The following is a 56,560-nucleotide window of genomic DNA, read 5'->3' as shown; positions in this document are numbered from 1 at the left end:
ATAGAAGAGACAGCATGCTTTTCTTCCAGGCCAACACGTTGATTTTTCTTTGTGTTGGCCTTTTTCATATCTTCATTTACCTAAAGGAGGGTTTATCATGGTCGTACCTCTTTCCTCCTGCGCTTACCTGGTTCGGAAGAAAGATCATGAAATCATTGTCGGCACGTGGATCGATCTTCAGTCATGGGAACAACAAGGCTACGAACTGATAGCCTGCAGCACCGAAGAAGAACTTTATTTGGGCATCTGCTCTTATCGCGAACAAGAGTGGATTATTACCATCGTGTCCCCCTTACCCACGTTTCAGGCGTTGTTGCATGCGTCCTGCGAACGATCGGTTACAGCCAAAATGACTATTCTGCCTACCAAAAAGGTTTCCAGGTAACGCTTGACACGCCTTTCTGGAGAAGGGAAGCGTTTAAGATCTCCTCTCGAATGTAGCCTTTTTCTCCTCCTTCTTTAAGTAATAGAATACTTGGTACCAGACGATAGCTGATTTCCTTTTCTTTGTATATAAGACACATACCTTAGAGTAATATCCCTTTTTAGGAAAAGTAGTCCAAAAAATACGCACAAAGGAGGCACGCAGTGCCCTATTTTCAAGCCAAAGATGCGAAATTGTACTATGAGAAAAAAGGAGACGGACCGATTCTATTGTTTATGCCGCCGCCTGGGTTAGGGGTCGCGGTATTTGAGCAACAGGCCGACCTGGAGAAAGCGTATTGTGTCGTGACATTCGATCCAAGAGGAAATGGAAAAAGCGAAAGCGGGGGCTGGAAGACGTTCACCATGAAGCATTGGGCGGAGGATGTGGCGGACCTGATCGATCATCTGGGGGAAAGAGTCATTCTCTGTGGCTATTCGCTCGGCGGCACGCCCGCCCAAATTACCGCGCTGCAGTACCCGGACAAAGTGAGAGCGCTTCTTCTTGTTAATGCGTTTCCGGTAGTGAATACGTTCCTGCTGGGCTTGAAATTTAAGCTGGGAATCTGGAGTGCCAGCAGGGACCGGCGCAGCCTGCTGGGGAAAAGTTTGTCATTGACCCACACGAAGAAAAAAGGCCAACAGAAAAGAATCGCAGCCAGCATGAAAAGCAGTAATTCCACCCTGTTAAAACAAATGTACAAGCATGGGAAAAACTACGACGGACGAAAACGTTTAACAAACCTGACCTGTCCGGTGTTTGTGATGTATGGAAGTGCTGATGTACTGACACGAAAGTATGTAAAGGATTTCCGAAAAAAGATTCCCGCTCTTTCTGTAACCTGCATCAAAGGAGGAGCCCATCAGCTGCCTACCAAGCAAGCAAAAGAAATCAATGGAGCTATAGTTCAAATAAAAAATCGTTTAAATGAAAACTAATGGTGTGAAAGCCTGGACTGCAGCTTCGATTGGTTATCAGGGAAAGAGGTATAGTTTCCTGCTAGACAGGCGGAAATCTGCAGCCAAAGAGAGATGATGAATAAACGGAAGAAAGAAACGCTATCTTTTTCGTTTGATTTCTGTTTTTACAGGATGAAGGGGGTGGGGCAATGGATAATCTACGATTCATGCAGAAAAAATAAAAAAAGAAAGGAAGGATCATTTGCATCATGTGATCGCGTTATTGATTAAATTGGGATTTACCGCCCTTCTGATAGGGATGGTGCTCTCTATCTTATTTAACCAATTTAATATGGCAGAAACAGCCGCTGTTTCTCTTTTAGTCGCTTTATGTCTGTACATTCTGGATTTAACGATTATGCCTCAGATTAAAAATATATATGCAGCGCTTGGAGATGTCGTGACCGTTTTTCTCATTCTGTGGTTTTTAGGCGCATGGATGGGGACCGAACCGGTGGAATTGTATACGGGCTTTACGATGATAGCTGTGACTCTTGGGATATTTGAATTTTTCTATCACCGCTTTTTATTAAGCCGGATTTTCCCGGAAGACGAAGAAGGCGCTCAGTCCATGTATGGAGAAAAATGAGTACCACAACATAAATGAATAACAGATGAGGAGGAGAAATACGTTAAGGCGCTGCCCCACCAAAGAAGGGGGGAGAGAAACTTTCGTTTAAAAAACACACAAAAAGCAACGTAAATCATGGGACCCTTCGGCTTTTAGTAAACATGGAAGCAAACGACAAAAAAATAGAAGGAAAGCTATTTATCAGGAACAAAAAAGTCTCTTGATAGAGAAAGGGGGGACGAAAGATGACAACAGATAAAAAAACAGGCAATGACGATTCGAAAGAACAGAAGATTAAACAAGCTGATCCCAAGCGTGACGAAGATGCGCAACGGCAGGTAGACGATAAAGGAGAAAATAAGGAATCTGAAAAAAATCCGGACGATATGGAATAAAAAACAAGAAAGGTGATTGGAGCCGGCGTATTTTATCCTCTCTGTTACCTTGAACCACCACTATACTATGCCTTCTAATTTCTCTTACTTTAAAAAAGGTTTACAAAGCTTTTTAGTGGGAACTATATCTATAAGCTAACGTTTAACACAGGTAAAGACTTAATGATAGGTAAATAATAGAATGTGGTGGGAATTCCCTAGATAGCAAGCTAGGAATAAGCCAGAAAAGGACCTTGGTCTCTTTCTGGCTTTTTGTGTCGAAAAAAACACAAATCAGGGCCCGGCGCGTTCTCATTATTAGAAAGGAGGGAAGAGCATTGGCGAAAAACACGTATGCCCCGCACGAAATATTGGAAGTACATGAAATGTTAACGCTGAAGACCGCGACAGTTGCAAAGTCTGCTCTGTTTCTGGAATATGCAAGCAATGATACGTTGAAGCAGCTGCTTGAAGAAGAAATGGAAGTATCTACAAAAGCCGTCCAGCAGCTGAAAGACATTCTAAAAAAAACATAAAGGGGGAGAACAAAGTGACCCAAAGTAGTGGCAACCCAAAAATAATGACCGATGAAGTGATCGCCACCGAAATGCTGGTAACGGCTAAAGCGGCTGTAAAAAGCTATAGTGTGGCTGTTACAGAAACGGCCTCCCACGATATTCATGAGGTCTTAACAGACCAGTTGAATCAAGCGATTGATATTCATCAAAAAGTAGCTGACTTTATGATTGAAAAAGGCTTTTATCACGCCTACGACATGGAAAAACAAATAGAGCATGACCAGAAAAAAACAGAGGCAGTATTGAAAAAAACAGGCAATGACTCCTAGACACGAGCGATTCTATCTGATTATTTTATAAATCAATCGGAAGGGGTGTTTGAAAAATGGCCGATCCAAAAAAACAGGCAGAGGAAGAGCTTCAAAATACAAGTGAGCAGGAAAAACAGAAAATCTTGGATAGTTTTCAGGGATTTGAAAATTATTTAAAAGATAAAATTCATAAAGGCGAAAAGGTGGGATTAAATGAACAACAGCTGGCCAAAGGAGCAGAAAGGGTAGCTGAACACCTGAAAAACCATAGCGAACCACAGAACTCGGAGGAAAAATTGCTCCAGGAAATGTGGAAAGTAGCAGAAAAAGAGGAAAAAAGCGCAATGGCTCACATCCTTGTGCGATTGGCAAAGCAGGAAGGTCAAACAGAATAACGGGTAAAATCACAAGGTAGTAGAGCCGAACGATGCGCTAGGTCAAAGACCTGCTCTCTTTCCGGCTTTTTTTCATAAATATTATTTTAATAAAAAAACGTAAGAAGGTGGTCATATTATGTTTTTTCATCAAAAAGAACTGCAGTTTCATTCCAAACCCGATCGTCCGGATCCTCTGTACGCCAAAAAGCTTCAGGAAATTCTAGGGGGCCAGTTTGGTGAAATTTCCGTAGCGATGCAGTATATGTTCCAGGGCTGGAATACCCGCGGGAATGAAAAATATAAAGATTTGGTGATGGATACCGGCACAGAAGAATTCGGTCATATTGAAATGATTGCAACCATGATTGCCCGTCTTCTCGATGACGCCCCGGTTAATCAGCAGGAAGACGCAGCCAGCGACCCGGTGATTGGCGCCATTATGGGCGGCATGAATCCGCATCATGCTATTGTATCCGGGCTCGGCGCTACACCGGAAAACAGCGCAGGCGTCCCGTGGAACGCTGGATATATTGTTGCCAGTGGGAACCTGCTCGCCGATTTCAGAGCGAACTTAAATGCCGAATCCCAGGGACGACTGCAGGTAGCACGGTTGTATGAAATGACCGAAGACAAAGGTGTGCGAAAGATGCTGTCTTTCTTATTGGCACGTGATACGATGCATCAAAACCAATGGATGGCGGCGATTAAAGAATTGGAAGAAAAAGACGGCATCATTGCGCCATCCACTGTGCCCAAAGAATGGGAAGCAACCGAATTCTCTCATACCTTATTTAACTTTTCCGCCGGAGAAGAAAGCAAAGCAGGAAGCTGGGCCGGGGGCAAAGCACCGGACGGCGCCGGTACCTTCGAATACGTCAGCATTCCGGAAGCGCATGCCGAAAAGCCGGTGCTGAAACCAGCGCCAAAATATATGCATAATACGCTGCCTCTGGAGGGAGAAAGCGTAGAGAAAGCTTCGCCTTTAGATAAGCTGCTGGGAAAAGACGAATAGCAGAGATAAAGCACACTGGTACGAGCATCAAAAATATATAGCGATTATGTTCGTTCCTATGGATGGTAATGGATCTCCTATTCAAGACCTTAGCGCTTGACCGTATAGTATGGATGGCTACGACTATTTCTTAGGTAAGATATAGTATTCCTTATGTTTCCAACATGGGGGCTGCACAGCAAGCCATAGACTTAGCCCTATGTAAAACAGCAAGACGCAAGAATCTCAGCGTGACAAACGGAGGGGAAGTCAGAAAAGGATTTTCATCTTTTCCTGGTTTTTTGTATATATAACAAAAACCACTAAGGAGATCGTGTTTTCATCTTACGAAAAAGGAAGCTTTCCATTACCCCCTTGGTAATGTCTCTTTTTTGCATGTACTATGAGCAAATGATTTCGGTATGTACATCAACTCAAGCTATCGCTCTTTACCCTCCCCGAGGATGGATGATTGCAGCCGTTTTCATTTGTTTTCAACCCCCCGCTAACCGGAGTGTTCCGTTAGTGGGTGTGATACGTATAGAGTCAAGACCGAATAATAATAAAAAGAAATAGGGGAATGGCATGAATAGCTTAACGACATATATGATTATAGCTTTTATTGTCCTTATTGTGATAGCACTTGGTACCTTCATTTTAATGAATTAAATCCTCGAGATAAAAAGGGGACGGATCGACAATCGTTTTGGAAGGGTACGTGATTTTCTGTGAACCTGCGGGAAATAACGGAAAAAAGGATAGTGGAAAAAACATCAATTGATCTATGGAACTAAAAGAGGGGGGCTTTATAAATACTCTCTCCAATTTCCTATTGTAAAGGATGGGAAAAAATAATCAAAAGAAAATGGTCATAAAAGAGAAAGGAAGGTTTCACCTCTCTGCCCAGAGAGGGATTATTTACTACTATTCTTTTCATTTAGGTGGATGCCCATCGACAGTGATAGCCATACAGTAGTGCCAGTGTAAACGCTGGCAAATGATCACTTCGTATCTTGCCGTTTCTTTATATTTCTTCTTACGTCACTATGTCTTATCCAAGGCAAGAGAGGGGGCAATGTATGGCTACAGATTATAAGCCAGCATTATGTTTAGAAAATGAGAAAATGAAGTGTTGGGTGCTTGTGATGCGCTGCAAACGTTCCATCGTTTCCAAAAAAGAAAAAAACAAAGAGAAAGGAGGCTTTTCTAGCAAGCGCTTCGCTCGAAAAAAAAAGATTGGGAAAATTATGTTTGCGACTCATGACGCTCTTAAAACGAATCATCCCTATGGGCTAATCCTGGAAGAAATAAGGTATACCGTGGTTCTACACAAGGTAAGCAAAAAAGAAACGGCTAATCGGACTTTTTTTATCGTAAAAGGCCATTTGAGTGAGGCAAAAAGAGACAGGGGGTAAAGAGATTAGACATCTTTCTAATAAATTTATCTATTTTTTTATATAACGATAGCCGGATATAGGATACCTAGAACCCTAAAACAAGTGGGGACTCCCGAGAAGAAGCGGGAATGGTAAACTACGAGTCGTTCCTTTTTGTAAGAAGAAAACTCGCACGTTCAAGATGGGGAGATCAAAACAATGAGGTAGATGTTCCTTACGGATCTCTTTCCCGTGTACGTTGTCTAGAATAGGAGGAAAGGCATGACCGATTAGATAGGCAAACAGACCAATATCGCTGCCTACATTGGAAAAACGCTGCGGGATCATCTTGGAAAAAAAGACCCACATCCGTGCATGTTACGTTGGAACCGCCCTTTTTGTTAATACATGTGTAGGGTTTTTAGCCCCGATGGAAAAAAATTTGGTCCAGTAAAAAGAAACCCAGCGAGTGGAAGAAACCCGGCACATTCTGATGGAGCAATTACGGCCAAAAACACCGGGGGTGACGGAAACGTTTTGGCTGAGCGATCGCCTGATTCTGATTAAGCGGACGGGCATCTGTTCAAATTGAAAAAGAGCTGATTGAAGGCGGCTATACGGAAATCCTCCAGCGTGTGAAACGTCCGATGGAACGTCGCATAGTACGCCAGGCACGACTGGAGACATTTCTGGACCGGTCGATAATTGATACGCTTCTGGACTGAGATTTTTAGGACGATGAAGGCTTTATGGTACTAGTATTGCAACCTCTCCATCAAAATCGAAAGCAGGCGTAAATACTTATGTCTCCAAAAACAAGAGGAAGAAAAGGTCATCAAAAGGGCACGTTGGAAACCCATCGGTTTCTGACGTGCCCTTTTGTTGATAAATGGAATAGGGACAAGATACCGCTCTTTCGGATACAAAAAACTGTTTTATTTTTATTCCAGCGCCTGTTCTTCGTCGGTTTCTCTTTCTTGTTCTATTTCTGGACAAAGATGTTGTTCCAGTTCTCTTATAATTCGAGCTTGTTGCTGCCTGATTTTTATCACTTCTTTTCCCATTTCCCCGCTTTCCGCTTTTGTCATTCGAACAGACTGGGCATCTAAGTTTACGATGAGGGGACTCCCTTGGTGGTTGGAATAAAGAGTGATCCCCATTTCTTGAAGGATGGCCTGTTGCTCATCCTCCACTCGACCTAATACTTCCAGTCGGCTTTGGTTCGCTGCGCTCTTTTTTCCAGATTTATTTTGTGGACGAATATCTAGTATTTTATCTAAAGCAGCTAGGCGTTCTTCGAACGTCATAAAGCGTCCCTTCTTTTTTTATTTTATGTATTTCTTGTTGAGCAATGTTTGGTCTTTTTTGACAACCAAAGAGAAAAAAATGTTCCTTGTTTTTCTCTAAAACCCATCCTCTTTCTATATCTACATTTATAAAAATGAAGCAACCTATTATACAAATTCCATTTGTATAATTAGTTTATGATATTTATCAAAAAGATGGAAGATAATCAAGTCAAAAAAAAAGATCGCTTTCCTTGTGGGAAAGCGATGCTCAAAAATATGTTTGCCTTGTTAAAGGGAGGATGGAGATAATAGTATAATACCCTGAATTTCTCATAATAAACATTAAATTCAAAATGTTTAGAAAATTAAGTGAGTACTGATGAAGCCAGAGAAGATAAAAAGGAGATTTTATTTCTATTCGTCTACTACTCCATGCGTTGGCACCAAAAATAGGAAGATAGAGACATGCATATGTTGAGTTGTACTTGAAATACTATTTCCTAAAACCGAATCCGTCCAATTCCATTACGTAAGATCTATCGCTTTTTTGAGAAGTGTCTTGTATTTTCTCATGGTGAATAACTCGTCTTTGGCAAGCATCAACACTTTATGCTCCAGGTACACGTATTTTTGAAAAAGCATCGTGGTTTTAAAGGCTACGGGGAGACTGTGCTCGCAGACATGTTGTTTGGCATGGGAGGCGATAAGAGAAAAATATAAGGTCATTTTCGGATCTGCTTCCAGGGTCGGGGCATCCAGCGCAATGGCCATCGCTATATTCAGCTCAGCCAGTAAAGTGCTTTCGCTTTCCAATGAGTGCTGAAGCCATTCATGCGGATAAAGGTAAAACCCATAAAAGGGAGCAATAGCAGCGACTTTGGCGTTATACGAGGCATGTAAGAGCATATCCTCTACTCCTCTGGGAGGACGCTTCAGGGCGGCAATCATTTCTTCGTACACAGCATAACGCATCGAGTATTTCATGATGACTTCCTTTCTCCGTGATATTCTGTGGAGGCAACATAAAGGCGGTTATGAAAAAAAGATTTATACTAAACTTTGGTTATTTTGTTGAATCATATTAGCAATAACCTGGTAGTATGCGCTTTCATTTACAGGGCGATTGGAGGTTAAAAAAGCCGCTCGTTTCTGCAGGAATTGATACTTATACCAAAGGGCGGCAGTTCGCAGAGACACCGATAAATTGCTGGGATCCACCACTGCGTTATCAACAGCCGCTTCCAAAAAGAAGTCTTTCATTTCCTGATCGGCTTCCATCAAAAACAGCTCGAGCGCAGAAACCATTGCGGTATTCAGGTGATGCACGTAATAATAATCGGAACGTTTGGAATACATCTGCCATGCTTTTGGATGAAAACAATACATATAAAAAGGAAGCAGGATCGTGATTTCTTCGTTCCATTGGGCTGCTTTGAATAGATTATCTAGTGTGTGAAAGGTAGGATCCAGTTCCATGGATAAGGATTCATATACAGCGAAGTGAAATTCATTTGCCACAAAAGTTCCTCTTTTCTCTACATAGGCGCAATGAATTAGGAGGTTGAAAGGGAGAATAGTAGTTGAATGTAGGGGTTAGTTTATGGAAGACAGGCCGGTTGGTAGATAGTAAAGGACATGAGAAGCTGCAGAGGGAAAAGGAGTGAGTGATTGCCTTTACTATAGGGGTTAAGTTGAAAGGCATGCAGAGGTTCTCTATAGACCTCGGGATAAACCAAACATTTACGCTCCAAAAAATGTCATGACCGCTCGTTCTTCAATGTGACTGGAACTATGGATCGGGTTACTACCCATGATAGTCGTTACTTTGTTTGAATCACCCTATTCCATTTTTGTTCTTCATAATACATAAAACTAGCTTATATAACGAAGTATAGGGGATATTAAAACATTGTCAATCGAATATTCCAAAAAGTGCAAAAAAGAGTGTCATTTTTTATTTGGGGGCAAAAAAGTACGTTTAAGAACCTACCACCCGGGAATAATGAAGACAACACCGTGTAGAATAATGACTTGGCTTCGGATAATTAGATCTAATGACCATTAACTTTATACAGGAACGGCTGTAATTAGAGGAATTAATGCCTGCTAATAGGTCGAGAAAGGCGAATAGGCCTTTTTCGGCTTATTTTTTATGGTTTATTCTAGCCGTCTGTATAAAGCAGTAGCATCATAGCTGCCGAAACCAAGGAGTTATCAATAAAAAGAGAAGGGAGGGAATAGACAGTGAAACATGTCAAAGCACTTAGTATGAAATTTCTAATGGTTGCTGTGGTCCTGTTAATTGTTTTGACCGGATTTTACAACGTAGAAGTCGGCAATACGCTGCTCATCAGTTTGATTTTGACCTTGCTGGCATATTTGCTTGGAGACCTGATGGTTTTTCGCAAAAAAGAAGACGGTTCGACTCCACCCGCTGAGGCTCACGTAACCCGAGCTGGACCGGATGATGCGGATGCAGACCAGACAAAGCGTAATGCGATGGCAACGGTGGGAGACATCGTCCTGGCCTTTCTGGTGATCTGGTTAATGGGAGAATTTCTCCTTGCCTCCAGTGAAGACATCATCCAGGCCGCCCTTATTTCCGCTCTAATCATCGGCGCAGGAGAATGGTTTTTCCACAAATACCTGGACCGGAATGTTTTCCCTGAAAAAGACCACCACACAGTGACTTCGAACCGATAAATGACACGTCGTCGTGGAAAGGTCTAGATATTTGTTTAACTATTTTGTTAAAAAAAGCAGCAAACCTGTTTTCTGTAGGAAAAGAGTTCGTTGGTATATACTAAAAGTGTAAGGGACAAGCAAAGGTGCCTTATCATTGAAGTGATCACATGCCTGTTTCCCGGGAAGCAGACATGTGACCTTTTTTGTTTAGAGGGTTTTAGAAAAAGGTAATTATAATAAAGGCTCATTTTTGAAAGGAGAACGTCTTGCATGCCTATACACGAAGAAAATGAACTGCAAGTAGCAAAACGGTTAGGAAAAATGTTTCAAACGCAGTTTGGGAAAGGGCCTGAGAGCACATACGTGATGATCACCCCCCCTTTTGTAACGATACATTTAAAAGGATTTCTAGCTTCTATGGAAGAGGTGTTATTGCACCAGGACAAGGAGCTGCAACTAGAACAATTACGCGAACAAATGATGATCAAAATTCTTCCTGTGATTCAGCAGATTGTGGAAGAAGCAACCAACGAAACGGTTCTGGACATGTATTATGATTGGAATTTTCGGAAGAACAAAAAATGCACGGGAATGGTGTGGGTTGTACTGGACGTTTCTCTATCACAAGTAGATGAGTTTCCATGGCCCAAAGAATTAAATCAAAATATGTTTCGCCGTGAGATTATTGCGCTTAGCAAAAAAGTGCAAAAGGAACCGGAGGAAACGAATCTGTATTGGTTAAGCCCGCGACTGATTTTAGTCGAACGAATTGGCATCTTTGTTGAAATTGAAAATGCATTAATTGAACAAAACTATGGCGAGACCTTAAAAACTGTAAAGCGACCGCTGGAAAAAAATTTATTTGCTAAGCATGTGCTGGAGAGCCTGTTGCAGCGAACGATCCAAGAAACATTTGTCGATTGGCACTTTAAGAAAGACAAAGGATATTTACTGATTGGTTTAGAAAAGCCGAAAGAAACCCGACAAAAGGGGAGAAGCAACACTAAAACGGATTGATGTAAAAAGGAAAGTGTGATATAATTATCAGAATATTAAAAACGTACTAACCATCCTATACATCTAAGGTATAGGCAGCAAACAAGAACGTTTGTTGTCCAAGCCACATCTCCTTTCCAGGGCAGATGGGGCTTTTTTCATGGAATAATAAAAAGGAGGAATACCCATGACCCCCTTCGTTTTTGTCCATGTTGTTCAAAACAATGAAGTACTAGTGGGCACCGTAGAAGAAATGGAGGCTGTCACAGGACAGGTAATGGATCGTTCATTTACAGACATGCAAAAATTGATGCAAGCCCTCCATTTTTATCGTTCGCAGGAAGTAATTATTACGTTTATCTCTTATCCTTCCGCTTTGCAACAGGAATGAGAAAAAGATGCTTGTACCTTAGAAAAAACCTCGATCTATATAAGTAATACGACTATGGACGCGCAGGCTAACATAAGAAATTATTCATGATTCGATTTTCTTTAATAAGGGAATCATTCTTTGTATAAACATAAAATGTACGGCGCGGCCGTTCTATAAACCCAAGGTACAGGCAGCAGACAAAAACGTTTGTTGCCCAAGCCACACCGCCTTTTGAAGGCAGGTGTGGCTTTTTTTATGGACTATTCTGAAAAGGAGGAAGCCATCATACAACAAAAAGAGTTACACATGGTAAAAGAAATAGATGAATGTATGGGGTGCGACATCTCTCCTGTTCTTTTTCGCCGTTCTGTACATGTATGGACTCTTATATCCAGTGACAATGAAATCCTGCTTCATCACCTTAACTATCCATTACAACCATTGGTTTAATTTCTGTTGTTATGATTCAACAACCGATCGGGCATTTCGATTATATGCAGCTGACCTCGACCCCAAAACTACAGCAGTTAGCTCAAGAATATCATCTGGGAGATAAACAATATGGCAGGAAATAGCACTCGGATTAAACTAATTTACGTCTACAATGGCCACGACGAATTATCCTTTGTATTCTTTTCTAATACCGTGTCCAAACTAATGGTTGAATTAGGACAGGAAGCGTTTACAGGGTTTATGATCGCGAATCTTTCCACCTGGAAAATCATCAATTAGAAGTGTATGACAAGGATATCGCTGTCATGAAAAAGGAAGCAAAAGAATTCCCGTTAGAGAGGGAATGGATCACGTATTATGTTACATCAAGCAAAATAAAAAGACGGAGGCAAGCCACTTTATAAATTGAGTTTCAGCTGATCTATGTTTCTGTTTAATAGGTGATAAAGAAAAAAAGAAAAGAAAGGTGCGATACCATGGCAACTAAATTACAGGGTGTTTACGAAACCGCCCATGAAGCAAGAGAACGCGTGGAATATTTGAAAAAACAGGGTATTCGTTCCAGCGATCTGTCCATCGTTCTCAATGATGAAGAACGGGGAACCATCTTGGCCGAAGAGACAAATACCAATATTCAGGTAGAGGGTCCTAGACAGCGAAGCAAAGAAACACACCGCTTTATAGACAACAGGAAGGAATCTTTCTCTGGGACGTCGGACGTTATCAAACCCGAAAGCCACACCAAAGCTACTTTAATCCGGTTAGGCCTTTCAGAAGAAGAAGCGCTTCTTTATATCGAGGATATCGAAAGCGGAAATATAGTGGTGCTGGTTCATACGGACAGCTCCTCTGCGGCCAAAAAACGAGGCTGAAACCAATCCCAATCGCTTTAAAAAAGAAGAAACAATGAGCGCAAGAGAATGACCGGTTTATTGTAACGAAATACGATTCAAAAAAGGCGAGTAACGCCGATAACTTCGAATAGACACGCCGTCTGTATGATAAAAAAGGAGGATTCATATGAACACTACCCCTTTGGTAGCGTATCTTTGTCGCAAGCAGAACCAGGAAATTATCGTCGGGACGTTAACCGATCTCAAACCATGGCGGGAACAAGGGTACCAGCTTGTTTGTTTTATTACGGAGGAGGAACTCTATCAGGCTATCGCTCCTTACCATCCTCGGGAATGGATTATTACGACGGTCTCATTTCTACCGGTCGTGCAGGCCCGGCTTCATGCGCTGATGAAAACAAAAGAAGTGAATTTGGATATTGTTCCTCCTCATTCGCTTCTTTCCAATCCTCTTCGTCATGTACAAACGAAGAAAGGATTTTTTACCCAGGATGATCTGGTTAAACGAGTAACCGGATTATAAGTTGGTTCCTGGAGGCAAGAAATGCTTATCTATTTTGGAGTGTTTAAATCTCCCTCAAATAGAATGTATTGGTTCCAGTAATTTATATATGATCTGAAATAAGCAGGAATGGCCTGAGGTAAGGGAGATAGGGGCCTAACTTATCAAAAGAAAGGGGAGGAAACATGGCTGCGACGGACCAGTCAGCCTTATTTGTAGAAAATGGAATCATAACATGTGGAGTTATTGTGATGCATTTCAAATGTCCTCTTGTGTCCAAGCGAAGAAAGCACAAAGGGAAAAGACGTTTTTTAGGCCGACAAAAAACGGAAAACAGCCATCTTGGTAAGGTCGTGTTTGCGATTCAAGGCGCTCTTGAGACACATCACCCCTATGAACTAATCATAGAAGAAACAAGGTACACTGTGGTTCTGCACAAAATTAGCAAAAAAGAAACAGATAATCAGGCTTTTTTTATCGCAAAAGGTCGTTTGAGTGAGTCAAAAACCTTCTCCTCCGTTTAAAGCGTTATAAAGAAAGCCTATCATGACAAGCAGAAATAGCCCTTCCATCTTTCTTTATTTTATGAACGATTGCAAACACTCTTTTTTGTTTGTTCTTAGGTATTTATGGAAAATAATAATTTACTGGAAATTCCAATTATGACACTTAAGTGCTTAGGACCAAAAAGAATAAAGAAACAGGAGAGAGAGGAAGTAATGAAACAGACTTTATTAGGTGCTCTGTACTTATCCACTGCTGCAGGTATATGGGGAGGAATGTTTGTAGCAAGTAAATATGTTCTTGATTATATCCTACCCTTCTCATTAATGGTCTTTCGATATTTAATCGGTTGTGCTGTGCTGTTTTCGATTTTAAAGTGGAGCAGAGTCGCTCGTCCAAGTAAAACAAAAAAAGATTGGATGCTTTTAATCTGGATCGGTTTTATCGGTTACCTGGTGACGATTTCTTTTCAATTTATAGGAGTTAATTTGGCCGATGCGCATACAGCCTCGCTGCTCACAGCTACTACACCAATTTTTCTTGTTCTGTTTGCCAGGATGGTTCTAAAAGAAGCCATTACTGTTAGAAAAGTCATTGCTCTCTCCTTAGCGGTTATAGGAGTTATTATCGTGATTGAATGGGATACAGGGATGGGGGATTATTTAGTAGGAAGCATTATTTTAGTTATGGCGGCCATTTCCTGGGCTTTGCTTTCCGTGTATGTGAAAGTTGCTTCTAGTAAATTTTCTTCTTTAGAAATTACTGGTTACGGCATCTTATTCGGTATGCTTATGGCTGTTCCTTTTATGGTATGGGAGTTGCAGACAACGAATATAGAAGCGCCAAATCTTGCGACCTGGACAGGGATTCTTTATCTGGGCATTGTAGCAACCGCAGGTGGTTTCTTTCTTTGGAACAAAGGAATGGCATTGATGGAAGCGGGCGTTGGATCGTTGTTTTACTTTTTCCAACCGCTAGTTGGAGCAGCTCTAGGGTGGTTATTATTAGGAGAAGAACTTACAGTGAACTTTTTCATTGGTTTTTTGTTCATTATATGTGGAATAGGAGTAACAACCTTAGGGACGCGCAGCAATGAAAATAAAAAGGACGTTTCTCAAATGAGAAACGTTAGTGAACAGTTTAAATAGTAAACATAAAAAAGCCGTCAAGAACGTTCTTTTCTCGACGACCTGCCTAAAACTCGTTGTTCCTTGTCTATTCCTATCCTTTTTTATCGTCAACCTAACGAGAAGTAGGAGATGAAGGGTTTTGATTGGCTGAAGATGAATCGTCTTCTTGAGCAGCTTCTGTTGCTCCCTGGACGTCCCCTTTTGCTCCCTGTATTTCCTCTTTGGTTTCTTGAACGGTGGTTTCTTTGACTTCTTTTAATTCCTCACCGGCTTCTTTAGCCGTTGAAGCGACATGTTCTGCTTGCTCTTTCACCTGTTGGGTCTGCTGCATGAGATCCTTTCCCTGTTTTTCATAAATCTCCTGAAGGCTTGTCGCGATGGTTTTAACAAGCGCCACGATTCGTTGAAAACGGTTTTTGAGTTCTTCTTTATCGACCTGGTCATTCGCTTCTTTTGCTTTTTCTTTTAATCCTGGTCCATCGCTTGAACTACTCGAACGGGACCGTTTTGTCAGCCAAACAATGCCCCCTCCTATAGCTGCAATAGATAGTAGAACTGCCGGAGCCGTTTTTTTCGTTTCATCGGTTGGTGTCTTTTCTTGATTCGTTGTCATCTGAATTCCTCCTTTTGTTATTTAGCAGAAAAGTATTGGTATCATCCATATAGACAAACATTAGTAACCGTGAGATCTATGGCTTTTCTCCTGTTCTTTATGCTTTTACCGTTTAGAAAGGACCTAAAACCTTTTTCTTGTTTTATAGGAAGCGCACACATCAAACTAGTAAATAGACGAAAAAACATAGAAAAGACCTGAGAAGAAGAAACTCATAAAAGTCATAGTAAACCCTTTTTTGAGATTGTACTATCATGAGTAGAGAATGAGCGGGAGAGGAATAAAGATCAATCCAAAGGCCTATCTGAATGGTTTAAAGAGATGAAATATTAAAAAGTTTAAATTTTCAGCACAATAAGACAGAGGTGTTTGTAAAATCTGAGAAAGGGTAAAATATACTACCTTTCTTTTATTTCTTTGAGGTAGTTGCTGATTCGATTGAATGGGATATAGCATGCCAGTCATAAGTAACTTCTTCCTTTTTTTCTCTTCCTATTAGGGAAGAATAAAAGAAAAAACCTGTTGATTATTGAACTGACCTAGAGATAGGAGACATAAATAAAGCAACTGGACGGACCTTTCGAAATGACCATTGGGCTGTGGTTGTTTCATGGGAAGAATCGCCATCTTTTCTTTGGATAAGCACAAAACAGGAGCTGCCCTCTTTTGAGACAGCTCCCTTTTTCTCATCAAATGTATAGGTGTAAATGTTTCAGAGAACGTTTTTACATCTGAACGGGTCTTGTTTGCGAATAGACCCGCTGCTTGAGTCGCTACTTGGCTCCAAGTGTTTCTTTTTTATTTTATATAGTAAATGATCGCCTCCATTTTTGATATTTTCTTCTATTGGCTTCTTTCATGTAGTTCATCTCAACATCCAACATTCCTAAGTTTAAAGGAGCATCAGGATCAAACTTTCTTTCGATCAAAATTTTAATAAGTATTTAATTATTATAGGGCATAAAGAGTTAGACATAAATAGAGCAAAAAATTAGCTATGTATTTAAATAGGCCACCGTTATTTTAGAAGAGGGAATAAATACGAACGAAAAAGGCGGTGAACGTGATAAAAAAAATAGAACCGATCCGAGATATGCAAAAGATTGAAAGCATGAAACATACTCTTCGCGCTCAACAAGAAAGGGATTATCTCTTATTTTGTATTGGGATTAATTCGCCTTTTCGAATTAGTGATTTATTAGCCTTTCGTTTTGCGGATCTAGTTGATTTGCAGGGTAAGGTGTTAACGGCCTTTTCCATCAAAGTAAGAAAGAAAGAGGAGTATATTCAAGTGGCGATTGGCAAGCATTTACAAAAAGATATTCAACATTATATGGCGGCGACTTTTCAGGAAGACTTGCAGGCCTATGTATTTTCTAACCGAGAAACAAAGGTCCCGATATCCCGCCAGCAGGCGTGGTGGATTTTAAAAGGGGCCGCTCATGACTTAGGGTTATCGAATATTGCACCTCACTCGTTACGGAAAACGTTTGGGTATCATCATTATAGGAATGGAACAGATATTAAATTAATCATGGAACTGCTGAATCATAATAGTGTGAGAGAAACATTACGCTATATTGGGGTGATACATGAGGAGAATGTCAAGGTAATCCCACCACTCGATTTATAGAATTGAGGAACAAAGCTTTGAACTAAGCCTCATTCAATAACCTGTTTAGTAAAAAGCACTTTTCCGTTTACGTTATAATAAAGCTGTATAAGTATCGTATCAAGAAAATTAAATCGTTTGTAAAAGTACGGTTTTACAAACAGAAAGGGAGAGAAGAGGCTAATCACTGCCATTTTCTCTCTTTGTATAGGAAGAGTTTCGGATAACCGTGATTATGTAAATTCAAAAGATTTCACGAGAAAGTTTGTGAGTTGTAAAAAGACTTTTTTCTCTCCACTTTTTATCGTCAAATCCTTTTGGAGATTCACGATAAATAAAGCTTTCTTATCTGTACTACCCCTCCCAACAGTAACGACATTATTTACTATAAGAGCGTACATACTTTTTGTTTTTTTTAACGTATCATCAAGTTAAAAATCTAATACGTGAAACTGTCTTTATATTGTTTGAGTTCCACATTCACGTCGACATCTAAAATACCATCCATAGCTGCGAGATCGGTATTAATAAAGGCGATTAAATCGTTGTTTTCGGAAAAGTAGGCTTGAATCATCAGATCGTGTGCACCGGAAAAAGCCCCAACAAAACGTACCGCATCGAATGTTTTTAGTTTTTGAGCTACCGCATCCTGCATGCCAAGGCGGGTGCTGATACCAAAAATGGCCTGCACATCAAGACCAACCTTTTTAGGATCTGTATGAATGACGTATTCAAAAACATCATCCTGAAGCATCTTATTGACTCGCGAGCGTACCGTTCCTTCGCTAACGTTCAACAAACGGGCAATGGTCGAATACGACTCCCGCGCATTTTGTTTTAGATAATTCATGATCGACAAATCCGTCTGATCCAAGTTTAAAGCCATATCCCAACACTTCCTTTTCTAATGAAAATGACATACCTTTTTTTATGCATAGAAAACACGTACTGTAGGGAGAACTATTAATGGGACTATTTTACAAAAACGTAGTAATAACAGATGACCATTCTCCGCTTAACTGAGTGTCGAAAGATGGAACCGGGAGAGGCGATAATGGATAAAAAATAGTATAGTTAAAAGTATACTATTTCATAAGAGAATAAGGATCAAGAATGAAGTTCCACGCGTGGGATGGGATTATGTATGGGCTCATTGTCGATAGAGGAAACAGCGATATTAGTGGAGATTAACGGATTCAAAAAACAATACGATTCTTAGAGATAATGAAGGACCACCGAAACATAACTTACCTAAACACGGGTTTTATTGTTAACTGTTTATATGGCGTATAAACGACTCATAAGGGGGGAGGAGCTCGTAGTGGACTCCAGCGTATTCCAGATAAAAACAAGAAAACGTGTTGAAATCATGGATGAGGAAGAAATTATTTTAGAGGGGATAGATTATATTACAAAATACATTGAACTATTCAAAGAAAGATTAAAGTATGATGTACATAGTGCCTATGCATGTTACGAGTATTGCAGAGGACCCTATGCTATTTTAGGTAACAAAAAAGTTCAATTCGAACATACAGGAAAAGAAATAAACATACTCTATACAAACTTCAATAAAAATAGTCATCTAGAGGTAATAGACATATTACAAATATCGAGGAATTATCCTCTGTTAGAAAGTACTCGGTATGAAAAGAAGTTAAGTGCGGAACTTATTGATGTATATTTGAAGAAAATTATCTGAATTATCTTTTATTGGAGACTGATCTTTTGCTGTATCTTCATTTACAACCTGTTTTTTTAATCTTCGATTCGTTTCATCTCTTTGATTATTAAGAGGAAAGACAAGCACAGTGTTGCCATTTCAAGGTAAACAAAGCATAAGATGAAAATATCTATGCTTTGTTTTTTTGTTTTCTGAAAAGCCGTTTCAAGAAGTTGGATTGTGTTAAACAAAAGAGTGCCCTCGTTTTATTAAATGCCTGTTTCTTGAACATAGTTGGCAAAAGCAGTAAACGCTTGGCTGGACACCTGCTTTTGTCTGGAAAAAAGGCGGGTAGTAGCGAGTTGGTACGGTTTAGGAATCCTATACGTATGGATACGATCATCTATTTCAGAAAAAGCAGACTTGGTTAAAAGTGTATATCCGATCCCTGCTCGGACGCAGTTTATCATCGTTTCCAGGGTACTCACTTCTACTACATTTGTTAAAGAAATTTGACGGTCATGCAACCATTCTTCCAAAGAAGCCCGTAACGGGCATCCTTTGGCGAAAACGATCCACGTCGCCTGTTCCATATTCGGAAAATCAGAAGACCCATGGTTATTCGAATCCGTGAGTAGAACGATTTCTTCTTGCACTTCATAAAAAACGTGCAATGGTGATGTGTCGATATCGCCTGTGGCAAAGGCGCCATCTAACTGTCCATTCAGTACCTTTTCATAGTTGTGGGGGGAAGTGCCTGTGAAAAGGGAGAGGGCCACCTCAGGATAGGTACGTTGAAAGGTCGTTAAGGCACGAATAAACGGACCGGAAGAGGCTACCGTTTCTACTACCCCAATGGCAAGCGGCCCAGATGGATAATCGGGTTCTTGCACAGCTTGTATGGCTTCCTCCATCTTAAGCAAAACCTCTGAGGCGTACTCACGAAAAAGAAGTCCTTTTTCCGTTGGCGTGACGCCTTTTGGATGTCTTAGAAAAAGCGGGGTGCCAAGCTCCTCTTCCATTTTACGAAGCCGCATTGTAATGTTTGACTGCACGTAATCTAGTTGTTTGGATGCTCCCGTTATGCTGCCTGTTTGCATAATGGCCATAAATATCTTTACATCGTTTAACTCCAAAGGAATCCCTCCATTAGGTATCAGTACAAGTGATGTATCTATCATTAGTAATCATTTTATTAGATAGAAAGGACAACATACAATAATAGTAGTTCCATAAATAATCTTAGTGGCGCTATCCAGTTGCTATTTAAACCAAAAGGAGACCTGTTTATGAATGACTATTCTCATCTTTTTTCGACGTATCAGTTAGGGTCGATCATTTTGCCAAATCGAATCGTGCTATCCCCTATGACTCGTACGAGTGCCGACGCCTTCGGCCTGGCTACGGAAAGAATGGCTCAGTACTATACTCGCTTTGCGAAGGGTGGTTTTGGTCTTATTATCACGGAAGGGTTGTTTCCGGATACCATCAATAGCCAAAGTTATGAGAATCAACCTGGCCTGGCCACCAATAAGCAAGCGGAGTCATGGCAATCCATTGTGCAGTCGGTACAACAAGAAGGCGGGAAAATAGTAGCTCAATTAATGCACGCGGGGGCACTGATTCAACATGAACAATTTATTCCTCGCGCTCCATCAGCCGTTAAACCGATGGGAATAATGCTCGAAGATCATGGAGGACAAGGGGAATTTAAAGTCCCCAAAGAGATGAGTCAAGAAGACATTCAACAAGCCATCGATAGCTTCGCTCAAGCGGCTCTTCGTGCAAAGCAGGCTGGCTTTGACGGAGTGGAAATCCATGCAGCGAACGGCTACTTGCTCGATCAGTTTATCACAGACTATACGAACCAACGATCAGATAAATATGGCGGCTCCATCGAGCGACGAATTCGCATTGTGGTAGAAGTAATACAGGCCATCCGTCGAGCTGTCGGGCCAGATTATATGGTAGGTGTTCGTATTTCTCAAGGAAAAGTCAATGACTTTCATCATAAGTGGGCAAACGGAGAAGAGGAGGCAAAAGTTATTTTTACCGCACTGGCTTCCGCCCAACCGAGTTATATTCATACGACCGAATATAAAGCGAGGGAGCCGGCCTTCCAAACTGAGGGACCTACGCTGGCGCAGTTAGCTAAAAAGTACAGTCACCTTCCCATTATCGCCAATGGAAAGCTAGGTGTGCCAGAAGCAGGGGAATGTCTCTTAGAGTCGGGAGATACCGATCTAGTGGCTATTGGTACGAGTGCCCTGGTCAATCCAGACTGGGCCCACAAAGTACAAAGGGGCCAGCCATTGACCCCTTTCGATCATTCTTTCTTACAGCCGATCGCCACGTTAAAAGCAGAAGAGGGAATGGTTTAAATCATAAAACGCCGAGTCTCCTTATCTATTGATACAAGAGATTCGGCGTTTTATGTTTTTCCATCGAAAGGATACGGCTTACGCGTTGTCTTTTCTCTCTATGGCCACTTTCCAGGCCTTAGGCACTCGTACTATGTCATAAGGGTTCCGTAAATAGTCAATCGATGGATAATTCACATCCCACCTTATTTTTCCTTCTTTTTTTCTTCCCACCTTTAAAAAGGAAATAGAAGGCCCTATTTTTAATCCCTCGCTATAAAACCTTCCTGACTCCCATACAAAAGAAAGATAGGTAACCCCTCCTTTTTTATAGCTATATACGTTTGTAAAAGGATGCTGCAGAAGTTGTTCGCTAATATCAATAACTCGTTCTTCCACGTAGGATGCAGCATGTTCATTTTCCTCTTTGTTATTCCTGTTTTGGAATAAACTTATCATAGAAATGCCTCCTTTTTCTTTCCAAGCTAGGGGGAGTGATATACTATTAAAGAAACGTTTGTGTTTCTACATTTTATAAAGAATAGCTGCTTGGTGATATATCTAAAAGAAGTCATTTCCCTGAATTATCTTTATTATTAAAGAGATTATAGAGCTTTTACCATTGAAAATAAGGGGGAAGAATAATGGATCAAGTGGATGTGGATATTTTAAATATTTTACAAACGGATGCGAGGATTAAAATCGTTGATTTAAGTAGAAAAATTAATATGACACAGCCCTCGGTAAAAGAGCGCATGACTAAATTAGAGGAAAAAGGCATTATTGATTCGTATCGAGCTGTTATTTCTCCTGATAAAGTGGGCAAAGAATCTATTTCTTTTATTATGTTTCAAACAAGTTGGTGCGATGATTTTATTGCCTTTTGTAAAAAAGCCCCGGAAGTAGTGGAGCTCCATCGGATCAGTGGCCAATATAATTATTTAGTAAAGGTCGTAACAAACTCGATGAAAGAACTGGATCATTTTACGAATTCGTGTGCGTCGTTTGGCCATTCTACCGCTTTGATCGTATTAAATAGCCCGATTGAACATAAGGCTCTTGTACCGGAACAGCCAGAAAAATAATAGATGGTGTAAATTAAAAGAGAACCGTTATTTTGTGCTATAAAACCATAAGCATACAATTTTACAAACAAAAAGGGAGAGAAGAGGCTGATGAAAGCACTTCTTCTCTCCTTTTTCCTTATACTTTGCATTGATTTTAAAAAAAAGTGTAAGATTTATCGACAGAAAGGTATACTAATCTAACTTTTAACTATTTATTGAAGGGTGTTTAAGTAGACTACCTCTTTTACTTCATGTCGAACTGTTTCATGCCCTGATTTAATACCTTTTCCAACGGCTATCATCATTACATCTAGGAAACTACTAGGAATCTTTAATACTTTCTTTAAAGGATCTGAACGATATCCTGACATGGTAATGGTTTCAAGACCGGCTTCATTTGCCAATAAAATGAAAGACATCGCAGCTAAGCTAGCGTCACGAACGAGTTCCATTTTTAGTTCTTCTTCCGATTTGTTGGCATAGTAATTGATAGCAGCATGATAGCCGATAAGTGTTCTGTTAACCTTGTTCAGCAATCGAGGCCATATTGCAGAAGAACCACATTCAAAAAGATATCGCATATTGAAACATTCAGAGCCAGGAGCTTTGCTTTAATAATGTAACAGAATAGGTTATATTAAATGCACATTCTACCTAAAGGGGTGTATCTATATGCAAAGTGAAGAGGTCAAAACTTGTGTACCGACGGGTATTGATTTAACAGATACTGGATTTGGTTATACATTGTCCTTAATAGGAGGCAAATATAAAATGACCATTTTATATTGGTTATCCGAAAATAAAGTCATTAGGTTCAACCAGTTAAAACGAAATATAGATACTATATCTTTTAAAACGCTCAGCGTTATGTTAAAAGAATTGGAAGCTGACGGACTTATCATACGTGAGGAATTCCCACAAATACCTCCGAAAGTTGAATATTCATTATCTGAACGCGGTCTTTCTCTCATTCCATTGTTAAATATGATATGTGAGTGGGGAGAGAAAAACAGTCCGCTAGCTTCTGAGGCTATACAGAAGCACACATAGCTATTTTGTTTAAATCAAAAGAAAGTATTTCCTAAACAAGGAAATACTTCTTTTTTATACCTTTAATAAAGCTTGCCCATTATAGATTGTCAACGAAATTTATATAAGCCTGTGCGCTTTTTTCTAATTCGCTTGCAGATTGATTATCCAATTCGGTTGCTGACGGATCGTTTTCCCCCGGCTTACTTTCTGTACCATAAAACGCAAAGAACGATCGATAATCTGCACTGCAGTAAAGGAAGGTAGTTTCAAAAGGAGATAATAAATGTTCAAGTGTATAGCGATATCTTCCCTTTTCACTATAATCTTCTTCTCTAATTCCAGCAGATACAGCTAAAGCAGCTTTACGATTTTTTAATTTATCGCCATTGGAACCATAAGCCCAACCATGGGTAAAAACATCATCAATCCATTTTTTTAGGAGATGTGGGCAATTAAAATTTTGAATGGGGAACTGTAAAATGAGATTACGATGCGATTCAATTAATTGCTGTTCTTTTTCCGCATCAATGTTTTCGTCAGGGTAAACCTCATGCAATTCGTGAACGGTATACTTTTCCGGGTATTTTTTGAGTTCTTCTACCCATCGCTTATTTATGAGGGATGTTTCCATGACTGGGTGTGTTACGATAACAAGTGTTTTCATAAAGTGACTCCTCCTTAAGTGTTGTTCCTCCTTAGTGTAGAAGCCATATTTATTTTTTGTAAGTACGCACTTTTTCTACAGGTACTTTCTTAAATGTAAGTAGAGTGGAAGAATTTAATGAAAATCAGGTAAAACTATGAGTTCTAAAGTTATATCTAAAAGTGAGATTAGTAACGAAATATGCCAAATGATTTCAAGTTGTTTTTCGGGTAAAGAGCTTTTGAAATTGTTGTGATCACAAATGTTATTAATATATTGAATAAAATCCTATTTGTATGGGTGAAGCTTAAATCGCTTCTTTGCAGTATGAAGCTAACAGGCGCTATTGCTGAACAATGAGCAGTCACTTTTTTACTAAATAGATCAGAATATTTCTAAAATAATTAAGAAACCCAGCTAATCTTCTCATGTGAAGGTAGCTGGATTTTAAAGTTGAATGGGCAAAATAACACTTAAAATAAGCGCCATTTATCGTTCAAAGTGACAACCAGTTATGATCTATGAATATAAGGTACATCTGAAAATATTATCTTTTAAACAAAATAAGAGATTGCCCGTTTTTGGACAATCTTTTACATAAGTAAATTCAAATGATCAAGGATTAACGTTCTTCTAAATGTAATAGAGATGTTTTTTTGAAATTTTATTCGACGTTTTCCTTAATAATGTTTATAAGATCTTGTTCATAAGAGCTCAATTTATTTGATAAGTTGGAATATATAAACTAAGATTCGAATGAATTTTCCCTATTTTACCCTCCATAGTTAACGCTCCAAAAGAGAATAGACAATAAAATTCTTTCTGGAAATTTTATTCGATTTCTCTAAACAACTATTCTCAAATACCTCTACATCATGTGCTGTTCTTCTCTAATAAACACAACTTGAGATATGGCGGTTTCTAGCTTCGTAACTGCTATACTGTTCTGCTTTTTTTTATCTTACTTTGTGCTTTAAGAAGCAAAATATCAAAATAGTTCTCTAATCAATTTTAATAGTATCATCGTGTTGAGTGAAAATAAAGTTGTTTACTTTTTCAGTAAACACGCTTCGTTTCTGGCATGCTTTCCTTTTGCTTTTACTGACAGCTTTAATGGTATTACTTCAATATATAAAGTTTTCCTTATATTTGTCACAAATAACTTTTGAGTTCGTCTTAGGTATTAAAAAGTAAAGGACGTGCTAGAAAATGAAAAATCAGAAAGTAGTCATCATTGGAAGTGGGCTTGCTGGCTATGTAGCGGCTCTGTGTTTGGCAAAGGAAAAAATACCGGTTCTGCTTGTGGAACAGGCAAAATCTGTTGGTGGCCGCGCAAAAACGGATATCTTTAAAGATCAGTTTTTTAATTTAGGACCGCACGCATTTTATAAAAAGGGGAAAGCGCCTGCCATTTTAAAAGAACTGGGCATTGTACTTAAAGGAAAATCACCGAAACTTAATGGGCTGCTTTTGGAAAAAAATGAAATGCATACATTGCCATTATCCTTGGGAGGAATTTTTTCAACTTCTTTTTTAAACATGAAGGAAAAAATGGAATGGATGTCTTTCTTAGTGAAAATAACTAAGATCGATGTATCATCGGTTAAGGAGCAAAGCTTTCAGCAGTGGGTGGAAGATCGGGTGAAATCTACGAAGGTTCAACAGCTCGTTTATACGATGGGCCGTCTCGCAACTTACAGTCATGCTCCGGATCAGACGGATGCCAAAGTCATCCTTACTCATATACAGCGTTCTCTTGGAGGAGCGATCTATATTGACGGTGGCTGGCAATCAGTTATCGACCAACTGAACAATCAAGCTGTGATGGCAGAGGTCCAAATTCAAACCGGAACGAAAGTAAAAAACATCACTATTCAAGAAGAGGGTTTATATACGCTGCAATTTTCAAGTGGAGAAACTGTTACAAGTAAAAATGTGATCTATACAGGAAAGCCAGACTTACTTCCTCACATTCTTCAACACGAATTTCATGAAAAGCCATACTATAGTAAAATGCAACCAATAACTGGTGCCGTGTTAGACATTGCATTAAGCAAACTTCCGAAGCCTAAGAACTTAATTGCTCTTTCGGTAGACGATGCCTTCTACTATTCTGTCCATTCTCCTTATGCGAGGTTATCAAAAAAAGATAACAGCGCGGTGATTCATGTAATGAAATACCACCATCCAAATGAAGTGACAGATGCTAAGAAAGAAAAAATGGATTTAGAACTCTTTCTTGACCGATTGCAGCCAGGATGGCGTTCCACGCTCATCACCAGTCGCTATCTTCCGCACATTACTGTAAACCAGCGATTGCCGCTTCCTGGTGATGCAAAGATATTAAATAAATCAGAAACCACTTTGCCCGGTTTCTTTATTGCTGGAGACTGGGCTTCTCCAGACTCTATACTGGCGGAAGGTGCAGTTAGCAGTGGAAAACAGGCAGCACTTGAACTCCTAAAGAAAGGGGATTGAATAATGCAAATAAGCAATGAAGATTATGAAGAGTTAAAGCCTTTACTGTTTTCCTTGGGCTATCGTCTACTCGGTTCGGTGACAGAGGCAGAAGACTTGGTTCAAGAAACATTTCTAAAGGCATATCAACTGGATGAACAATGGATTGACAATAAAAAAGCATACTTTTGTAAAATAATGACCAATAGTTGTCTGGATATATTAAGGTCTTCTAGAAAAAAACGTGAACACTATATCGGCCCATGGCTCCCAGAACCTCTTTTAATCTCTAATAATTCGTTTAATGATCCTGTTAAATATGTTTTACAAATGGAAGGATTAAGCATGGCTTATTTACTAATGATGGAACACCTTACACCAACAGAGCGTGCTGTATTTCTTTTACGACAAGTGCTGGAATTTTCATATAGAGATGTCAGTATTATCGTTGAAAAGAAAGAAGATAACTGTCGTAAAGTTTTTAGCCGCGCAAAAGAAAAACTGGTTAAGACAGAAAAAGAAAGCCTTCACTATGAAAAGAACCGAGCGATGGTCAATCAATTTGTGGAAGCCTTTCAAAAAAACAAACAGCAAGACATGCTAGAGTTAATTTCTGAAAATGTTACACTTTACTCCGATGGTGGTGGAAAAGTAAAAGCTGCGCTTCGCCCAATTTTTTCAAGCGAAAGAGTATCTGCTTTTTTATATGGAATTAAGAAAAAATCCCCTCGAAATTTATCAATAGAAGAAATGACAGTCAACGGACAGCCTGGTCTTGTATGTTATTTGGAGGATCATTTATATGCAGTGATTTCCTTTTACATCCAACAAGAAGTAATTCATGAAATATATCTTGTCTTGAATCCAGATAAGCTATCCGTAACCAATTGATTGATTAGATGTCAAAGTATAATAACAGCTTTTAATAAAGAAGGTATAATGTACGAAGAGTAATGGAGAATGTTCCGGCATCCATCTCAATGGCTGATTTACACTGAAAGATTAATATTGCCTATGACTGTATAAACTTTTATACATAACCATCCGTTAAAGTACGTTTTTACAAAAAAAGGGGAAAAAGGCTAAGCAAAGCACATTTTTTCTCTTTTTCTATCTTATTAGATTCTAATAAGTTGGATTGTGTTAAGTTTATGATCTTTTTTTAACTTACTTAGAAATTAACTTCATTTCTTTGGGTATATCTTTTTGTTGAATAAACCACAAATTATTTTCGGTTCTAGTACAAGCCACATAAAACTTCCCTAAAGTTAAAGGCTTTAAATTTTTCAAGTCATTTTTATTAAATGCGTTAAAGGTAGTATCATTTAGAATTATACAAACATTTGTGTAAGAAAAGCCTTTGGAATCTCCCCAATTACTAGAATTACATCTGTAATCGGCCGCTTTTTCATAAAATAATTTCGTTATTGAGTTGTCATTAAAAATTCTTTCAATTTCTGTTGGATCTTCTATAAATTCAATTGTTGAAGTATGCTCGTGGTATGACTCAATATTAATTTCAAGTTTTTCTTTGACGAATACACATACTTCCTTAGAGCATCTATAACTTTTTAATAAAGTTTCTTCATCAAAGAAAAAGCCAGCTTCTTCAAGTTTTTTTCTATAGAAATTTTTATCAGAAAAAAGTTTTTTTAAATTATTTCCTCTTCGACTTGAATCATATGTATGTTGGTTAAAATCCCCTACTAATATAACTGGAATACTAATTTCTCCTAAAGATTTCATCCAATTAAAATCGTCAGATGCTAAATCTTGGATTTCATCTATAAATACATTATCAAAGTACTTTTCCATTCTTGGTTTAAATTCAGGAAGTGATTCCAAAATATATTTTGCTATTCTATTTGAATATACGAATTTTTTATCTCGCGTAAATGGTGAAGTATAAGAATAGTGTGGAGTTTTATATAATATATTAGTAATTGGTTCTAAACATAAAGGCTTTATAATAAAATTCAATAAAAAATGAAAATATCCATACACATAAACATTTTCCGGCATATAACCAAATTTTTTAATTATTTTTTCTTTTAAATTATTTTGATTGTTTATAGTATAAGTTAATATCAAACTTTTCTTTTCAATATCTAACTGATCTATAATAAAGCTTGTTTTTCCAGAACCAGCTACAGCATTTAATACAACTTTATCACTTTTTAAGGTAGCCATTTAATCGCGTCCTCTATATATTTAGGAATAGTAAATTTATTAATATCAGTTTCTTCATTATCATTCATAAAAAGTTGAAGTATTCTAAAGGCAGCTTCTGCTTTACTATTTAACATAAAAGCTTGAACTCCATTACTCATATTGGTGTTTTTCAAATACCGTTCTAAAAATGCCTTATTTTCATTATATATGCATACCTCAAAAGTGTAGTTTCCATCCTCTTGATCTGCAAAAATTTTAATGTTTTTTGGGAGCTCTCCATAGTTTTCTTTTATATTGTTTGCGTAATCTTTATCATTATCTGTTATTATAGCTACTTTTTTATTAAGTAAGTCTGCTATTTCGATGTAACGCTTAAAGGTTTTTCCTCCACATGAAATTATAGATATATCATCGCTATGGGGCTCCGTACCTTGAATAACTTTATAGAATTCGTTTAAAAGAATATATTCTGCATCACCCTCTACTAAAATCGCCTTAGATGATAATATAAAATCTAAAATGTTATGATTTGGTGCCTTCTGAAAAAATTTAGTGGTGTCTTTATTTAAATCGTCTAGCTTTATGAAATTATCTTCTGTAAGAAAAATGGCATTATGTAAATCAAGCCTAGCTGTAATCATATTACTGTGTGTTGCTATAAATGTCTGCTTTTCACTTTCTGTCTCAATCATTTTATCAATTAGCTTGTGCATATTCACATGACTTAAATGACTTTCTGGTTCTTCAATAAGAATAATGCTAGATTCTGCAGCAGAAGTAGTCAACATAAACTCAGTATTAATAAACATCCTTTCTCCTTGGCCTAGTTCTTGGATTGATATACCGGCTTTTTCTGCTGTGATATTTTGCTGAAAACTTGTATTACCACTATCGTCTAATTTAATTGAGACTTCATTCTTTTTTTCTAATTGAAATTCATTATAAAGTTTGTTTGAAAATTCGTTAGTAACATGCCGATACTCATTATTGATTCTATGTCTTTTAGAAGCATTTGTCTTGCTTTCATATATTCTTTTTACATAATCTTTCATTGCGTAAGCAGAATTTACTTTAGTAGCATCTAAATATGCATAATGCAGAAACCCTGAATACTTTTTATAACTATTATAAGACTTTTTAGAAAAAGTACGAAATTCCACTTTATAATATTCAAATGGAAAAATCTCTGTTTCTGATAAAGAAGATCTTATTTGCTCTGAAAACTCATCGTCAGGACTAAATTTTAATTTTAATCCATTTAATTCCCTCTGTGTCGAATTATGTTTTCCATTAATTTCGTGGTTTTGAATAGACTGATCGAGAAAAAGTTCAACTTCGACTATAGGCAAATCTTCATATTTTTTGTCGCTATGTAAAAATTCAGTGATCGTTTCTTTATTAAAAAGAGAATGTATTCCATACTTTTCAATAGTCGAGTAGCTACCACTTAAAACAGTTGAAATAGCTAATAAAACAGTCGATTTTCCAACTCCATTTTCACCAATTAGTACATTTCTACCAGGGTTAAAAGGAATCTCTTGGTTTTTAAATTGTTTAAAGTTTTTGAGCAATACCTTTTCAATCATTGAATTACCTCCATTTAATTATTTATTAATTCTAATTATTTTATTACCAATTACCATTTTAACATTTCATTCAAACTTAAAATATTTTATTGAAATCATAATTTTGTAAGCCTGTTCATAAAAGTGCGATTTCACAAACAAAAAGAGAGAGAAAAGGCTGACAAAAGCACACCTTCTCTCCTTTCGTATAGGAACTGCTTCGGATAATCTGATAATATGTAAATCGAACTCTTGATAAGGTTTTTTCATTTTCAATTATATATAATTTTGGTTGACCTTCATTTTGCTAATACATTTACAGCTTTTTCTCTAAAGCAAATCATCTTTTATTTAAAAAAAGGAAGCACTGATATAATAATCAATGCTTCCTTCTACTTATTGGATTAAATAGCGGCGAAGTTTAAGAATCAGCTTTTTATCTGTCTCAAAAGAATAATGAGGACTCAGTGTTTCAATTAAATCTTCCGCTACTAATAAAGCATGAACGTAGGCAGTTTCGAGTTCCTCATTTATTAATTTAGAACTTATTAAAGTATATTCCTTATACACTTCTGTACTCAGATCATTTTCCAAATTTTTTGTGCTGTTTAGCCACCGCTCTACATTTTGTTCCTTAATTCTTAACAATTGTAAAATATACTTTTGCACACTCGTTAAAACTTCTAAAGAACGTGCCAATTCTCCTCTTTTCAAAACGTTTATGCCCGTCAACCAAGAATTTACGAAATTATTAAAAGAAAAATTCACGTTTTCATTTGTCATTCGCTCTGGTTTACTGTTGCCTAAATCATCCAAATGCGATTTTAACATCCCTGAAGCGTCATAAATAAACATGGACTTTGTATCCGGAAAAATTCCCGTAGGCTTAAAATTTTTGATAATTCCTATTTGGGAAATGGGTGAAAAATGAAATTCTCCTCTAATCAAATTGGAAAAAATAACAACTTCTGTCCCAAACTCGTTATGGAACATCAAATCATAAGAGGCTATTTCTGCAACCCATACCTTCGAATCGAAATCCTCAAATATACTGTCATTTATAAATATATAAAACTCGACATCTGAATATTGATCCGCTTCGCCTTTTGTAAAGGAACCATACATCATACATGATGTTACACGAGAATCTTGTTCACACTTTTCTTTAACCGATTGGATAATTTGCTTTTGAAAAATCATTTATAAAACCCCATTCTATAATTTTTTTAATTAGAGTTGGGGTATTTATCAACCACTGAGTAACAAGAACAACACATACATAATGCTCCTTTCTCAACCTTTAAACATATTAACAAAATAAACTTAGCTCCTCAACTTTCCAAGTCTTTCTCTAATCAATTTTCAAAGAGAAGAATGTGCGAGTAGAACCGGAGAAAAATCGTCCGTAAAAGTACACTTTTAGGAACGCATAAAATAAGAGCAAAAAGAATCACTATGAACGTCCGTAAAAGTTGTAATTACCTTTACGGTCGTTTTTTATTTTGCCTACACATTTACGAACGGAAACGGTATACTTTCCAGGAGGAATGGAAAAAGAGAGGGGATACCGATGGAACATCGTCACTATGCGTACATACGAGTCAGCAGCAAAGATCAAAATGAAGGACGACAAGTGCAAGCCATGAACGATAAAGGCATCCCCAAGCGGGATATTTTTATCGATAAAGTGAGTGGGAAAGATTTTCAAAGGGACCAGTACCAGCTCTTAAAGCGGATGCTACGAAAAGGAGATGTGCTCTATATTCATTCCCTGGATCGGTTTGGCCGGAATAAGGAAGAGATCGTGCAGGAATGGAATGCGATCACAAAAGAAATCCAAGCCGACATTGTCGTCCTGGATATGCCTTTACTCGATACGACCCAATATAAAGACAGCATGGGAACCTTTATTGCTGATCTTGTGCTGCAAATTCTCTCCTGGATGGCGCAGGAAGAACGAGATCGTATTCGAAAGCGCCAACGTGAAGGAATCGATATGGCTTTAAAACAGGGAAAGGCTTATGGAAGACCACAAGCGCAAGCAAGTGATGCTTTTTTAGAGGCGTACAAGGAATGGAAAGAAGGAAAGATCACCGCAGTAAAGGCCATGGAAAAAGCTGAGGTAAAAAAAACAACGTTTTATAAATTAGTAAAACAATTAGAAAGTTAAACTAGTTATCTGTTTCCTTATAGTATGCTATAGAAAAGAGGATTTTTAATGAATTACATATTTTATATTGCTTCTGCAGTTTCTATATTGATAGGGGTGATGTTACTCTTCTTTATACATGCATCAGAATGGGGGAGCATTTTTACTGTTATGGGCATTTTATTTTTAGGTCTGCATTTTTATTTCTCCCCGTCATTTAAAAAATATCGAATAGGGGGGATTATACTTATTGTAGGAGCATTATTGGCTCTATTTTCTCGTTTCATTATGTGAGAAGAGAGGTGATCTATTAAATAGTAATAGAAAGGAAGGATGATATTGAAGGATAAAAACGCCATTTTTCATGGATTAAGTTTTATATTGGGTATTTTTACTTTTGCTGTTCTTTTCGGTGTCGCAACTGTAGCAGATAATATAGTAATAGGGGTAGCGGCTGGGGCGACGATCAGCTTCTTTTTTCGGTTTACCGTGTATAAGCATTTTAAAGAAGAAGGTATGACCACATTTGACCAAAATTTTGATGGTACAAAGAATCCGATCGCCTATTTTGCCATTTTAACTATCCTGATGACAGGCTTTCTTTTTACCTTTGAAAGGTTATGGATGAGTATATTAATGGGAGGCGTCATTGCTGCCGTGTCTTTACTTATTATGTTAGGAGGCTACTTTTTCTCGATGAACCGACAAGGGTATCAATTAAAGAAGGGAAAGTGGATCGTTCAACCGGAAACAAAGGATTAGGTTAGTCTAACGAGAGGGAGCAACAAGTAAAAGAGAGGGAGATATCTATCCCATACATAAAACCACTTATAAACATATTGATTGGAGCATTGATCGGTTTCTTTTTGCTTTTAATATACAGTGAGCTTTTCTTAGATGGTATGGAATGGGAAAGTACTATCCAAAGAGGTCTTATTATTGTAACTTTCTTCTCTGTGGGATCCATCTTTTATACCTTTTTGAAAAGCAGAAAACCTGCCGAATAAGAAGATTTTATAAATGCAATGGTATGTACATAAAAAAAGAATGAATAAACAAACCGAGCATAATCTTTGTAGAGTATGCTCGGTTTTATTTGTTTTATAACGAGACTTTATCGGTTGTCTCAGCTAATGCTTCTCCTATAGAAAACGTTGTGTGTAAGACGTTCGCAATTGCTAATAACGTGGACACTTGCGGAACGGTAATGCCGGCTTCAATGCGACCGATCGTCGATTTTGGTTTCCCAATCGCATCAGCGAGCGCCTGTTGCGATAGCCCTTGTTGCTGTCGCTTGATTTTAATGGCTGCTGCCAGCGCTGCTTCTTTTTTAGTTGATCGATCTGGCAATTCATACTAAACTCTTAGCAATAGAAGATACTCTGTCAAAATAACGTTTACTACTCTCCTTATATCGAGAGTTATTCTGTTTTTAGTATATTATTTCACTAATCTATAATCACAAATCAAATGAATTGTCGTACGTCGAGATTAATAGCTTTATTAAGGTATATAAATTTCCACGAGTAAAAATCGTAGTGTTGGTTGATGACGGGCTAAAAGTTTCCCTTTAGAGAATAGGAAGGGGGGAATGATAATGGAGCATTTTCCTGATTGGGCCGTTTTTATAGGGAATGTTGGTTTTCCGATTGTCGTAGCCGGTTATTTACTGGTTCGGTTAGAAAAGAAGATAGAATCGCTTACAAAAGCGATCCAAGAAGTAGGCAGGTCAGTGGAAAGCGAAAAAGCGAATGTTTCAAAAATGTATTCTAACAAATAACAAGAACAAGCAGCTCTCTATTGAAAGAGAACTGCTTGTTTTTCTATAAAGTTACTCTTGTTCGTTGTTACAGAAACGTTGAATACGGTTAGCTGCTTTTTGTACATCAATCAGTGCATCATACAGCATGGCTTTTTCTTCTGCGGTTAAGGCTTCACTCGCTAGGATCTGTGAGATGGTGGAAGTGAGACCTCTAGAGTTACATAAGCATTGAAATATATCCCGGTTCATGTCTTTTCATCCTTTCTATGGGTAGCTATAAAGAGCGTCCTTTAGGATACCTGTTGTCTTTTGTCGTACCATTTGTTTTTAAACTCCCAAAACCCTGGGACAGTCGTTTCATCATAGGTGGTCACAATATGAAGGGTTTTTTCGATTAACATTTGTTCTAGATCCTCCTGGTTTTGATAATGGGTTTGTTGCAGCGCTTTTTTTATTTTCGGCTGGATCGTTTCGATAATGGCTGTCATATCACTCTCATTTCCTTGCTTTGCTCCGATAATCCACGTTTTCCACTCTTTCATATGTTCTCTCCTTTCTCTTTCTTTAGAATCTGATTTCTTAATTTCGTTAGAGCCTGTTGGTGAATGCGGGATACTCCTTGCTGTGTAATCGCAAGCTTTTCCGAAATGGCTCTTGTGTTTTCTTCTTTTCCATAGATAAAATAAAGCACTTCTTTTTGTCGATCGGTTAAGGTATCAAAGGCATAATAAAGCGTCTCATTAGCAATCTTCTCTTCTAAGGCTGTAGTAGGCCATTCAAAAATAGTATGAAATAAAGAAGCGTCTTGTTTGTCATAAGAGGAGATGAGCGTTTGATTTTCATCTGTAGAAATGGGTTGATCCAGTACCAATGGAAACAGTTCGTTTCTTTTTCGCCAGGTTTTATCATAATGAATAGCCTCCCAATGGATCGTTTTCGATAGATAATGAACTACTTTAACCCCGGTATAAAATGCTTGAAAGCTTTCGTCCAATCTTTTTGTCGCATGAGAGGAAGAAGAACATAAGGCATCAAGAAGTAAGGTAAGATGCTTTGACTCTTGAAAAAAGGCATGAACAATAGGGTCATTTAAAAAATGGCTGTGTTCTTGCTGAAATTGCTGGATCGCTAAACAAGGATGAGTTTTGAGAGTGTTCATAGATGTCCTCCTTTTCCCTTCTCTTTATAAAAGAGAAAAAAGAAAGAGAAAAACAACCAAAAACAGAACATTTGTTCGTTTTTTATTTTATTTCCTGTTTGGTTGTATAAAAGGAGCCATTCTCCCTTTAGAACATAGAAGCAGCAAAATCAACAAATAGAAGAAGCCTTTCTTCTTCAAGAAACGCTTTTTGCTGCTTACTATCTATTAGAGGAGAGAGATACCATGAGTTTAGATGATCGCATTATTACAGAAAGTTCCCCCAAGAGAAAGATTGAGACGCTTCAAAGAATGCTGATTCGGGCAAACCCCAGCTTACTAACCCAATATGAGGTAGACGGGATTTATGGATCGGAAACCGATCAGGCGGTGCGGGAGTATCAAGCGTTCGCAGGAATCACGCAGGATGGAATTGCGGGGCCCATTACCCTCAATGGCCTTCGGGATCTAGTTACGATTCGCTCCAGCTTTACCAATACTCGAGCGATTGAAATGCTTCAGGAAGATCTGATGTATTTTTATATTGAACTTCCTCAGTTTGGAGCCGACGGTGATTATGGCAATGAAACAGAAGCAGGTGTGGAACGATTCCAATCGCACAATGATCTTACGGTAGACGGCATTGCAGGTCCTAATACACTTCGGACAATGGATGAAGAACGAGAAACGATTTTGCTTGATTATGGAGCAAGAGGAAGTGCAGTTCGGAGAATCCAAGAGCAACTAAACGCACAAGAGAGCGTAGATATTTCATTGGAAGTGGGAGGATTTTACGGATCAATTACTCAAGAAGCTGTGAGACGTTTTCAAGAAGCAAACGAACAAAAAGAAGACGGTATTGTAGGACCGGTTACTATGAACCTTCTTGATTTAGATGCATTTCAATTGTCTACTTCTGAAGATTTAGAAGAGTATTTAGAAAACGAAGGTCGAGCAATGTCTATAACAGAATCAACGGAAACCGAAACAAATGAACTTTTGAGTATTTTGCAAAATAATACTGCTTTTGAGTCAGTTATACCCTCAAGCGCTGGTAGTATCGGAAATGCTGCTTCAGGAAAATATACGCAAAACCATGCTGATGGATTAGTAGAATCTTTTATATTTTCAGCGAATATGGATGGAGATTCTAGCGCTATTAATCTATTTGCTTCATTTGATAAAGAAAAAAACCTTCAAGTTTTTTCGTTTATTGAAATTGAAGCAGACTTATATGAAAGTCCAGCTAGTTTAAAAGTATACGATGTAAATGGTAATAATATTCAAGAAAAAAGTGATACTGTACTAGAATTGACTAATGCTGAATTAGACATTCAAAAAGAAATCACTGAATCATTACAAGGAGCTTCTACGTCTGGCCCATTACACGTTAGTCCATTTTTTCTAGATCATTTAGACGCATGTGAGTCTCCTGTTAGGTTTGGAGTTTCGGCAGCATGTGCAGCTCCATTTATAGCAGCTTCAAGTGGAACAGCCACGGTAGTTGGTCTCTTCGTAGGCGCTGGTTGTGGTGAGGTTCTTGGTCAACCTATTGCTGATGCCATTTGTAATTAGTGAATAATTAACCAGGATAATCTCCTAGAGATTATCCTGGTTAATATTTACGTTTAATTTCACTGATAAAGGAAATAGAAAAGGAGGAACTTATAATGAACTCTATTGTACTTGTTATTTTAATTTCTTTAATTGTTGGATGTTTCGGTAGTGTGTTGAGACTTATTTTAAATTTTTCAAGGAAAGAAATTTATCTAACTAAAGGATTGTATTCTGCTTTTATTCATTCTTTTCTTTTTGCAGCAATCATTCTTTTATTAGAAAAATGGATTTTGATATAGTGGTACAAGAAGGGAGAACTCATGGAGAGTAAAAAAGGCAAAAGCTCAATAAATATGCAATTGTTAAACGGATTTGTAGTGACTATTGGTATCCTTTTTTTATTTACACTAGTATATAATTTTTCGATGGAAGGATTTAATTGGCGTTTAACTATATTTATGGGTGCAGTTCTTATATGGGTGAGTTTCTGGCGAGCTTTAAGAAAGAAAAAAGAAATAAACAAAACATAAAAATATCATATAACTTAATTAATAGTTTTTTGTAGATAGAATCTTCTTTAACTTTGTTATAGTAAATAAAACCGAGCATAATAATCCTTGAAGATTATGCTCGGTTTTTCTTGTTTTACAAAGATACTTTATCATTCGTGTCAGATAGGGTTTCTCCGATAGAAAAAGACGTGTGTAATACATTCGCAATCGCTAATAACGTGGACACTTGGGGGACGGTGATGCCCGCTTCAATCCGACCGATCGTCGATTTCGGTTTTCCAATCGCATCGGCGAGCGCCTGCTGCGATAATCCTTGTTGTTGTCTCTTGGTTTTAATGGCTGCGGCCAGTGCTGCTTCTTGCTTTAATTGATCCATATGAGCTTTTCCTACTGCTTGTTCGTAGTTGTTAAATCCATTACTCATGAACGTTTCCTCCTTTATTCAACGGTTGCCATACTCTTCATACGCTTGTCCCGCGGGGACAATGTCCGGCCGTCGGATCGCTCCGTTGTATGTTTTATTAAAGGATGCAGCAATAATACATTTTGGCCCTCCTATACTCACGATAAATGCCATCGTTGGTCCACTTATTTTCTAGATAATCAATTTCTATGATAGCATATAGGCTATCAATGATTATGAAAACGTTATTAAGCTATTTATGAAAATACATGATAGAGCAGGTCTCTATCATGTATTATTTTTTGTATCACGCATGTGTAACGTTTATGGAAAATAATAATATAAAAATGTTACAATGAATATAGGAGGGGAAGTAGCATGAGGTTTTATCAGTTTTTACTAGACACCTACGGATACGACGAACCGATCTTTACCGATCAGGTCAAAGAAGACCTGCCCATGAATCCGAACACCCTGCGGCAGCAATTCAAGCGCCTGGCTGATAAGGGGCTGGTAGAGAAAGTCCAAAACGGTCTCTATTTTATTCCGAAGAAAAAACCGCTGTTCGGGACACCGGTTTTAAGTGTGGAACGAATGATCGAACGAAAGTTTTTAAAGCGACAAGAGAATGTAGAAGGCTATATCGCAGGCACCAACTTTGCGAACAGGCTTGGCTTAACGTCCCAAACGGCAGCTGTTGCGACGATCGCTACCAATCAGACGTCGTCGGTGCAACGGGAAGTGACCTTCTATACCAACAAAGTGATCGTGAAAAAGCCGAGAGTACGGATCACGAATGAAAATTATAAGCTGCTTCAGGTACTCGACCTGCTAAATGACTACGAGCGATACAGTGAAAAGTCCCTTTCCGAGGGCATGTCCCAACTAGTAGCGTATTTGGGTGGGGTTTCGTTCGAGGAAGAGACGTTGAAAACGTACATGGATGCCTATCCCGTCAAAACAAAACTAAAAGTATATGAATCGGGGTTATTTGATGCGATTACACGAAGACAAGGAGCTGTTCAATAGCCTTATCCAGTCCGCAGCCGTGGCTTTCGGTTTGAGAGACTTCCAGGTAGAAAAAGATTACTATGTGTCCCTGCTGCTTAAACAGTTAGTAGAGAGGAGGCCGTCGATTGTATTTAAAGGAGGCACCTCTCTATCCAAATGCTATGAGGTAATCAAGCGCTTTTCCGAGGATCTGGATGTTAGTGTCCTTTTAGAAAAAGGAACGACGAAACTCTCCAGAGGCCAAAAGAAGCAACTGAAAACGGATATAGTCGAGGTGATTGATCAGTTAGGTTTTGACTTACTGAATGTAGAGGAGATCCGGTCGGGACGCGAGTTTAATGAATATAAAATTGCCTATGAGAAATATTTTGCTGGTGATGCTCAAATGAGCCCGCATATCCTAGTGGAAACAAATGTGGCCTTTAAGCCCTTTCCCTTTGAACAGCGATCCGTCAGCAATTACATTACCCAATTCGTGATGGGAGCTGCTGGAGAAGAGGCGGAAAAGGAGCGTTTCTTCAAAGAGTATGACATGGCTCCATTTCTGGCTAACGTACAGTCGATTGATCGAACGTTTTTGGACAAGGTGTTTGCTATCTGTGATTATTATGAAAAAGAGGAAAGTACACGCTATTCTCGGCATTTATATGACCTACATAAAATATGGCACAGCAACTATTTAGACATTTCTACGTTAGAGACGATCTTGCCAGAAGTGATTGCGATTCGCCAAGAGGGGAAAGATACGGTATCCAGTCAACCGGGATATGCGTTAACCGAAACCCTGCAAAACATCATCGCTACGGCGTTCTACAAGCAAGATTACCATCGAAACACGAAAACATTTTTGGCTGAAGATGTGTCATACGAAGAGTCCATCAACAGTCTGGAAGCTATCATACAAAAAGGGTTTTTACCGAAAAGAATAGAATAAATCCTTCTAGGTTCTTCATCTTGTTCCTTTTCAACAGAAGATAGTGGGACAGGCAAAGGAGGTAAGGAGAAAACGAAGAACGAACGATGCATAGGGAGAAGAGATAAGGTGAAGGAGAAAACGTTACTGCTTCTAATCATTTGTACTATTCTTATGATAGTTAACTATGTGTGGAGTAATGTATACACGCTTGCTTTATTTGCTATAAGTATCATTGCTCTTATCCATTACATGCTATCGCTCAAAAAATCTAATCATTAATCATAGCTACACGGCTTTTATGAAGCTTTCATATACGAATATAAAAGACCTTCTAAACCGCTCACGGTTTAGAAGGTCTTAAAAGGGTCTCCATAACGAACTTTATCTCGAATTCGAATAGCAGCAAACGCGATCATTACAAGGCAGAATGGGACAACAAACGGCTCCGGCGTTTGAACAAAAAATAACTCCAGAAGAATCGCAAGAAAAGCCGTTACGAGAATACCTCCTTCTATCAGCCAAAATGTCATCATACTCCTCCTTTTACCATAAAATAAGAGACATCATCAAAAGGTATACTTTAACGGAAATATTGTTTTTATTCGGTGATATAATATTCTATTAACTATTTAGATAATGTTATAACTGAAAACCGTTTGGTATCGATCATGTTTTGATGTAGAAGAACTCCTCGGATCTTTGTTGCCTTCTTTAGTATCCATTTTCTTTTAGCATAAGAAGAGCTAAGAAGCGAAGAAAGAAAGGGGGATCAAAGGACTGACTATCTTTCATTATAAAGGAATCGATTGGTTTTATGCAGAGTAAAGCTCCTCTGCTAGTAATATGCCAAAAAGGCTTCTTATAGTAAGAAGAGAAGCTATTAACGGGAAGAAGTCAATAAACGCTTCGCTGCATTGTGTGCACTCTTATGAAATGGGTTGTGTTTTCGAAGCTCCGAAGAAAGATAAACAATGCGAATATCTTTGTGAAGATAGTGGGATTGTTTCTGTGAATATAACGCTATTAATTCGTTTTGGACTTTCTGAAGCTTAGGATGTTGGAAGTAGGCTTGTTTAGTTAGAAAATCTTCGATATTATGCACATCGCTATACAAGACAATGGAAGTACAGGCTCCCTCGTATTGATGGACATGTTTTAAAGCAAATAGAAGAGCATGAAGTTCCCCAAAAATATTTTTGTTGGCTACGTCGCGAGTAGGGTAAACGTATTTCACTTTGACTGTAACACTCGTATTTCGAACATAGGAGCAAGCCACAGCCATCGTAGAACTATTAGGTTGGGCGGAAGTATCACAGTAGACATGCAACGTGTCCTGGCTATAGTAATGCTGATACGTGAGCTGTTTGACAGCAGAGGAAACGACTTCCTCATACCCTTTCCAAAATTCGACCTGGCGAACGCCTTTAATGCCACCTTTTTCTTTCATCCTATCACCTCTGAGAGAAATAGATGCTACGATCTTCACCTGTTTTTCTAGTAAAGCTCTATCCTTCCTCTTGAAGCGTATCGATCGCCCATTTGTCTTCTGAATGTCCTAAGTGTTCTAACATCGGAAGAAGAATTGGAGCAATCCATCGTGTTACTTCCTCAATTTTGAGAGATACATTTTCTTCATCGCTTTTTTCTTCCATTCCCTTAAGGATACCTAACCCGAGCATTACCATACCGTACTTATATTTTTTCTCAATATGCTTTAGCGCTTCTGGTTTGCTCCATTTCAATTCTGTTTGGAAGTAGATGTTGTCCTTGTTTAGAATGAAGTCATATCCACTATCACCGTTATTTTCTACTCGTAAGGCGGAATGTTTCGTAAATCCATATTTTCCCCATTCTTCTTTTTCTACTTCAATGATATAAGGAAGAGCAAGTTTCGAAGGCTTTTCTCTTGACCCTTCACCTTCTTCATCAGCTTCTTTTTTTCGTCGGCCTTTTTCGTTTGGTGGTTGTTTCGATTGTTCTTTTTCAATAGTGATTTGGAACGGTTCAAGAAACGGCTCTGCAAGCGTATCATCGTTAACTTCTAAGACATACGTATAGGTTTCATTTATAGAGGCATAAAGTGGTAATTCCAAGTTTAAGGTTGCAATGCCGTTATGGAGATTGAGGCTGTAACTATAAACCGGTTGTCCTTCGAGAAGAAGAGTGGCTTTCCCAGGGTAGGTGTCTCGGTGAAAATAGGTATTTTCGACGTCTGTTTCAAAAGCAATTCGTGGACGAGTTCCTATAGGTGAACGCTTATGGTAAAGTTGATTTTTTTTCTGATGCCGTAGTTGGAAAAAGGTAGGATGTGTTTTTCCTTGGAAATGCGGTTTCTTTTCTCCTTTTTTCAAACGAAACGGATCAGGCAATCGATTTCCAGTAATAAAAAGGCTAGATAATGCAGGAGATTTTTGAAAGATATCTTCGAGCGCCTGAATAAAAGGTTCTTCATTTTTCGTTGTCTTCTCACTAGCTTCTCGACGTCGTTGCTCTCGAAGTTCTTTAAGAGTTGGATGTTCTTTTAAGAGATGAGCTAGTTCTTTAGTGATTTTTCTACTTAATTCATTATTACGTAACCGATCACGACTGTTCATGAATAAATCTTCACGCAGACGGGCGTCTAGATTACTGCAATCAACAAGTAATAATAGAGAATGAACCAAACTTCCCATACCAACTGATTTTCGTCCAAAAAAATCTTTCGATAAACTTCCGTGCGTTTGGCCATTAATGATAAAAAGTACACCTTCCTGTTTTTTATAATTAATTTCCTGTTTTTCTTTAAAGGCAACAATGGATAACAATAATTTTTGTCCGTAGATATGCAAAGTAGAGGAAAGAGGAAAGCCTTCTTCTAATGTTTTACTAGAAGCTTCTTCTAAGCGTACATTTAATCCTGAAAGCGTGGTTTCTTTAGTGTGGCCACCATACTCCCTTGTTTCATGAATACGTATCGGTAAAGCGATGGTCGGGATAAGCGTATTTAACCTATAATAAAGGTCGAGTGAGACCAGCGTGGCAAAACCGGGAATATTATATTCAAAGAGCTTGATAAAGGTACCATATGTCATCGCATCTACCAAGGCTTGATTTTTTGCAGGAAGTAGAGGAAGATCCTCTGCTTCAAAGCTTAAAATATGATTGTGAGGAGCTAGATACGTATAGACAGAGCTCCGTCGTCCTTTTGTCGGAGGTTCACGCCGTACGAGTGTAACAGCCCATAAGTGATCCGTTTTATCCTTAGGAAGGTCTGGGTGTCGCTTGGTAATAATTAATTGAAGGTTTTGCTTACCGCAAAATTGCAAAACACCAGAACCACCCATATTGAATTTTCCTTGTACAAAAGGAATTCTGAGTTTATTGGATTTGTTTAACGAAAGAATTGTGTCTGGGAGGCTGGCAGGTGTTTGTCCTTCGCCTAAATCAACGATTGAGTAATTTGGCTTTCTTTTGGTGCCAGTGGCAACAAAATGAATGTTTTGAGCGAGGCTGGTGCGTTGGGAGTCTGACAGGTTTGAAAGTTTCCCTTGAGGAATGTTAAAGAAAGAAGCTAGTGCCTGTTTGACGTTTGTAGGGGCTGTTGTAGAAGTAGGATCTACTCCATGAAGCATACATTTTTTCATCAAAACCGCATCCACCGAATTAATGAATTTTTCGACCAAAGCTGCATCTGGAGCGCTTTGTTGATTTCCAATAACAGCAAAATTATTTTCATTGTCTCCATAGTCTCGCCAGTGTTCACTGCTCCAAAGTTGATTATTTTTAAGAATAGCGACGATATCTCTTTCGGATTCAGCAGATGCAAGGGACATGGCTAGGTTTTTAACGTCTAACGGATTATTTAACGACAATGATAACCCCTCCCAATCAATAGAATAATTGGTACTAACGTTCTGGGTCCTTGACTGTCTGAAATTTCCTTTGTTAAATTATATAGCGCTTTCATAGATAAATCAATGAAAATTATAGGCCTACTACAAAATTAATGCAGGCCTATTACAATCTACGTCATAATTAAAATAATTATGTCTATAAGCGTACAAGTATACATGTCTACTTGTATACTTGTAGACATAAAGTTGAGTAACTAAACTTTTTCATAATGCCAGGTCGATGTGTTGCTTATTAAAGGAAAATCTATTTGGTGATGTGAATAGAAAGGTAGCAACATAAGAATTAGAAAATAATATGCATTCTAGAAGAGAGGTTTTATGATGGAAAATCCGAGGTTAAAAATGCCCAATCTAGGAACGTTAACAAATGCAGTATATATTCCAGCAATCAAATACAAAAGCGGAAACCGCATATGGTATGCAGCGACAATTCAATATAGTGTGTTGGGGAAATTTATTCAAACATCAGCTGTGAGACGAAAAAATCAAAAAGTAATTGGCAAAGATATACGTAACCGTTTTTTAGATCAGAAACATAAAAACGATATTGTGCAATATATAAAAGAAGAACCTGAATTTACTCTTTCGGCGATTACTTTAGTGTCCTATGAAGGATTAGACTTCCGTCCGTTTGTCATTGAAGGGCATGAGGAACAGTCTTTATCCGAAGCTCATGCAGTCATGGGGATGATAAATCTACCGATTGATTACGAATTTGAATGTTTAGACGGAAATCATCGTACTGCAGCGATTCGGGAGTTAGCTTACAATGAACCGGAGTTTATTGAGGGAAGTAGTATGCTGGTCAATATTGTTCATGAAGACCGTACGAAGAAAATACGCCAAGATTTTGTGGATGTGAACAAAAATGCTAAAAGTACTACATCTTCGATTAATACTTTATTTAATACGCGAGAAAAAGTATCAAACCTAGTAGTAGATCTAATTGAACAATCCTCTTGGCTGACGGAAACTACGGAAATGCTAGCCTCTAGTGTGTCCAAAAATTCCAAAGGGATTTACACGGTCAATAACATTCGAAACATGGTAATCGAATTGGCCGGCTATAACTCTCAAGCGACAAACCCCTCGACCAAAATTGCTCGAGCTATTGAAAAAAACGAACAGGTAGAGCAAGAGATTCGTTGCAGGGCGGAACGTTTCTTAATATTCCTGGTGGAAAATGAGTATTTTGCTCATGCGCTAAGTCATCCAGCAGACCTTCCAGATATACGAGCAAAGACCGTATTGTTAACAGGGACAGGGATTGTCGTGGCTGCTAGAGTTGCCGGATATATATTTGAATATTATTCTCAAGAAGAACAGGATTGGGAAGTTCAAAAGCTTTTTCAGACGATTGATTGGTCTAGGGAAGGGTCTGTATTCCAAGGCAAGGTGGTTGTTAATGGCAAAGTAACGAACTCAAGGGAATCGATTAATTCAGCCGTGGAAGCGATTAAAACTTTTTTAGGGTACGAATCAAACCCTATCAGTAAAACTTGATTTAGCAGCTCTTAAAATTTAGCTTTGCCATAAATAATGCATACAATTATTTTCTAATTTGATTTTATAAATTAGACTGTTTATTATTATATTACATTTAAAAAGTATGCCGCAGATACGGGTTCGAATCCCGTACTCCTCGCCACTTCAATAAACATTGCCCTAAGTAGCAATTATTGGATCATTGGTGTGTTAATAGCTAATATCCTATCAATCGCTATGGTGACTTTATGGGAGTCCCTCTCTAAATATGATAAGGAGATGATGGGAATGACAATGTTAACAATCTTTACTCTGCTAATAACCTTTGCGGCCTCCGAGGAGTTAGTTTAATTGGTAAAACGGTTAATATAGGAACCGGGGTTATTAGCAAACTATTATAAAAGAAATGTTTTATCATTATGGCTATCTCTTTTCAATGAGGTAGCCTTTTTATATTTAATCTATTTATTAGGAGGTTTTTTTTCTTTGATTTTAAAATGATTTTCTGTGTTCCAATTTTTTAAACTATTAGCAAATTGTTTTTTTGCTCTCACTCTGTTGTTCATGTGTGCATAAGTGTTTTCATTTTTGATAGCCTGATGACGCCAGTACCAATATTTAAATCTACCAACCCACCAAGGAAATAACATTTTTCCTGATTTCGCTAAAATTTCAAAATGTTTATTAGAATTTAAGGTAAGAACATTACCCGCTAAATATTGCTTACCAAAGAAATCTTTATATAAAACAACGTACTTTAACTTCTTTTGTTCGAGTTGATAATCATCAAAATTAATTATATATTCGTTAGTATCATCGGATTTAATTTCTCTACTAGGCTTCGAAATATAGTAATTATATTTAAAAGGTTTTATTTTTTCTCGCACCATAAGAAAAGAATCTGCACACGCCCCTCTTCCAGAATTTCTAACTTTGCATGATATTTCGTTCTTACTTTTGTCTTTTTCTCTAGTACCAGGTGTTTTAAAAGCAGAAACAATTAATCTTGGACTTTCATTGGCCATAAATTGTCGTTTTGCATTAATTGCTGTAATTAATGCAGCAAGAAACAAAAATATGCTAACCACATTTGTAATAGCATCGCTAGATAATAAATCCCTCAGTAAGTTTATAAAGGAAAATTCTATTTTCTCTCACTCCTTTTAATATTTTATAGGAAAAAGGAAAATACTTTTGAAACAATCGAAAAAAGTATGTAAACAAGCAGTTTTATAACGAATGTACCCTTATTAAAAGTATATTATTTCCAGCCGATATATTGAGTATAACACGCACTGGAGGTACTATATTATGCAAGCAGAGAAGCCGATGAAAAAGCCCATAAACATAGAAAGTTTAAAAGATTGGCAAGAATACGTGCTTAAAGTAACAGCCGGCATGGATAAAGAGCTGCTGAAGAAGATGACACATTAACGATCCTATATCCGCAGATCCTTATAACAACAGCGTCCATAGAAAACGAGCACTCCCCTGGATGGGAAGGAGTGCTTTTTACTATGGTTATTCATGTAAGAATATTCACTTTTAGATAAAAAATCCTTCTTTATAGGGAAATCATTTATAATTAGGAAGAGTCTTCCTTTTGTGTGGAAGTTGGTTACATGTTCGTGTTTCCATCTGTTAGTCCTACCATCGTTTAGTACATATAAAAAGACTCAATGAAAAAGGATGAGGGGTATGAAAGAAAAGAAACGAGCACCGTTAGATGTCGTTAAACAATTAGCGAGGGATAAACATGGCGCGATTTATACCATTGTTCAAGGCAATCTAGAAGGAAGCAGCGATACAAGCGAATATGCTGTGGTAACAGAAGAAGGCTTGTTTTTCTACAAATTATACGAAGGCTCCCTTACTCCGCTTACACAGGTCGAATGGCAAGATGTTCAATCAGGAACCGTTGATTTTTATGCCATGAAAACCGTATTAACGTTGAATCATCATACGTTTCGATTACAGGATCAAGGCAAAAACATTCATCAATATGCCCAGAAACGGACAGGCGTCGATATTTCTGTGGAAGAGAGAACATGGAAGCAAAAAATAGTAGGATACCGGTCCAGCACTCCTTGGAAAAAGACGGTGGCTTTTTTCGGTTACCTTTTCCTTGCTGCGTTCCTTCTTGCTTTATTGAGCCCCCTTACTGTTTTAGGGGTCACAAGCTTCATTGCAGTCGTAATCTTCGTTGTGGCTCTGATTGCCTTAATAAAAGGGAAATTAGAGATCTTTCACATTCCGAACCGCAAAATGGCGGCTTCTCTATTTGTGGCCTCTTTTATTCTTATCGGTGTGTTACCGACGACTGGAACTGAAAACGAAGAGCCAATCGCATTAGAAGCCGAAGAAGAGGCGGAAGCAGGGGAAGAACAGGAACAAGAAGCTGCAGTAAAAGAACAGAAGAAGGAAAACCATCCAGAAGACGAAGATAAAGAAAAGAACCAGGACAAGGAACAAAAGGAAGAACAAAAAGTAGTCGCTGATGAAAAAGAAAAGGCAAAAGAAGAAGAGAAAGTAGAAACTCAGGCGACGAAAGAAGCGAACAAAGAAAAAGCACAAGCGGAGGAAGAGAAGGAAGAGAAAGAGAAGGAAGAGAAAGAGAAGGAAGAGTCTACCTCCAATGCGACGGTGAGCAGAGTTATTGATGGAGATACAGTAGAAGTAACCATGGATGGAGAAACCAAAGACATCCGATTGTTATTGGTAGATACGCCTGAAACAAAGCACCCTCAAAAGCCTGTGGAACCATTCGGTCCGGAAGCCACGTCCTTTGTAGAAGACAAACTGCTAGGAGAAGAGGTACGGGTCCAGGTGGGATCGAAAGAAACAGATCGGTATGGCCGTACCTTGGCCTATGTCTTTCTAGGAGACGAAACGATTCAAGAAATGTTATTGGAAGAAGGATTAGCAGCTACAGCCTATCTATATAATGACCTAACGATGCTTGATGAGTTTCATGCAGCCCAACAAACCGCGATTGATGCGGGTATTGGGGTATGGTCGATCCCCGGCTATGCGCAGATCGATCAGGAAAATGGATTTCAATACGAGGAAGAAGAAAAAGCGGAACCAGCACCAAAATCAGAACCTGACCCAACCCCGACTGAAGAGAAAGTAGAAACACCTGCAGCAGAAACAGACGTCTATTATAAAAATTGTGATGCTGTGAGAGCTGCTGGGACTGCCCCTGTCCAAACAGGAGATCCTGGGTATGCGAAGCACTTAGATCGCGATGGAGATGGCACAGGATGTGAATAGTATTTTTAAAGGTCAAGGTACTTTATAGCTGCTATTCAAAATATTTATCTATAAATTGCGATTTTATAGATAAGAAAAGAGAGAAGATGCCTATTAAAGCAACTTCTCTCCTTTTTGTTTAATTTAATCTTAATTTTACTAAGTAAAATTTAAAGCTATGCTTGTAGATTTTGTTACGACACAATAAGTTAATTACGAGTTATAAAATTTAGATAATTTAAACCAAGGAGTATAATTTTTTTAGAAATACATTTGATGTATATAATTTATATGACTATATATTATGATCACTAATGAAGTTATACAGTTTTTCACTAAGATTTTTTGCTTCATCAGAGAGATCCTCGAAAGTTTTCATCTCTTTAATAGCTTTTTTACAAAATCCGATTTTATTTGAAATAGTTCCTGAAGATGAAGAATATTTTCCAAGACGTTTCTGATCCTTTAAAATAGTTTCTATAAAGTTACCTAAAAGCTCATCATTGTAAGTACATTGAGAAAATTCGTGTTTGAATTTCAATTCCGTTACTTCTACTTGTTCGTAATGAGCAATTACTTTTTTCAATATATTGCTTGAGAGAATATTTTCGATTTCTCTACAGTTCAAACAATAATAATTACTTTGAAGAGCTTCTGATAATTTTGAATGACGTTCTTCTTTTCTTTTACCATCTTTATCAGTAATTAGAAATAATGTTCCACAAACTCTACTTTCATTTATTGTACTAAAGACTTCTTCAGCTTCCTCGTCTTCGTCATCTAAAAATGACCAGTGGGTAATATTGTTACCGCTGTATTCTACAAAAGAATAATGTATGTCTTCTTTATACAGGGGTTGATCTTTTAAAGAATTTTGATATAAGTTTAAAAAATGTCTTATATAGTATCTGTCAGTAATACCTTCTACCCAAATTGTACAATTTGATAAAAACACTGCTGAATTTCTTACACCTAGCATTCTTAATATATTATCATCTTCATTGCTTACATTTTCAATCGTGAAAGTAGCATTTTTTTCTTGAGATTCAGCACTTTCTAATTCTTTGCTTAAAGAGAATATCGATATTTTTTCTAAGTCAATTGTCATATCTAGAAAGTGATTAGAATGAGTCGTTAAAAAGTATTGGTAGTCATTAAAATCTTTTCTTGTAATACTTTCTAAGAATTTTCTTTGCATTCCTGGATGTAAATACAATTCTGGTTCTTCGACAAAGTACAATAACTTTTCTCCCTTGTACTTAAATAAAGGAAAAGTTAAGATGATTAATGATTGAATACCATCTCCTAAATTATAAATTGGATACTCTTTTTCATCTCCAATTTTCACAAATAGTACATCTGATTTTAAATTAGGTATCAACGCCACTTCTTGACCTTCAAAAAAATTATCACCAATAAATTTCTGAAATTGAACTATTTTTTTCCTTTCTTCTAGCCTTCCTAATAATAAGTTTTTCACTTCATCATATAAATCGAGACCAGTAAAAATATCTAAATTATCTTCATTATGGAAATAATCTTTTTGAGTTCGTGTTAAATAATAGTTTTTGTTATTTTCAAATCCTCTTAATCCTCTTAAAGTGGGTATATATATTTTTTTGAAGTCTATTTTTTCTTCTTTTACAATATCTGAAATTTTATCTGTGTATTTATCAGTAATTTCATTGAATCTTTTTTGAATTGATTCATGATTAATGCTACCCATTATACGATAATCTTGTAATGTAGTGGTAGTAGGTTTTTTTTCAAAAATATTAATAGAATTCATTAATTTGTTAAATTCAGATAAATAGTTGTCCTGTACTGTTATATAAGGGTATGTAGATAGTTTTTGAATGGTATCATTGGTAATACCTCCATATCCTTCAAGACCAACTTCATTCAAAACAGAAGATAAATCTCTCTTTAATTCTTCATATGATTTATTAAGCTCTCTTAAATTGAAGTTTGCTGGCACAAATGAAAGTTCTTTTTCTTTAAACAATGATCTCAAAAGTCTGCTTTTTCCAGAATTATTAGTGCCTACTAATATATTTATTTTAGACATATTGCTCATTGTTGTTTCTACATTTTCAAGTACTTTATAGTTAGCAGATATAGTTTCATTCAAAAGTAATTCCTTAATATAATATCCCATTTAGCAACTCCTAAAATTTTTTAAATACTTAATTTAAAATCAATTTTTCATCTATAGACTTCGCATTTAGAAACTCGGGATGAAGTAATAAAATTTTAATGCACTCTTTTAGATAACCTAATGCTACATCTAAAACTAATGCTATATTACCTTTTGTATCTATGATCTTTCGTTTTTTTTCTAAATTGCTTTGCCCATGAACAATAGCAGACCTATAAGAATAAATTGCTTTCATATTATCAAATATATTTATTTTTAATTCGTTCAAAGAAGATTTTTGTAGCAAATAAGCCGCTCTAAGTGATAATTTATAGGTTATTTCTCCTTTATCATTGTCACCTAATAGAGATTCTAAACCAATCACTATATCAATAACTTTGTCACCTTCGTTATGACGATAAAAGCTATTCTCTAACCTAGAACAAGCTAACATAATTTTTTTGTTTGTATTTTGAGATAGTTTTAAGAAAAAAACTTTTATTATGTCCAAATTTTTTTCTGTTATTAAAGGAAAATCTTTTTTATTCCAGTAATAATTATCAAACTCAATTGGATAAGCTTTTATTATAGTCCCACTTAAATACATTAAATCTGCATGGTAATTTTCTACCCAGTTTAAAGGAGAAAATATTATTTGTGTGTAACCAATTGAAATGTCTTTATTAATTCTTAATATATTAAAAAAATAATTTATGTTATCTATTAAATTAGTAGGTAAACTATCAAAAACTGAATTATATGACCATATATTTTCATTTTGAATTGAATGCCCTTTAATTTTTAATGCATGCGTTGCTGCCATTAAAACAGGATCAGGTATATTTTCGGAGTATGCTACAATTTCTGCCCTGGATTTTTGAAAAGCATTGCTCATCCTAACTACAGAAATAGAGTCTGAAATTTTATATTCTTCAAATTCAAAGTTAGTGAATAAAATTGGGATATAAATATCCACAGGTAACTTTGGCTGTAATATTCTATTTGCTAAGGGTTGATAGATTTCTGAAAATTGAGATTTATTTAATTTATTTTCTTCGCCAAATTTATGAATAGATCTACTAATTAGATTTAAAATATGTGAATGTATCATTATATTTGTTAAGTTTATGTTGGATTCAATCTTTCTAGGGGGCCCAAAAGTTTTTTCATAGTTAGGACATTTTAAAAGCAACTCTTTTAATTTTATATATTCTGATATATTCATCAAATCTATTTTATTATTATCTAATTCTGAATTGATTTTGAAGTATTTTTCATAATCGATAATTTTATCGTATCCATATGGACTCTTATAAACACTGGGAAATCCATTATCTTTGTAAGAAATTTGAGGGTAATTGATATAACCTCTGAAGAAAGTATCATTTTCATTTCGCTTAGCCTCTAGAACTTTTTCTATACCAATTTTCACGGTTTTGAAAGCATGGTCAAAAATTATTTGATTATTCACAAATTTACTCCTATATCTATTTTTTCTCAAGATAAAGATAGACGTTATTCATAAAATAGATGCAATAACGCCTATTTTTTAAATAAATAATTCATTACATTCCTGGTTATTTTGTAAAAGGATAAACATATATTCAATTTTCTTCAATATATTTAAGTGTTTTATGTAGTTCCTTTGAGTTTTTTGGGATCCATATCTTGTTTACGTCTTTTAATAAGCTTGTTTGACTTACAGTAATTTCTTCTTCGTAATGTTCTTTGAAAAAAAGGGTTAATAAATTAATAATAATTTTACCACTAAAATAATTTTCAAGAAAATCCATATATTTAACTTCTTCTAAAAAGGGTTCGGTTTCATTTATTAACTTTTCTTGATCAATTCCTACAGCATTTAATTCAGTATTGATATAGTGCGATAGTCGTTCTTTAAAATTCATACTTCCGTAATCCCTGCGTTTAAAAATAGTTTCATATTTTGGTTTACAAAGTGAAATTAGAGTTTTCAGTTGTTCTTCATTTAATTGTAACTTTGTTTTTTTATGAAAGTGCAATTCTCTAAAAACTTTCAAATGAGCTATTATTAGCAAAGTGTCTTTAATTATAGCCAAGTTACTCCTCAATTGTTTATATCTTTCAGGAGTATGGCAATCAAAATATTGACTAAATAACATTTTTAAAAGTGGTGGATCGAAAATATGGTTTTCTAATTCGTAATAAGAATAGTATAAAATGTGCGGATCTTGTTCATTAGTACCGATAATAAAATCATAATCTTTATCTAAAAGACAATATAGATATTTAAAATATGAATTATATTTTTTATAACTGCTTATAACATTTTTTTTACCTCCTGTTTTCTCTTCGTAATCTTCTGCTAATATTGGTCTAAAAGGATACTCTTTACTTTCATAGTAGTAGTAACTTCGTATCACCTTTAAATCATCTTCTCCTTCTAATAAAAGCAGTTTTTCTTCTTCTTCTGTAACATCAAAAAAATTAATCTCGCTATAAATTGCACCTATATCCTCTATAAAAGAAGCTCCTAATTTAATTTCTAATTCATTCATCTACTTCACCTAATTGAACGATATTGTTTGAGTATTTTCTGTTTGCTATATAAGGAGAGTGGGTAGCTATTATTAGTTTTAAGTCTTCTTTTTTGCCTAATTGGCTTAATAACATTTTTTGCCATCTAATATGTAGTGACAACTCCGGCTCATCAATAATCGTTAGAGGCTTAAATTTTTCGGATTGAATAGCCAATCTAGTATATGATAACAATGTAAGTATTTGTTTTTCACCAGTTGATAATTGAGAGAACTTTAGAGGAGAACCATTTTTAAATAAAAGAACTTTGGAATCATTGTTTATATCAATTGTTATTTTTCCTTTAAAAAATAAATCAACACTATCTTTTAATAATGTATAAGGTAGTAAAAAATCATCTTGATCTTTTTTAAACGAGAGATACATTTTAGATAGTTCATCGACAAAGGTATTCTCATGGCTAGAATATTTTAAAAATGAATTTAAAGTTTTAAGTTCATTTCTTAATTCTTTTTCATTGATTTTGTTTGTGTTTTTATCAATTTGGTTAGAATTATTAAGCTCCTCCATATCTTTTTTCACTTTTCTTTTTTGGTCATAATAAGTTTGTACACTATTTTCTTCAATTTCAATATTAAGCATTTTTGCCAATTCAATTAAATTATCAGGGGCTGATTCGTCTACATGAGAAGGAAGTTCAAATGCACGATTTAATCTCTTTTTTCTTGAAGTGGATTTTTTTAGATCAGTATTATCAGTAACGCTTTGGATGACTTTTTTAACAAACTCATTTAACAAATTTTCTAGACCTTTTGATTTGAATTTATTTAGTTTTTCCGAAAATTCTCTAAAAATTTCTTCTATACCTTGGTTGCCTACTCCTATAACTCTTCTATCATTACCTAAAGAACTAGACTCTCTCAAGTTTTCTAAATCGGAATTTTTATAATAAACATTTCTAGCATGAAACCCTCTATTGTTTGAATTTATGTAATTTTCTAGATCAAAATCTATTCTTCTGTATGTAGGGAAGTAAAGTAAAGATAATCTAATTTCTCTAATGAAATACCAGTCTGCGTTATTCAATAAAATTTCATCTATACTTTCCATTATAAAAGGATAAAAGTTATCTTTTGATTTACCATAATAACCTTCAGAGTTAATTTCTTCATACACTATAGTTTCTAGAGTGGTGTCTCTACCTACTTGAATATGCATGTTTTTTTTCGGACCATTAAACTGGTATTTTACTTTTATATAGTTTTCTTGGTTTTTAAATATTTTGATAGTGTCTAAATTATATTTGTTATCATCAAATTGAATGGTACAGTTAATAAATTTTTGATTTAAAAACCAATCAAATTCAGCATTTAAAGAATAATAAATATAATTTATTATTGTTGTTTTCCCAGAGCCATTATCTCCAGTTAAAATGTATGGACTTTTTGTAATATCTAAAGAGATTGGTTGTTTATTATTAAATAACCCTTCTATTTCTATTTTTTTAATCAAATTATGCCTCCATTAATATTTAATTACAATTAACCATAATTATACCATTTTTTATTATAATCTCGTTCCATGAATTTTTATAACCTCTATAAATTAGATGAACTTCTGTTTATTAAAAAATAAAATTAGAAGAATTCACTTTAAGTCCTGCATGTTCCGCATAGTTCCGTCTTCTCAACAAGTACCGCTCCGTCGTGCGAATCGACGCATGCCCCAACAAGTCCCGAACCGATGCCAGGTCCGCGCCGTGTTCCAACATGTAATGGGTCGTGTAGTGCCGGCACGTGTGCGGCGTGATCGGATCGCGGCGGTGCTGCACGAACGGAAACGGCGCGGTGGCCATGAGCTTGCTAAATCGGTCCCCGAGGTAGTTCACGTGGTAATGGCCGCCATTTCGCTTTGGAAACAGGGCGGTGTCGCCGCTGAAATCGGCAATCGGTTGCTGGCGATCGGCCCGAAAGCTTTTTAATATGGCTAGCACGTCCGGAAACAGAAATACCGGCCGGCGTTTGTCGCCTTTGCCCGTGACTTCGAGGAAAAAGGCCTGCTCCGGGGAACGCCAGCTGAGGTCCGCCCACTTCGCGGTGGCTAGCTCTTCAATCCGCATGCCGGTACTCGACAACAGGGCCAACAGCGTATACGCGAATAAATCTTTCTCCCGGAAGTAGCCCAAGAGCTGCTGCACTTCATGCTCATGCAGGTCCCGATCGACGATTTCCTGGGACGGCTGCGCGACGGGGGCCATTTTCGTCGTTAAATCACTCGGTAACATGCTTTCCCGGTATAAAAATCGCAAAAACTGCTTGATGACCGTGCTGTGACGCGCCAGGGTGGAGGCTTTATACCCTTTGTTCCGTTCGAGATGCAGCTGATACGCATACACGCGCTGGGAGGTAATGCTTCGTAATCCTCCATAGGTTTGAACATACTGCACAAACGGTCGCAGTGTCTCCAGGTATTTTCGTTTCGTCCGGTCGGTGCGACGGGTTCGCAGCGTCGTGTGTTGGTGCACATATATATATAGAAGAAACTCGTCCGGAATCGTCTCCCACTCGACCCCTTCGAACCCGTCCGAAGAAATGTGTCGATAGAGATCTTCCTGGATAAACGAGGTGGGCTCGTCGAGCGACAAGATGATAGATGACTCATTCGATGAAGCAAGTAAGGAGGGTTTCATCATAATTCCTCTTTTCTTATAATTTCACAAACCATAATGAAAAAATAAACCAAATGCACACTCAGAGTGTTGCTTCGTGGAAAACATCTACCATTTCTTCATTTTAGGCCAAAACCTAAGGAAAGGCAACATTTCCTTAGGTTTTTTTGAGATTGTTTTCGTTCGGTCAAAAAGACAAATGTCTCCTTCCTTTTATGGAGAATTTATGTTTTTTAACTATGTATGGTACATGAAATTTTATATGCTGGTTATCCTTATACGCACTGTCTTGTTCTTCCAATATTTTCTTGGTAAGGTAATCTATATAGACGCTATATTTTTATTCATTACAATAGGAGGAACTATGCAAAAAAAGCAAAGTAATCATCCAACTATTCCGACGAAAAATTTGTTCTTGTATAGTGCCTTGTTTATTGCACTATTTTGTTTGATTAATGTCTTCAATTTATTCCCCGGTATCATTACCGTCGAAGAAGCAAATGGACAAACAATAATTGAAAAAGGGATGCTTTTCACCAACACTTATCAATTTAATGTAGAACATATAAGTACCTCTGATGAATTACGTTTGGCTATGATTCAGTATGATATAAACACCTTACACAACGTATTGTTAGGTTATACTATCCTCATTCCTTCTATAGTATTGCTATTAGGGGAATATAAAAAACTATCTTTTTTAAACATACGTTCTAAAACATGCCAAAAAATTATTATCACTATTAGCGTCATAATGATTACAGTTTTATCCATCGTTTACGTACGAAAATTGAATGAAATTACAACCAGTATCAATGCCCTACTATAAGCAGGAGGAATCTTATGCGTAGTACGTTCCGTATAATCACAATCGTTATTTGGAGGCCCCGGTAGGAGCATGCCAAACCGAGTATTAGGGAGACTAGATCCAGCGGGGAGAAAATGGGAATACGGATGTAAAAAGGTGAGAAGAACATACTATTCCTTATACGATCGAAGGGGACTAAGTGTATATATCAGAAGAGGCATGAAGGGATAAGAAGGCCTATTGTTCTTGAGAAAAAGGTTCTCTCGTTCGCCTTGATTTCCCATAAAGCACCTTTTTGTCGTGCGCTTGTCTCCAATAGAAGCGTTTAGACCAGAAAGAAGGAGAAACAGAGTGACAGATTCGCCCGCAAACGAAACGAAAGGCACCTTTATCCGTTCACATGAAGATAAAACGCTCTGAAGCCGTTTCTCTGCACGAAAACAGACCCCTATATACGAAAGGGGTCTGTTTTCGTTATTTT

The 56,560-nt window shown here is 37.2% G+C and carries 63 protein-coding genes; 36 read left to right on the top strand and 27 right to left on the bottom strand.

What is annotated here, in order from left to right:
• Positions 1-97: 97 nt before the first annotated feature.
• From AC5W2J_RS16435 to AC5W2J_RS16395, 9 genes are all read left to right on the top strand, one after another.
• Positions 98-385 (top strand): hypothetical protein, encoded by a 288-nt coding sequence (locus AC5W2J_RS16435; RefSeq protein WP_496060554.1) that lies wholly within the window; start codon positions 98-100, stop codon positions 383-385.
• 203 nt (positions 386-588) lie between these two features.
• Entirely contained in the window at positions 589-1,362 is a 774-nt protein-coding gene (locus AC5W2J_RS16430; protein WP_496060553.1) for an alpha/beta fold hydrolase, read from the top strand.
• Positions 1,363-1,594: 232 nt separating this feature from the next.
• Positions 1,595-1,972 carry a DUF2512 family protein gene (locus AC5W2J_RS16425; RefSeq protein ID WP_496060572.1) on the top strand — a complete coding sequence of 126 codons (378 nt, stop codon included), beginning with the start codon at positions 1,595-1,597 and terminating at the stop codon, positions 1,970-1,972.
• Between the two features lie 227 nt (positions 1,973-2,199).
• Complete coding sequence (locus AC5W2J_RS16420) at positions 2,200-2,349, top strand: hypothetical protein (RefSeq protein ID WP_496060552.1); 150 nt, start codon at positions 2,200-2,202, stop codon at positions 2,347-2,349.
• 317 nt (positions 2,350-2,666) lie between these two features.
• Positions 2,667-2,864 carry a hypothetical protein gene (locus tag AC5W2J_RS16415; protein WP_496060551.1) on the top strand — a complete coding sequence of 66 codons (198 nt, stop codon included), beginning with the start codon at positions 2,667-2,669 and terminating at the stop codon, positions 2,862-2,864.
• A 14-nt stretch (positions 2,865-2,878) separates the two neighbouring features.
• The gene (locus tag AC5W2J_RS16410) at positions 2,879-3,175 is read left to right on the top strand and encodes a spore coat protein (RefSeq protein WP_496060550.1); all 297 of its coding nucleotides are present in this window, start codon (positions 2,879-2,881) and stop codon (positions 3,173-3,175) included.
• Positions 3,176-3,231: 56 nt separating this feature from the next.
• A complete protein-coding gene (locus AC5W2J_RS16405; RefSeq protein ID WP_496060549.1) occupies positions 3,232-3,552 on the top strand; it encodes a DUF3243 family protein in 321 nt (106 codons plus the stop codon).
• 118 nt (positions 3,553-3,670) lie between these two features.
• Positions 3,671-4,546 carry a manganese catalase gene (locus tag AC5W2J_RS16400; protein ID WP_496060548.1) on the top strand — a complete coding sequence of 292 codons (876 nt, stop codon included), beginning with the start codon at positions 3,671-3,673 and terminating at the stop codon, positions 4,544-4,546.
• A gap of 1,058 nt (positions 4,547-5,604) precedes the next feature.
• On the top strand, positions 5,605-5,940 hold the full coding sequence (locus AC5W2J_RS16395; RefSeq protein WP_496060547.1) for a hypothetical protein: 336 nt from the start codon (positions 5,605-5,607) through the stop codon (positions 5,938-5,940).
• 902 nt (positions 5,941-6,842) lie between these two features.
• On the opposite strand, the gene AC5W2J_RS16390 is transcribed toward AC5W2J_RS16395, so the two are convergent.
• From AC5W2J_RS16390 to AC5W2J_RS16380, 3 genes are all read right to left on the bottom strand, one after another.
• A complete protein-coding gene (locus AC5W2J_RS16390) occupies positions 6,843-7,208 on the bottom strand; it encodes a hypothetical protein (RefSeq protein ID WP_496060546.1) in 366 nt (121 codons plus the stop codon).
• Between the two features lie 507 nt (positions 7,209-7,715).
• Positions 7,716-8,174, bottom strand: a complete 459-nt coding sequence (locus AC5W2J_RS16385; RefSeq protein WP_496060545.1) for a hypothetical protein — start codon at positions 8,172-8,174, stop codon at positions 7,716-7,718.
• A 63-nt stretch (positions 8,175-8,237) separates the two neighbouring features.
• The gene (locus AC5W2J_RS16380) at positions 8,238-8,708 is read right to left on the bottom strand and encodes a hypothetical protein (RefSeq protein WP_496060544.1); all 471 of its coding nucleotides are present in this window, start codon (positions 8,706-8,708) and stop codon (positions 8,238-8,240) included.
• A gap of 726 nt (positions 8,709-9,434) precedes the next feature.
• Here AC5W2J_RS16380 and AC5W2J_RS16375 point away from each other — a divergent pair.
• The 8 genes from AC5W2J_RS16375 to AC5W2J_RS16340 all read left to right on the top strand — a co-directional run bounded on the left by AC5W2J_RS16375 (position 9,435) and on the right by AC5W2J_RS16340 (position 14,705).
• Positions 9,435-9,893: a DUF2512 family protein gene (locus AC5W2J_RS16375; RefSeq protein WP_496060543.1), complete on the top strand. Its 459-nt coding sequence runs from the start codon at positions 9,435-9,437 to the stop codon at positions 9,891-9,893.
• Positions 9,894-10,145: 252 nt separating this feature from the next.
• Complete coding sequence (locus AC5W2J_RS16370) at positions 10,146-10,892, top strand: Na-translocating system protein MpsC family protein (protein WP_496060542.1); 747 nt, start codon at positions 10,146-10,148, stop codon at positions 10,890-10,892.
• Positions 10,893-11,058: 166 nt separating this feature from the next.
• Positions 11,059-11,262, top strand: a complete 204-nt coding sequence (locus AC5W2J_RS16365; RefSeq protein WP_496060541.1) for a hypothetical protein — start codon at positions 11,059-11,061, stop codon at positions 11,260-11,262.
• Positions 11,263-11,805: 543 nt separating this feature from the next.
• A complete protein-coding gene (locus tag AC5W2J_RS16360) occupies positions 11,806-11,976 on the top strand; it encodes a hypothetical protein (RefSeq protein WP_496060540.1) in 171 nt (56 codons plus the stop codon).
• A gap of 197 nt (positions 11,977-12,173) precedes the next feature.
• A complete protein-coding gene (locus AC5W2J_RS16355) occupies positions 12,174-12,569 on the top strand; it encodes a general stress protein (protein WP_496060539.1) in 396 nt (131 codons plus the stop codon).
• A gap of 148 nt (positions 12,570-12,717) precedes the next feature.
• Positions 12,718-13,074, top strand: a complete 357-nt coding sequence (locus AC5W2J_RS16350) for a hypothetical protein (RefSeq protein ID WP_496060538.1) — start codon at positions 12,718-12,720, stop codon at positions 13,072-13,074.
• A gap of 164 nt (positions 13,075-13,238) precedes the next feature.
• Positions 13,239-13,577 (top strand): hypothetical protein, encoded by a 339-nt coding sequence (locus tag AC5W2J_RS16345; RefSeq protein WP_496060537.1) that lies wholly within the window; start codon positions 13,239-13,241, stop codon positions 13,575-13,577.
• Between the two features lie 195 nt (positions 13,578-13,772).
• Positions 13,773-14,705: a DMT family transporter gene (locus tag AC5W2J_RS16340; protein WP_496060571.1), complete on the top strand. Its 933-nt coding sequence runs from the start codon at positions 13,773-13,775 to the stop codon at positions 14,703-14,705.
• Between the two features lie 94 nt (positions 14,706-14,799).
• Here AC5W2J_RS16340 and AC5W2J_RS16335 read toward each other — a convergent pair whose 3' ends face one another.
• Positions 14,800-15,300: a hypothetical protein gene (locus AC5W2J_RS16335; protein WP_496060536.1), complete on the bottom strand. Its 501-nt coding sequence runs from the start codon at positions 15,298-15,300 to the stop codon at positions 14,800-14,802.
• A gap of 1,057 nt (positions 15,301-16,357) precedes the next feature.
• Between AC5W2J_RS16335 and AC5W2J_RS16330 the strand changes: the two genes are divergently transcribed.
• Entirely contained in the window at positions 16,358-16,933 is a 576-nt protein-coding gene (locus AC5W2J_RS16330) for a tyrosine-type recombinase/integrase (RefSeq protein ID WP_496060535.1), read from the top strand.
• A gap of 418 nt (positions 16,934-17,351) precedes the next feature.
• On the opposite strand, the gene AC5W2J_RS16325 is transcribed toward AC5W2J_RS16330, so the two are convergent.
• Positions 17,352-17,798, bottom strand: coding sequence for an Lrp/AsnC family transcriptional regulator (locus tag AC5W2J_RS16325; RefSeq protein WP_496060534.1), 447 nt, complete (start codon positions 17,796-17,798; stop codon positions 17,352-17,354).
• A 435-nt stretch (positions 17,799-18,233) separates the two neighbouring features.
• Here AC5W2J_RS16325 and AC5W2J_RS16320 point away from each other — a divergent pair, with 435 nt between their 5' ends.
• Positions 18,234-18,614 carry a hypothetical protein gene (locus AC5W2J_RS16320; RefSeq protein ID WP_496060533.1) on the top strand — a complete coding sequence of 127 codons (381 nt, stop codon included), beginning with the start codon at positions 18,234-18,236 and terminating at the stop codon, positions 18,612-18,614.
• A 230-nt stretch (positions 18,615-18,844) separates the two neighbouring features.
• Here AC5W2J_RS16320 and AC5W2J_RS16315 read toward each other — a convergent pair whose 3' ends face one another.
• Entirely contained in the window at positions 18,845-19,711 is an 867-nt protein-coding gene (locus AC5W2J_RS16315) for a LysR family transcriptional regulator (RefSeq protein ID WP_496060532.1), read from the bottom strand.
• A gap of 153 nt (positions 19,712-19,864) precedes the next feature.
• On the opposite strand from AC5W2J_RS16315, the gene AC5W2J_RS16310 reads away from it, so the two are divergent.
• On the top strand, positions 19,865-20,956 hold the full coding sequence (locus AC5W2J_RS16310; RefSeq protein ID WP_496060531.1) for an oxidoreductase: 1,092 nt from the start codon (positions 19,865-19,867) through the stop codon (positions 20,954-20,956).
• Positions 20,957-21,034: 78 nt separating this feature from the next.
• Here AC5W2J_RS16310 and AC5W2J_RS16305 read toward each other — a convergent pair whose 3' ends face one another.
• Positions 21,035-21,394 carry a hypothetical protein gene (locus AC5W2J_RS16305; RefSeq protein WP_496060530.1) on the bottom strand — a complete coding sequence of 120 codons (360 nt, stop codon included), beginning with the start codon at positions 21,392-21,394 and terminating at the stop codon, positions 21,035-21,037.
• A 185-nt stretch (positions 21,395-21,579) separates the two neighbouring features.
• On the opposite strand from AC5W2J_RS16305, the gene AC5W2J_RS16300 reads away from it, so the two are divergent.
• Complete coding sequence (locus tag AC5W2J_RS16300; protein WP_496060529.1) at positions 21,580-22,020, top strand: Lrp/AsnC family transcriptional regulator; 441 nt, start codon at positions 21,580-21,582, stop codon at positions 22,018-22,020.
• 194 nt (positions 22,021-22,214) lie between these two features.
• Here AC5W2J_RS16300 and AC5W2J_RS16295 read toward each other — a convergent pair whose 3' ends face one another.
• Entirely contained in the window at positions 22,215-22,583 is a 369-nt protein-coding gene (locus AC5W2J_RS16295; protein ID WP_496060528.1) for a nitroreductase family protein, read from the bottom strand.
• Positions 22,584-22,674: 91 nt separating this feature from the next.
• Here AC5W2J_RS16295 and AC5W2J_RS16290 point away from each other — a divergent pair, with 91 nt between their 5' ends.
• Positions 22,675-23,052 (top strand): winged helix-turn-helix transcriptional regulator, encoded by a 378-nt coding sequence (locus AC5W2J_RS16290; protein WP_496060527.1) that lies wholly within the window; start codon positions 22,675-22,677, stop codon positions 23,050-23,052.
• A 79-nt stretch (positions 23,053-23,131) separates the two neighbouring features.
• Here the strand turns inward: AC5W2J_RS16290 and AC5W2J_RS16285 are convergent, their stop codons facing one another.
• A complete protein-coding gene (locus AC5W2J_RS16285) occupies positions 23,132-23,698 on the bottom strand; it encodes an NAD(P)H-dependent oxidoreductase (RefSeq protein ID WP_496060526.1) in 567 nt (188 codons plus the stop codon).
• Between the two features lie 1,188 nt (positions 23,699-24,886).
• On the opposite strand from AC5W2J_RS16285, the gene AC5W2J_RS16280 reads away from it, so the two are divergent.
• A complete protein-coding gene (locus AC5W2J_RS16280) occupies positions 24,887-26,155 on the top strand; it encodes a phytoene desaturase family protein (RefSeq protein WP_496060525.1) in 1,269 nt (422 codons plus the stop codon).
• A 3-nt stretch (positions 26,156-26,158) separates the two neighbouring features.
• Entirely contained in the window at positions 26,159-27,025 is an 867-nt protein-coding gene (locus AC5W2J_RS16275; RefSeq protein WP_496060524.1) for an RNA polymerase sigma-70 factor, read from the top strand.
• A 276-nt stretch (positions 27,026-27,301) separates the two neighbouring features.
• On the opposite strand, the gene AC5W2J_RS16270 is transcribed toward AC5W2J_RS16275, so the two are convergent.
• The 3 genes from AC5W2J_RS16270 to AC5W2J_RS16260 form a co-directional block, all read right to left on the bottom strand.
• Positions 27,302-28,324 (bottom strand): UvrD-helicase domain-containing protein, encoded by a 1,023-nt coding sequence (locus AC5W2J_RS16270; protein ID WP_496060523.1) that lies wholly within the window; start codon positions 28,322-28,324, stop codon positions 27,302-27,304.
• Entirely contained in the window at positions 28,312-29,892 is a 1,581-nt protein-coding gene (locus AC5W2J_RS16265) for an ATP-dependent nuclease (RefSeq protein ID WP_496060522.1), read from the bottom strand. Before AC5W2J_RS16265 ends, AC5W2J_RS16270 begins: the two co-directional genes overlap by 13 nt.
• A gap of 375 nt (positions 29,893-30,267) precedes the next feature.
• Positions 30,268-31,071 (bottom strand): nucleotidyltransferase, encoded by an 804-nt coding sequence (locus AC5W2J_RS16260; protein WP_496060521.1) that lies wholly within the window; start codon positions 31,069-31,071, stop codon positions 30,268-30,270.
• Between the two features lie 370 nt (positions 31,072-31,441).
• Here AC5W2J_RS16260 and AC5W2J_RS16255 point away from each other — a divergent pair, with 370 nt between their 5' ends.
• Complete coding sequence (locus AC5W2J_RS16255; protein WP_496060520.1) at positions 31,442-32,041, top strand: recombinase family protein; 600 nt, start codon at positions 31,442-31,444, stop codon at positions 32,039-32,041.
• Positions 32,042-32,353: 312 nt separating this feature from the next.
• A complete protein-coding gene (locus AC5W2J_RS16250) occupies positions 32,354-32,782 on the top strand; it encodes a hypothetical protein (RefSeq protein WP_496060519.1) in 429 nt (142 codons plus the stop codon).
• A gap of 339 nt (positions 32,783-33,121) precedes the next feature.
• Here AC5W2J_RS16250 and AC5W2J_RS16245 read toward each other — a convergent pair whose 3' ends face one another.
• The gene (locus AC5W2J_RS16245) at positions 33,122-33,370 is read right to left on the bottom strand and encodes a helix-turn-helix transcriptional regulator (protein WP_496060518.1); all 249 of its coding nucleotides are present in this window, start codon (positions 33,368-33,370) and stop codon (positions 33,122-33,124) included.
• Between the two features lie 247 nt (positions 33,371-33,617).
• Here AC5W2J_RS16245 and AC5W2J_RS16240 point away from each other — a divergent pair, with 247 nt between their 5' ends.
• The gene (locus AC5W2J_RS16240; protein ID WP_496060517.1) at positions 33,618-33,800 is read left to right on the top strand and encodes a YvrJ family protein; all 183 of its coding nucleotides are present in this window, start codon (positions 33,618-33,620) and stop codon (positions 33,798-33,800) included.
• 51 nt (positions 33,801-33,851) lie between these two features.
• Here the strand turns inward: AC5W2J_RS16240 and AC5W2J_RS16235 are convergent, their stop codons facing one another.
• Genes AC5W2J_RS16235 through AC5W2J_RS16225 form a run of 3 tightly spaced genes read right to left on the bottom strand, consistent with a single transcriptional unit; the run spans position 33,852 to position 34,941 of the window.
• The gene (locus AC5W2J_RS16235; RefSeq protein ID WP_496060516.1) at positions 33,852-34,031 is read right to left on the bottom strand and encodes a hypothetical protein; all 180 of its coding nucleotides are present in this window, start codon (positions 34,029-34,031) and stop codon (positions 33,852-33,854) included.
• A gap of 41 nt (positions 34,032-34,072) precedes the next feature.
• The gene (locus tag AC5W2J_RS16230) at positions 34,073-34,324 is read right to left on the bottom strand and encodes a hypothetical protein (protein WP_496060515.1); all 252 of its coding nucleotides are present in this window, start codon (positions 34,322-34,324) and stop codon (positions 34,073-34,075) included.
• Positions 34,321-34,941: a sigma-70 family RNA polymerase sigma factor gene (locus AC5W2J_RS16225; protein ID WP_496060514.1), complete on the bottom strand. Its 621-nt coding sequence runs from the start codon at positions 34,939-34,941 to the stop codon at positions 34,321-34,323. The genes AC5W2J_RS16230 and AC5W2J_RS16225 overlap by 4 nt, the downstream gene beginning before the upstream one ends.
• A gap of 225 nt (positions 34,942-35,166) precedes the next feature.
• Between AC5W2J_RS16225 and AC5W2J_RS16220 the strand changes: the two genes are divergently transcribed.
• The 3 genes from AC5W2J_RS16220 to AC5W2J_RS16210 all read left to right on the top strand — a co-directional run bounded on the left by AC5W2J_RS16220 (position 35,167) and on the right by AC5W2J_RS16210 (position 37,007).
• A complete protein-coding gene (locus AC5W2J_RS16220; RefSeq protein WP_496060513.1) occupies positions 35,167-36,495 on the top strand; it encodes a peptidoglycan-binding domain-containing protein in 1,329 nt (442 codons plus the stop codon).
• A 95-nt stretch (positions 36,496-36,590) separates the two neighbouring features.
• Positions 36,591-36,776 (top strand): hypothetical protein, encoded by a 186-nt coding sequence (locus tag AC5W2J_RS16215; protein ID WP_496060512.1) that lies wholly within the window; start codon positions 36,591-36,593, stop codon positions 36,774-36,776.
• Between the two features lie 21 nt (positions 36,777-36,797).
• Positions 36,798-37,007 (top strand): hypothetical protein, encoded by a 210-nt coding sequence (locus AC5W2J_RS16210; RefSeq protein ID WP_496060511.1) that lies wholly within the window; start codon positions 36,798-36,800, stop codon positions 37,005-37,007.
• 115 nt (positions 37,008-37,122) lie between these two features.
• On the opposite strand, the gene AC5W2J_RS16205 is transcribed toward AC5W2J_RS16210, so the two are convergent.
• Together AC5W2J_RS16205 and AC5W2J_RS16200 are read right to left on the bottom strand one after the other, a co-directional pair.
• Positions 37,123-37,413 carry a helix-turn-helix domain-containing protein gene (locus AC5W2J_RS16205; RefSeq protein WP_496060510.1) on the bottom strand — a complete coding sequence of 97 codons (291 nt, stop codon included), beginning with the start codon at positions 37,411-37,413 and terminating at the stop codon, positions 37,123-37,125.
• Between the two features lie 18 nt (positions 37,414-37,431).
• Positions 37,432-37,566, bottom strand: a complete 135-nt coding sequence (locus AC5W2J_RS16200) for a hypothetical protein (protein ID WP_496060509.1) — start codon at positions 37,564-37,566, stop codon at positions 37,432-37,434.
• Between the two features lie 204 nt (positions 37,567-37,770).
• Here AC5W2J_RS16200 and AC5W2J_RS16195 point away from each other — a divergent pair, with 204 nt between their 5' ends.
• Together AC5W2J_RS16195 and AC5W2J_RS16190 are read left to right on the top strand one after the other, a co-directional pair.
• The gene (locus tag AC5W2J_RS16195) at positions 37,771-38,421 is read left to right on the top strand and encodes a hypothetical protein (RefSeq protein WP_496060508.1); all 651 of its coding nucleotides are present in this window, start codon (positions 37,771-37,773) and stop codon (positions 38,419-38,421) included.
• A gap of 19 nt (positions 38,422-38,440) precedes the next feature.
• Positions 38,441-39,337, top strand: a complete 897-nt coding sequence (locus AC5W2J_RS16190) for a nucleotidyl transferase AbiEii/AbiGii toxin family protein (RefSeq protein ID WP_496060507.1) — start codon at positions 38,441-38,443, stop codon at positions 39,335-39,337.
• 329 nt (positions 39,338-39,666) lie between these two features.
• Here the strand turns inward: AC5W2J_RS16190 and AC5W2J_RS16185 are convergent, their stop codons facing one another.
• The 3 genes from AC5W2J_RS16185 to AC5W2J_RS16175 all read right to left on the bottom strand — a co-directional run bounded on the left by AC5W2J_RS16185 (position 39,667) and on the right by AC5W2J_RS16175 (position 43,170).
• On the bottom strand, positions 39,667-39,849 hold the full coding sequence (locus AC5W2J_RS16185; protein ID WP_496060506.1) for a hypothetical protein: 183 nt from the start codon (positions 39,847-39,849) through the stop codon (positions 39,667-39,669).
• A gap of 350 nt (positions 39,850-40,199) precedes the next feature.
• On the bottom strand, positions 40,200-40,766 hold the full coding sequence (locus AC5W2J_RS16180; RefSeq protein WP_496060505.1) for a hypothetical protein: 567 nt from the start codon (positions 40,764-40,766) through the stop codon (positions 40,200-40,202).
• Between the two features lie 58 nt (positions 40,767-40,824).
• Entirely contained in the window at positions 40,825-43,170 is a 2,346-nt protein-coding gene (locus AC5W2J_RS16175) for a hypothetical protein (RefSeq protein WP_496060504.1), read from the bottom strand.
• A gap of 360 nt (positions 43,171-43,530) precedes the next feature.
• Between AC5W2J_RS16175 and AC5W2J_RS16170 the strand changes: the two genes are divergently transcribed.
• Positions 43,531-44,715, top strand: coding sequence for a DNA sulfur modification protein DndB (locus AC5W2J_RS16170; protein WP_496060503.1), 1,185 nt, complete (start codon positions 43,531-43,533; stop codon positions 44,713-44,715).
• A 443-nt stretch (positions 44,716-45,158) separates the two neighbouring features.
• Here AC5W2J_RS16170 and AC5W2J_RS16165 read toward each other — a convergent pair whose 3' ends face one another.
• Entirely contained in the window at positions 45,159-45,722 is a 564-nt protein-coding gene (locus AC5W2J_RS16165) for a hypothetical protein (protein ID WP_496060502.1), read from the bottom strand.
• Between the two features lie 286 nt (positions 45,723-46,008).
• Here AC5W2J_RS16165 and AC5W2J_RS16160 point away from each other — a divergent pair, with 286 nt between their 5' ends.
• On the top strand, positions 46,009-46,131 hold the full coding sequence (locus tag AC5W2J_RS16160; RefSeq protein ID WP_496060501.1) for a hypothetical protein: 123 nt from the start codon (positions 46,009-46,011) through the stop codon (positions 46,129-46,131).
• Between the two features lie 264 nt (positions 46,132-46,395).
• Positions 46,396-47,970 carry a thermonuclease family protein gene (locus AC5W2J_RS16155; RefSeq protein WP_496060500.1) on the top strand — a complete coding sequence of 525 codons (1,575 nt, stop codon included), beginning with the start codon at positions 46,396-46,398 and terminating at the stop codon, positions 47,968-47,970.
• A 274-nt stretch (positions 47,971-48,244) separates the two neighbouring features.
• Here the strand turns inward: AC5W2J_RS16155 and AC5W2J_RS16150 are convergent, their stop codons facing one another.
• From AC5W2J_RS16150 to AC5W2J_RS16130, 5 genes are all read right to left on the bottom strand, one after another.
• Entirely contained in the window at positions 48,245-50,107 is a 1,863-nt protein-coding gene (locus tag AC5W2J_RS16150; RefSeq protein WP_496060499.1) for an AAA family ATPase, read from the bottom strand.
• A gap of 28 nt (positions 50,108-50,135) precedes the next feature.
• Positions 50,136-51,557, bottom strand: coding sequence for a hypothetical protein (locus tag AC5W2J_RS16145; RefSeq protein WP_496060498.1), 1,422 nt, complete (start codon positions 51,555-51,557; stop codon positions 50,136-50,138).
• A gap of 133 nt (positions 51,558-51,690) precedes the next feature.
• Entirely contained in the window at positions 51,691-52,623 is a 933-nt protein-coding gene (locus tag AC5W2J_RS16140) for a hypothetical protein (RefSeq protein WP_496060497.1), read from the bottom strand.
• On the bottom strand, positions 52,616-54,115 hold the full coding sequence (locus AC5W2J_RS16135) for an AAA family ATPase (RefSeq protein ID WP_496060496.1): 1,500 nt from the start codon (positions 54,113-54,115) through the stop codon (positions 52,616-52,618). The genes AC5W2J_RS16140 and AC5W2J_RS16135 overlap by 8 nt, the downstream gene beginning before the upstream one ends.
• 112 nt (positions 54,116-54,227) lie before the next feature.
• Complete coding sequence (locus AC5W2J_RS16130) at positions 54,228-55,292, bottom strand: tyrosine-type recombinase/integrase (RefSeq protein ID WP_496060495.1); 1,065 nt, start codon at positions 55,290-55,292, stop codon at positions 54,228-54,230.
• 343 nt (positions 55,293-55,635) lie between these two features.
• Between AC5W2J_RS16130 and AC5W2J_RS16125 the strand changes: the two genes are divergently transcribed.
• Positions 55,636-56,100 (top strand): hypothetical protein, encoded by a 465-nt coding sequence (locus AC5W2J_RS16125; protein WP_496060494.1) that lies wholly within the window; start codon positions 55,636-55,638, stop codon positions 56,098-56,100.
• Positions 56,101-56,560: the final 460 nt, after the last annotated feature.

It is taken from the genome of Sinobaca sp. SA16-1 (assembly GCF_059510515.1).
Note: the sequence above shows the minus strand (reverse complement) of the source record. Positions and strands in the feature narration are given on the sequence as shown.

Bases quoted from the DNA above. Each gene is read 5' to 3' on its own strand.
- AC5W2J_RS16435 (WP_496060554.1), top strand. From the start codon at position 98: ATGGTCGTACCTCTTTCCTCCTGCGCTTACCTGGTTCGGAAGAAAGAT.
- AC5W2J_RS16420 (WP_496060552.1), top strand. From the start codon at position 2,200: ATGACAACAGATAAAAAAACAGGCAATGACGATTCGAAAGAACAGAAG.
- AC5W2J_RS16405 (WP_496060549.1), top strand. From the start codon at position 3,232: ATGGCCGATCCAAAAAAACAGGCAGAGGAAGAGCTTCAAAATACAAGT.
- AC5W2J_RS16400 (WP_496060548.1), top strand. From the start codon at position 3,671: ATGTTTTTTCATCAAAAAGAACTGCAGTTTCATTCCAAACCCGATCGT.
- AC5W2J_RS16395 (WP_496060547.1), top strand. From the start codon at position 5,605: ATGGCTACAGATTATAAGCCAGCATTATGTTTAGAAAATGAGAAAATG.
- AC5W2J_RS16390 (WP_496060546.1), bottom strand. From the start codon at position 7,208: ATGACGTTCGAAGAACGCCTAGCTGCTTTAGATAAAATACTAGATATT.
- AC5W2J_RS16385 (WP_496060545.1), bottom strand. From the start codon at position 8,174: ATGAAATACTCGATGCGTTATGCTGTGTACGAAGAAATGATTGCCGCC.
- AC5W2J_RS16370 (WP_496060542.1), top strand. From the start codon at position 10,146: ATGCCTATACACGAAGAAAATGAACTGCAAGTAGCAAAACGGTTAGGA.
- AC5W2J_RS16365 (WP_496060541.1), top strand. From the start codon at position 11,059: ATGACCCCCTTCGTTTTTGTCCATGTTGTTCAAAACAATGAAGTACTA.
- AC5W2J_RS16360 (WP_496060540.1), top strand. From the start codon at position 11,806: ATGGCAGGAAATAGCACTCGGATTAAACTAATTTACGTCTACAATGGC.
- AC5W2J_RS16355 (WP_496060539.1), top strand. From the start codon at position 12,174: ATGGCAACTAAATTACAGGGTGTTTACGAAACCGCCCATGAAGCAAGA.
- AC5W2J_RS16350 (WP_496060538.1), top strand. From the start codon at position 12,718: ATGAACACTACCCCTTTGGTAGCGTATCTTTGTCGCAAGCAGAACCAG.
- AC5W2J_RS16345 (WP_496060537.1), top strand. From the start codon at position 13,239: ATGGCTGCGACGGACCAGTCAGCCTTATTTGTAGAAAATGGAATCATA.
- AC5W2J_RS16340 (WP_496060571.1), top strand. From the start codon at position 13,773: ATGAAACAGACTTTATTAGGTGCTCTGTACTTATCCACTGCTGCAGGT.
- AC5W2J_RS16335 (WP_496060536.1), bottom strand. From the start codon at position 15,300: ATGACAACGAATCAAGAAAAGACACCAACCGATGAAACGAAAAAAACG.
- AC5W2J_RS16325 (WP_496060534.1), bottom strand. From the start codon at position 17,798: ATGGCTTTAAACTTGGATCAGACGGATTTGTCGATCATGAATTATCTA.
- AC5W2J_RS16310 (WP_496060531.1), top strand. From the start codon at position 19,865: ATGAATGACTATTCTCATCTTTTTTCGACGTATCAGTTAGGGTCGATC.
- AC5W2J_RS16305 (WP_496060530.1), bottom strand. From the start codon at position 21,394: ATGATAAGTTTATTCCAAAACAGGAATAACAAAGAGGAAAATGAACAT.
- AC5W2J_RS16300 (WP_496060529.1), top strand. From the start codon at position 21,580: ATGGATCAAGTGGATGTGGATATTTTAAATATTTTACAAACGGATGCG.
- AC5W2J_RS16295 (WP_496060528.1), bottom strand. From the start codon at position 22,583: ATGCGATATCTTTTTGAATGTGGTTCTTCTGCAATATGGCCTCGATTG.
- AC5W2J_RS16290 (WP_496060527.1), top strand. From the start codon at position 22,675: ATGCAAAGTGAAGAGGTCAAAACTTGTGTACCGACGGGTATTGATTTA.
- AC5W2J_RS16285 (WP_496060526.1), bottom strand. From the start codon at position 23,698: ATGAAAACACTTGTTATCGTAACACACCCAGTCATGGAAACATCCCTC.
- AC5W2J_RS16280 (WP_496060525.1), top strand. From the start codon at position 24,887: ATGAAAAATCAGAAAGTAGTCATCATTGGAAGTGGGCTTGCTGGCTAT.
- AC5W2J_RS16275 (WP_496060524.1), top strand. From the start codon at position 26,159: ATGCAAATAAGCAATGAAGATTATGAAGAGTTAAAGCCTTTACTGTTT.
- AC5W2J_RS16270 (WP_496060523.1), bottom strand. From the start codon at position 28,324: ATGGCTACCTTAAAAAGTGATAAAGTTGTATTAAATGCTGTAGCTGGT.
- AC5W2J_RS16265 (WP_496060522.1), bottom strand. From the start codon at position 29,892: ATGATTGAAAAGGTATTGCTCAAAAACTTTAAACAATTTAAAAACCAA.
- AC5W2J_RS16260 (WP_496060521.1), bottom strand. From the start codon at position 31,071: ATGATTTTTCAAAAGCAAATTATCCAATCGGTTAAAGAAAAGTGTGAA.
- AC5W2J_RS16255 (WP_496060520.1), top strand. From the start codon at position 31,442: ATGGAACATCGTCACTATGCGTACATACGAGTCAGCAGCAAAGATCAA.
- AC5W2J_RS16250 (WP_496060519.1), top strand. From the start codon at position 32,354: ATGATATTGAAGGATAAAAACGCCATTTTTCATGGATTAAGTTTTATA.
- AC5W2J_RS16240 (WP_496060517.1), top strand. From the start codon at position 33,618: ATGGAGCATTTTCCTGATTGGGCCGTTTTTATAGGGAATGTTGGTTTT.
- AC5W2J_RS16235 (WP_496060516.1), bottom strand. From the start codon at position 34,031: ATGAACCGGGATATATTTCAATGCTTATGTAACTCTAGAGGTCTCACT.
- AC5W2J_RS16230 (WP_496060515.1), bottom strand. From the start codon at position 34,324: ATGAAAGAGTGGAAAACGTGGATTATCGGAGCAAAGCAAGGAAATGAG.
- AC5W2J_RS16225 (WP_496060514.1), bottom strand. From the start codon at position 34,941: ATGAACACTCTCAAAACTCATCCTTGTTTAGCGATCCAGCAATTTCAG.
- AC5W2J_RS16220 (WP_496060513.1), top strand. From the start codon at position 35,167: ATGAGTTTAGATGATCGCATTATTACAGAAAGTTCCCCCAAGAGAAAG.
- AC5W2J_RS16215 (WP_496060512.1), top strand. From the start codon at position 36,591: ATGAACTCTATTGTACTTGTTATTTTAATTTCTTTAATTGTTGGATGT.
- AC5W2J_RS16210 (WP_496060511.1), top strand. From the start codon at position 36,798: ATGGAGAGTAAAAAAGGCAAAAGCTCAATAAATATGCAATTGTTAAAC.
- AC5W2J_RS16205 (WP_496060510.1), bottom strand. From the start codon at position 37,413: ATGAGTAATGGATTTAACAACTACGAACAAGCAGTAGGAAAAGCTCAT.
- AC5W2J_RS16200 (WP_496060509.1), bottom strand. From the start codon at position 37,566: ATGGCATTTATCGTGAGTATAGGAGGGCCAAAATGTATTATTGCTGCA.
- AC5W2J_RS16195 (WP_496060508.1), top strand. From the start codon at position 37,771: ATGAGGTTTTATCAGTTTTTACTAGACACCTACGGATACGACGAACCG.
- AC5W2J_RS16185 (WP_496060506.1), bottom strand. From the start codon at position 39,849: ATGACATTTTGGCTGATAGAAGGAGGTATTCTCGTAACGGCTTTTCTT.
- AC5W2J_RS16180 (WP_496060505.1), bottom strand. From the start codon at position 40,766: ATGAAAGAAAAAGGTGGCATTAAAGGCGTTCGCCAGGTCGAATTTTGG.
- AC5W2J_RS16170 (WP_496060503.1), top strand. From the start codon at position 43,531: ATGATGGAAAATCCGAGGTTAAAAATGCCCAATCTAGGAACGTTAACA.
- AC5W2J_RS16165 (WP_496060502.1), bottom strand. From the start codon at position 45,722: ATGGCCAATGAAAGTCCAAGATTAATTGTTTCTGCTTTTAAAACACCT.
- AC5W2J_RS16160 (WP_496060501.1), top strand. From the start codon at position 46,009: ATGCAAGCAGAGAAGCCGATGAAAAAGCCCATAAACATAGAAAGTTTA.
- AC5W2J_RS16155 (WP_496060500.1), top strand. From the start codon at position 46,396: ATGAAAGAAAAGAAACGAGCACCGTTAGATGTCGTTAAACAATTAGCG.
- AC5W2J_RS16150 (WP_496060499.1), bottom strand. From the start codon at position 50,107: ATGGGATATTATATTAAGGAATTACTTTTGAATGAAACTATATCTGCT.
- AC5W2J_RS16140 (WP_496060497.1), bottom strand. From the start codon at position 52,623: ATGAATGAATTAGAAATTAAATTAGGAGCTTCTTTTATAGAGGATATA.
- AC5W2J_RS16130 (WP_496060495.1), bottom strand. From the start codon at position 55,292: ATGAAACCCTCCTTACTTGCTTCATCGAATGAGTCATCTATCATCTTG.
- AC5W2J_RS16125 (WP_496060494.1), top strand. From the start codon at position 55,636: ATGCAAAAAAAGCAAAGTAATCATCCAACTATTCCGACGAAAAATTTG.